This window comes from Desulfobacterales bacterium (genome assembly GCA_030066985.1).
In the GTDB taxonomy this organism is placed as follows: Bacteria; Desulfobacterota; Desulfobacteria; order Desulfobacterales; family JAHEIW01; genus JAHEIW01.
In genome coordinates, this window is record JASJAN010000023.1 from 1 (window position 1) to 57671 (window position 57671).

At 48.1% G+C, this 57671-nt stretch carries 54 protein-coding genes (1 of these 54 running past the window's edge); 16 read left to right on the forward strand and 38 right to left on the reverse strand.

Going from position 1 to position 57671, the window contains the following annotated elements:
* Window positions 1-542: 542 nt before the first annotated feature.
* The gene (locus QNJ26_12820; protein MDJ0986417.1) at window positions 543-1700 is read right to left on the reverse strand and encodes an MFS transporter; all 1158 of its coding nucleotides are present in this window, start codon (window positions 1698-1700) and stop codon (window positions 543-545) included.
* A gap of 79 nt (window positions 1701-1779) precedes the next feature.
* Here QNJ26_12820 and QNJ26_12825 point away from each other — a divergent pair, with 79 nt between their 5' ends.
* The 4 genes from QNJ26_12825 (at window position 1780) to QNJ26_12840 (ending at window position 7602) form a co-directional block, all read left to right on the forward strand.
* A complete protein-coding gene (locus QNJ26_12825) occupies window positions 1780-2583 on the forward strand; it encodes a helix-turn-helix transcriptional regulator (GenBank protein MDJ0986418.1) in 804 nt (267 codons plus the stop codon).
* A gap of 771 nt (window positions 2584-3354) precedes the next feature.
* Window positions 3355-4623, forward strand: coding sequence for a hypothetical protein (locus QNJ26_12830; protein ID MDJ0986419.1), 1269 nt, complete (start codon window positions 3355-3357; stop codon window positions 4621-4623).
* A 645-nt stretch (window positions 4624-5268) separates the two neighbouring features.
* Window positions 5269-5862, forward strand: a complete 594-nt coding sequence (locus tag QNJ26_12835) for a DUF1295 domain-containing protein (protein ID MDJ0986420.1) — start codon at window positions 5269-5271, stop codon at window positions 5860-5862.
* A 96-nt stretch (window positions 5863-5958) separates the two neighbouring features.
* Window positions 5959-7602 carry a SpoIIE family protein phosphatase gene (locus tag QNJ26_12840; protein MDJ0986421.1) on the forward strand — a complete coding sequence of 548 codons (1644 nt, stop codon included), beginning with the start codon at window positions 5959-5961 and terminating at the stop codon, window positions 7600-7602.
* Between the two features lie 284 nt (window positions 7603-7886).
* Here the strand turns inward: QNJ26_12840 and QNJ26_12845 are convergent, their stop codons facing one another.
* The 4 genes from QNJ26_12845 to QNJ26_12860 all read right to left on the reverse strand — a co-directional run bounded on the left by QNJ26_12845 (window position 7887) and on the right by QNJ26_12860 (window position 12143).
* Window positions 7887-8951: an aldo/keto reductase gene (locus tag QNJ26_12845; protein MDJ0986422.1), complete on the reverse strand. Its 1065-nt coding sequence runs from the start codon at window positions 8949-8951 to the stop codon at window positions 7887-7889.
* A gap of 317 nt (window positions 8952-9268) precedes the next feature.
* Window positions 9269-10135, reverse strand: coding sequence for a DUF4437 domain-containing protein (locus QNJ26_12850; GenBank protein MDJ0986423.1), 867 nt, complete (start codon window positions 10133-10135; stop codon window positions 9269-9271).
* Between the two features lie 76 nt (window positions 10136-10211).
* Window positions 10212-11042 (reverse strand): SDR family NAD(P)-dependent oxidoreductase, encoded by an 831-nt coding sequence (locus tag QNJ26_12855; GenBank protein ID MDJ0986424.1) that lies wholly within the window; start codon window positions 11040-11042, stop codon window positions 10212-10214.
* Between the two features lie 99 nt (window positions 11043-11141).
* Window positions 11142-12143, reverse strand: coding sequence for a zinc-binding alcohol dehydrogenase family protein (locus tag QNJ26_12860; GenBank protein ID MDJ0986425.1), 1002 nt, complete (start codon window positions 12141-12143; stop codon window positions 11142-11144).
* Between the two features lie 344 nt (window positions 12144-12487).
* On the opposite strand from QNJ26_12860, the gene QNJ26_12865 reads away from it, so the two are divergent.
* Window positions 12488-13702, forward strand: a complete 1215-nt coding sequence (locus QNJ26_12865; GenBank protein MDJ0986426.1) for a SpoIIE family protein phosphatase — start codon at window positions 12488-12490, stop codon at window positions 13700-13702.
* Between the two features lie 140 nt (window positions 13703-13842).
* Here QNJ26_12865 and QNJ26_12870 read toward each other — a convergent pair whose 3' ends face one another.
* From QNJ26_12870 to QNJ26_12880, 3 genes are all read right to left on the reverse strand, one after another.
* A complete protein-coding gene (locus QNJ26_12870) occupies window positions 13843-14145 on the reverse strand; it encodes a hypothetical protein (GenBank protein ID MDJ0986427.1) in 303 nt (100 codons plus the stop codon).
* Between the two features lie 669 nt (window positions 14146-14814).
* Complete coding sequence (gene katG, locus QNJ26_12875) at window positions 14815-16998, reverse strand: catalase/peroxidase HPI (GenBank protein MDJ0986428.1); 2184 nt, start codon at window positions 16996-16998, stop codon at window positions 14815-14817.
* Window positions 16999-17049: 51 nt separating this feature from the next.
* Window positions 17050-17511: a transcriptional repressor gene (locus QNJ26_12880; GenBank protein MDJ0986429.1), complete on the reverse strand. Its 462-nt coding sequence runs from the start codon at window positions 17509-17511 to the stop codon at window positions 17050-17052.
* 560 nt (window positions 17512-18071) lie between these two features.
* Between QNJ26_12880 and QNJ26_12885 the strand changes: the two genes are divergently transcribed.
* Window positions 18072-20270 carry an MFS transporter gene (locus tag QNJ26_12885; protein ID MDJ0986430.1) on the forward strand — a complete coding sequence of 733 codons (2199 nt, stop codon included), beginning with the start codon at window positions 18072-18074 and terminating at the stop codon, window positions 20268-20270.
* Between the two features lie 120 nt (window positions 20271-20390).
* Window positions 20391-22535 carry a serine/threonine protein kinase gene (locus QNJ26_12890; GenBank protein ID MDJ0986431.1) on the forward strand — a complete coding sequence of 715 codons (2145 nt, stop codon included), beginning with the start codon at window positions 20391-20393 and terminating at the stop codon, window positions 22533-22535.
* A gap of 134 nt (window positions 22536-22669) precedes the next feature.
* Here QNJ26_12890 and QNJ26_12895 read toward each other — a convergent pair whose 3' ends face one another.
* The 4 genes from QNJ26_12895 to QNJ26_12910 form a co-directional block, all read right to left on the reverse strand.
* Window positions 22670-24499, reverse strand: coding sequence for a Na+:solute symporter (locus tag QNJ26_12895; GenBank protein MDJ0986432.1), 1830 nt, complete (start codon window positions 24497-24499; stop codon window positions 22670-22672).
* A 605-nt stretch (window positions 24500-25104) separates the two neighbouring features.
* The gene (locus QNJ26_12900) at window positions 25105-25476 is read right to left on the reverse strand and encodes a hypothetical protein (protein MDJ0986433.1); all 372 of its coding nucleotides are present in this window, start codon (window positions 25474-25476) and stop codon (window positions 25105-25107) included.
* A complete protein-coding gene (locus QNJ26_12905) occupies window positions 25473-25880 on the reverse strand; it encodes an OsmC family protein (GenBank protein MDJ0986434.1) in 408 nt (135 codons plus the stop codon). The genes QNJ26_12900 and QNJ26_12905 overlap by 4 nt, the downstream gene beginning before the upstream one ends.
* A 62-nt stretch (window positions 25881-25942) precedes the next feature.
* Entirely contained in the window at window positions 25943-26692 is a 750-nt protein-coding gene (locus tag QNJ26_12910) for a dienelactone hydrolase family protein (protein MDJ0986435.1), read from the reverse strand.
* A gap of 393 nt (window positions 26693-27085) precedes the next feature.
* Between QNJ26_12910 and QNJ26_12915 the strand changes: the two genes are divergently transcribed.
* Window positions 27086-27457, forward strand: coding sequence for a cupin domain-containing protein (locus QNJ26_12915; protein ID MDJ0986436.1), 372 nt, complete (start codon window positions 27086-27088; stop codon window positions 27455-27457).
* Between the two features lie 70 nt (window positions 27458-27527).
* Here the strand turns inward: QNJ26_12915 and QNJ26_12920 are convergent, their stop codons facing one another.
* Entirely contained in the window at window positions 27528-27878 is a 351-nt protein-coding gene (locus QNJ26_12920; protein MDJ0986437.1) for a DUF5329 domain-containing protein, read from the reverse strand.
* A gap of 232 nt (window positions 27879-28110) precedes the next feature.
* On the opposite strand from QNJ26_12920, the gene QNJ26_12925 reads away from it, so the two are divergent.
* Window positions 28111-28482 (forward strand): DUF2237 domain-containing protein, encoded by a 372-nt coding sequence (locus tag QNJ26_12925; protein MDJ0986438.1) that lies wholly within the window; start codon window positions 28111-28113, stop codon window positions 28480-28482.
* Window positions 28483-28601: 119 nt separating this feature from the next.
* On the opposite strand, the gene QNJ26_12930 is transcribed toward QNJ26_12925, so the two are convergent.
* From QNJ26_12930 to QNJ26_12940, 3 genes are all read right to left on the reverse strand, one after another.
* Window positions 28602-29864, reverse strand: coding sequence for an MFS transporter (locus QNJ26_12930; protein MDJ0986439.1), 1263 nt, complete (start codon window positions 29862-29864; stop codon window positions 28602-28604).
* 193 nt (window positions 29865-30057) lie between these two features.
* Entirely contained in the window at window positions 30058-30972 is a 915-nt protein-coding gene (locus tag QNJ26_12935; protein MDJ0986440.1) for an NAD(P)-dependent alcohol dehydrogenase, read from the reverse strand.
* A gap of 175 nt (window positions 30973-31147) precedes the next feature.
* Window positions 31148-31567 carry a rhodanese-like domain-containing protein gene (locus tag QNJ26_12940; GenBank protein MDJ0986441.1) on the reverse strand — a complete coding sequence of 140 codons (420 nt, stop codon included), beginning with the start codon at window positions 31565-31567 and terminating at the stop codon, window positions 31148-31150.
* 367 nt (window positions 31568-31934) lie between these two features.
* Here QNJ26_12940 and QNJ26_12945 point away from each other — a divergent pair, with 367 nt between their 5' ends.
* The 4 genes from QNJ26_12945 to QNJ26_12960 all read left to right on the forward strand — a co-directional run bounded on the left by QNJ26_12945 (window position 31935) and on the right by QNJ26_12960 (window position 33806).
* The gene (locus QNJ26_12945) at window positions 31935-32072 is read left to right on the forward strand and encodes a hypothetical protein (GenBank protein ID MDJ0986442.1); all 138 of its coding nucleotides are present in this window, start codon (window positions 31935-31937) and stop codon (window positions 32070-32072) included.
* Window positions 32073-32108: 36 nt separating this feature from the next.
* Complete coding sequence (locus QNJ26_12950) at window positions 32109-32369, forward strand: hypothetical protein (protein ID MDJ0986443.1); 261 nt, start codon at window positions 32109-32111, stop codon at window positions 32367-32369.
* Window positions 32370-32426: 57 nt separating this feature from the next.
* On the forward strand, window positions 32427-32873 hold the full coding sequence (locus tag QNJ26_12955) for a hypothetical protein (protein MDJ0986444.1): 447 nt from the start codon (window positions 32427-32429) through the stop codon (window positions 32871-32873).
* 333 nt (window positions 32874-33206) lie between these two features.
* Window positions 33207-33806, forward strand: a complete 600-nt coding sequence (locus QNJ26_12960) for a hypothetical protein (protein MDJ0986445.1) — start codon at window positions 33207-33209, stop codon at window positions 33804-33806.
* A 478-nt stretch (window positions 33807-34284) separates the two neighbouring features.
* Here the strand turns inward: QNJ26_12960 and QNJ26_12965 are convergent, their stop codons facing one another.
* The 16 genes from QNJ26_12965 to QNJ26_13040 all read right to left on the reverse strand — a co-directional run bounded on the left by QNJ26_12965 (window position 34285) and on the right by QNJ26_13040 (window position 50273).
* Window positions 34285-34884, reverse strand: coding sequence for a hypothetical protein (locus QNJ26_12965; protein MDJ0986446.1), 600 nt, complete (start codon window positions 34882-34884; stop codon window positions 34285-34287).
* A 71-nt stretch (window positions 34885-34955) separates the two neighbouring features.
* Window positions 34956-35159 (reverse strand): dodecin family protein, encoded by a 204-nt coding sequence (locus tag QNJ26_12970; protein MDJ0986447.1) that lies wholly within the window; start codon window positions 35157-35159, stop codon window positions 34956-34958.
* 213 nt (window positions 35160-35372) lie between these two features.
* Window positions 35373-35885: a PocR ligand-binding domain-containing protein gene (locus tag QNJ26_12975; GenBank protein ID MDJ0986448.1), complete on the reverse strand. Its 513-nt coding sequence runs from the start codon at window positions 35883-35885 to the stop codon at window positions 35373-35375.
* Window positions 35882-37825 (reverse strand): response regulator, encoded by a 1944-nt coding sequence (locus QNJ26_12980; GenBank protein ID MDJ0986449.1) that lies wholly within the window; start codon window positions 37823-37825, stop codon window positions 35882-35884. Before QNJ26_12980 ends, QNJ26_12975 begins: the two co-directional genes overlap by 4 nt.
* A gap of 38 nt (window positions 37826-37863) precedes the next feature.
* Window positions 37864-38214: a response regulator gene (locus QNJ26_12985; GenBank protein ID MDJ0986450.1), complete on the reverse strand. Its 351-nt coding sequence runs from the start codon at window positions 38212-38214 to the stop codon at window positions 37864-37866.
* A 134-nt stretch (window positions 38215-38348) separates the two neighbouring features.
* Window positions 38349-38729: a cytochrome c3 family protein gene (locus QNJ26_12990; GenBank protein ID MDJ0986451.1), complete on the reverse strand. Its 381-nt coding sequence runs from the start codon at window positions 38727-38729 to the stop codon at window positions 38349-38351.
* A 109-nt stretch (window positions 38730-38838) separates the two neighbouring features.
* Complete coding sequence (locus QNJ26_12995; protein ID MDJ0986452.1) at window positions 38839-40173, reverse strand: (Fe-S)-binding protein; 1335 nt, start codon at window positions 40171-40173, stop codon at window positions 38839-38841.
* Window positions 40174-40316: 143 nt separating this feature from the next.
* Window positions 40317-40976: a nitrate reductase gene (locus tag QNJ26_13000; GenBank protein MDJ0986453.1), complete on the reverse strand. Its 660-nt coding sequence runs from the start codon at window positions 40974-40976 to the stop codon at window positions 40317-40319.
* A gap of 11 nt (window positions 40977-40987) precedes the next feature.
* Entirely contained in the window at window positions 40988-42253 is a 1266-nt protein-coding gene (locus tag QNJ26_13005) for a WD40 repeat domain-containing protein (GenBank protein MDJ0986454.1), read from the reverse strand.
* Between the two features lie 84 nt (window positions 42254-42337).
* Window positions 42338-42739, reverse strand: a complete 402-nt coding sequence (locus QNJ26_13010; protein ID MDJ0986455.1) for a response regulator — start codon at window positions 42737-42739, stop codon at window positions 42338-42340.
* Window positions 42740-42783: 44 nt separating this feature from the next.
* A complete protein-coding gene (locus QNJ26_13015; GenBank protein MDJ0986456.1) occupies window positions 42784-43707 on the reverse strand; it encodes a universal stress protein in 924 nt (307 codons plus the stop codon).
* A 5-nt stretch (window positions 43708-43712) separates the two neighbouring features.
* Window positions 43713-44246: a hypothetical protein gene (locus tag QNJ26_13020; protein ID MDJ0986457.1), complete on the reverse strand. Its 534-nt coding sequence runs from the start codon at window positions 44244-44246 to the stop codon at window positions 43713-43715.
* Window positions 44247-44711: 465 nt separating this feature from the next.
* Window positions 44712-46433: a sigma 54-interacting transcriptional regulator gene (locus QNJ26_13025; GenBank protein ID MDJ0986458.1), complete on the reverse strand. Its 1722-nt coding sequence runs from the start codon at window positions 46431-46433 to the stop codon at window positions 44712-44714.
* Complete coding sequence (locus tag QNJ26_13030) at window positions 46426-47568, reverse strand: hybrid sensor histidine kinase/response regulator (protein MDJ0986459.1); 1143 nt, start codon at window positions 47566-47568, stop codon at window positions 46426-46428. Before QNJ26_13030 ends, QNJ26_13025 begins: the two co-directional genes overlap by 8 nt.
* The gene (locus tag QNJ26_13035) at window positions 47565-49841 is read right to left on the reverse strand and encodes a PAS domain S-box protein (protein ID MDJ0986460.1); all 2277 of its coding nucleotides are present in this window, start codon (window positions 49839-49841) and stop codon (window positions 47565-47567) included. Before QNJ26_13035 ends, QNJ26_13030 begins: the two co-directional genes overlap by 4 nt.
* A gap of 24 nt (window positions 49842-49865) precedes the next feature.
* Window positions 49866-50273, reverse strand: coding sequence for a response regulator (locus QNJ26_13040; GenBank protein MDJ0986461.1), 408 nt, complete (start codon window positions 50271-50273; stop codon window positions 49866-49868).
* A 298-nt stretch (window positions 50274-50571) separates the two neighbouring features.
* On the opposite strand from QNJ26_13040, the gene QNJ26_13045 reads away from it, so the two are divergent.
* A complete protein-coding gene (locus QNJ26_13045) occupies window positions 50572-50955 on the forward strand; it encodes a DUF3568 family protein (GenBank protein ID MDJ0986462.1) in 384 nt (127 codons plus the stop codon).
* A gap of 439 nt (window positions 50956-51394) precedes the next feature.
* On the opposite strand, the gene QNJ26_13050 is transcribed toward QNJ26_13045, so the two are convergent.
* The 3 genes from QNJ26_13050 to QNJ26_13060 all read right to left on the reverse strand — a co-directional run bounded on the left by QNJ26_13050 (window position 51395) and on the right by QNJ26_13060 (window position 53368).
* On the reverse strand, window positions 51395-52420 hold the full coding sequence (locus tag QNJ26_13050; GenBank protein MDJ0986463.1) for an Lrp/AsnC ligand binding domain-containing protein: 1026 nt from the start codon (window positions 52418-52420) through the stop codon (window positions 51395-51397).
* Window positions 52421-52459: 39 nt separating this feature from the next.
* The gene (locus QNJ26_13055; protein ID MDJ0986464.1) at window positions 52460-53068 is read right to left on the reverse strand and encodes a metallophosphoesterase; all 609 of its coding nucleotides are present in this window, start codon (window positions 53066-53068) and stop codon (window positions 52460-52462) included.
* Between the two features lie 129 nt (window positions 53069-53197).
* Entirely contained in the window at window positions 53198-53368 is a 171-nt protein-coding gene (locus QNJ26_13060; GenBank protein MDJ0986465.1) for a hypothetical protein, read from the reverse strand.
* A gap of 297 nt (window positions 53369-53665) precedes the next feature.
* Between QNJ26_13060 and QNJ26_13065 the strand changes: the two genes are divergently transcribed.
* Window positions 53666-53941 carry a hypothetical protein gene (locus QNJ26_13065; protein MDJ0986466.1) on the forward strand — a complete coding sequence of 92 codons (276 nt, stop codon included), beginning with the start codon at window positions 53666-53668 and terminating at the stop codon, window positions 53939-53941.
* Window positions 53942-54034: 93 nt separating this feature from the next.
* On the forward strand, window positions 54035-55723 hold the full coding sequence (locus tag QNJ26_13070) for a PAS domain S-box protein (GenBank protein ID MDJ0986467.1): 1689 nt from the start codon (window positions 54035-54037) through the stop codon (window positions 55721-55723).
* Between the two features lie 125 nt (window positions 55724-55848).
* Here QNJ26_13070 and QNJ26_13075 read toward each other — a convergent pair whose 3' ends face one another.
* From QNJ26_13075 to QNJ26_13085, 3 genes are all read right to left on the reverse strand, one after another.
* Entirely contained in the window at window positions 55849-57063 is a 1215-nt protein-coding gene (locus QNJ26_13075) for a diadenylate cyclase (protein ID MDJ0986468.1), read from the reverse strand.
* 223 nt (window positions 57064-57286) lie between these two features.
* Entirely contained in the window at window positions 57287-57634 is a 348-nt protein-coding gene (locus tag QNJ26_13080; GenBank protein MDJ0986469.1) for a hypothetical protein, read from the reverse strand.
* A 2-nt stretch (window positions 57635-57636) separates the two neighbouring features.
* Window positions 57637-57671: the 3' portion of an HAD-IA family hydrolase gene (locus tag QNJ26_13085; protein MDJ0986470.1), read on the reverse strand. 583 nt of this gene lie beyond the right edge of the window; 35 of the gene's 618 nt are visible here — the last part of the coding sequence; its start codon lies beyond the right edge, outside the window; the stop codon is at window positions 57637-57639.

The following is a 57671-nucleotide window of genomic DNA, read 5'->3' on the forward strand; positions in this document are numbered from 1 at the left end:
CATAAATCCCCGTCAGAAACGCTACTGAGCCCAGGACCGGGCGTCTGCCCGAAAGCAATATAATAAGCGGCAAAATACTCAGTGGAATGATTGAAGTGCTGTCTACAAGGCTAATGGGTGTGAGGATCAGAAAAATTGTCTTCATATACTAAGTTTTAATTATAATGACGTGCCCAAATGAAAATATTAAATGCTATGGTGTTCTTTAAAAAAACCACCCTGTGTAATGCAACATATAAAAGCCTGACCCTGTGTGCAGGTCGGAGTTTATTAGGCAGCATGCCGCACCACCCCGGATGACAACCACAGCATCCCTTTAAATTAAATAAGCTGAAATCTTGCCAGAGTAGAACTTGGGATACAATCACAGAAAACCAAGATTGCTGGACTTGTGATGAGAATATCACGACATCACCCTTATTGCAGATATGCGAATTTGGCAATAAAAAATCCCGGTGTCGTGCCGGAGTCATTTATGTTTATGTTGAGGGGAATCATTCTAAGATTTGTTGATATAATGTTGATCAATCTGACAACTTTTTCTATTGCGCTCTTTGAGGATTAGGTAAACTCAATACGATTGCACAGAAAAGTATTGGCAAAAAAGCGATCGAAGTCAGTGAGAACCAAATTCCATAAAGATCGGCTATTTTTCCTATAATCGGTGCGGCTCCACCCCCAATAGCAACTGCAACCCCAAGGGTAATACCCGATGAAAGTCCAACACGATTCGGGAGATAATTTTGCCCTAAAATAATTGATGGGCTATAGGTCCCGTAGAGCATCAACCCTATCGGGATCAATAATAGCGTTGCCAACTGTACATTCTCCACGAAGATTAATATGGGTAGAAATATTGTTAGGCCCAAATAACCGAGCAGCATGACGTTTTTTTGCCCTAATCGGTCGGCCAAACTTCCTCCTAACAAATTACCAAGTATTCCCGAGCCTGCAAAAATCGACAGTGCCATGGCTCCAGCTGCTTTGGATTGATTCAATCCGTTAATCCAATAGATCGGAATAAAGGTATTTAATCCATAAAAAATTATCGAACGACCGATGATAGCAACGGTTAACCGTGAAAATGCACCCCAGTTATCTTTAAAATCATCTGCGTCCGGAGCACGCCGGTCCCGATTTCGATCTTCCTCCAGAGATTCAAACGTCGAATACTGACAGGTCATAATTAAAGCCATAATGGACACGGGCACGATAAGGACAAGCGTTCCTTTTAATCCCCATTGAATTAGAGCAGCCGTAATTAAAACAGGCCCGATGGCAAAACCGATTGTGCCGCCAACACCAAAAAAACTCATTGCGGTTCCCTTCTTGGATCCGGCTGCAAAATTGACCAGTCGTGCCGCCTCTGGGTGGTATGCTGCAATGCCTATCCCACTAACGATAGCTAAAAACATTATCCAATGATAACTTTTAAATATCCCTGATAGGGCAAGACCCATTCCGGCCGCCAATAGGCCTGCCGATAATAACCAAGGCTTCGAAAATCGATCCGCTGCGTGCCCAAACAGCGGCTGGACAATACTTGATGTCATGTTTGCGGCGAAAACGATCCCGGCTGCAGCTGCATAGGAAAGATCATAGGCGACAATAAAAAAAGGCAACAAGGCAGGTAGAGCTCCCTGATTTATATCGGTCACGAGATGTCCAGCGGATAATATCCCAATTTGTCGGTGTTTCATTTTCGAATCCTCATTTTTTATCATCCAAATTCTATTTATGATTGATCATAGCTTATAAGGATGTTATCTTTCTTGCGCTATGAAGACAAAATATGCCGCAAAAAGGACAAAATCCGCATCTCCAGACCCTGTAGAGGATATTGTCAGTGTTCCCCGGCCCATCGTTGCAATGGCCAAAGAGTTTCCACCTGGGTATTTGATCCCCTACCACCAGCATGCCCGAGCACAATTGTTGTACGCATCATCAGGGGTGATGACTGTGAAAACCGTCAGCGGCATTTGGGTTGTGCCACCTCTTCGCGCTGTGTGGATACCGGCGCACACTCATCATCAAATAAATGTATCAAATCAATTGTCCATGCGTACGCTATACATTGATCCGACCTTTTTTTCGGGTCCATCTGAAAAGTGCTGCGTTATCGCTGTAACTCCTTTGCTAAAAGAACTCATACTCCACGCTATATCCGTGCCGCGTCTTTATCCATTAAAGGGCCCTGAAGAAAGGTTGCTGACGGTGATTTTGGATCAAATCCGAAGTATGAGAATTGCCCCGTTGGAACTTCCAATCCCAGAAGATGTCAGGTTAAAGAAGATATACAAACGCCTTTCCAATAGCCCCGCGGACAATCGAAGGTTGGAAGATTGGGGAAAAATGGTCGGTGCAACCGGGCGGACATTAGCCCGACACTTTCGCTTAGAAACTGGGATGACTTTTGGTCAATGGCGGCAGCAGATTAGGATCCTGGAAGCGCTGAAACGTTTGGGCATGAAAGAATCGGTCACAACGGTAGCAATAGAACTTGGATATGATAGCCCGAGTGCTTTTATTTCTATGTTTAAGAAAGCGCTTGGCAAAACACCAGGACAGTATTTTGCTGAATGAATCAGTTGCTTAAATATACCAAACGACGACTATTACCGATAGTCCTCGCTTATTGAGGATTAAAACCCATACCAGAATGATTCATGTATCAATTAAATGGAAGACATCCCTCTGAAGGGAACGAGGATGACGCTCACCCCAAGCAAGGAGGCCCTGGGGGTTTCATAATGAAAAAGCGGAAGAAATTTAATCCTCCGCTTTGATGGCAGTGTGTTTTTTAGAGAGAATCAATGAGATCGAAGATTTCCACTACTTCTTTGTCATATCCTGACCACAACACTGAAGGGGCACTGTACAGGCATCCTCACCAGTTCCGCAACTACAGGTTTTTTCAACTTTTAATTCTAATCCACACAATTTGCAAAAATACACATCGCCTTCCTTCATTTCGTGACAAATCGGCATGACAAATCTCCTTTTTTAATTGTTTTATATACTTATGAAAAAATGACAAACCCAATTGTTCCCGTATATCTTAATGAATGGATTTATTCAATAAAAATCCAGGATTCTTGAAACTACTGATTGAGATAATCAAAGGTCCGACTAATGTTTTGCCCCACCATAAATGTCAACACCTTTGACGCCCAGGTTGTCGCACGCTTTGCCGATGAATCAATATACCGTATCAAAGCTATGAAAATCATAGTCTGCAAAAAGCATTGATTTGCAGTTGATATACAGGTTAAGTCTCTATTTCGATACGCATTCGTGTAATATCGCGGACAACCATTACAACAACCAAATCCACCCATCCAGACAGGAGGCAACATGTCGACTCAGGCCAACAAGATCCAGACGCACAGATTTAATTACGCCACTCCCGAGAATCCCGCAGATTTCAATCCTGCGGACTTTGTTGAGAAAGCAATTTCATGGGTGAAAAGCCTGGTGAAACCGGGTGAGAAGATCGCTCTCTCCGCGTCCGGGGGTGTCGACAGTACGATCGCCGCTTTTCTCCTCGACCGTATCGTCGGCAAAGACCTACATGCGTTCTTCATCGAAGACGGTTGCCGTCGCCTCATAAACGGCAAGCCCGAGGGGGAAGTCACGCGTGAGATCTTCAGCAAACTGAATTTCAAAGTTCTGGAAGTGAAGGACGAGATTCTCCCGCCATTGGTGGGGCTTTCCGACGGTGAGCAGAAACGCAAGACGTTTATCGGCAACTATAGGAAAGTATCAGACAGGCATATTGGCCAGGTGGGCGCCTCCTGGATCGCGGACGGCACGATCGCACCGGACATTATCGAAACCGAAGGTGGCTTCAAGAGCCAGCATAACGTCGGCTGGGATTACTCTGTCGGGAAGATCGAGCCGCTGGCGTCGCTCGCGAAGCCTCAGGTAAGGAAGGTCGGCGAGTACCTCGACCTCCCTCCGTCATTCACGCACCGGATCCCCTGTCCCGGTCCCGCGCAAATCGTCAGAACTGTCGGCGAATTCACTGAAGAGAAGCTCCGTACGAGCCAGCTCGCCTCCGACATCATCGAGCAGGAAACTGAGAAATACTACTCTGAGAAACACGGTAGGCCCTACCTTTACGACGAAACTACCGGCATCCGGACGCCCTTTCAGTACTTCGGAATGGCGCTCGACCCGAACATGGAACCCGACCCGGACCTGGCAGACCTGGCCCGCAGCACTCTCGGCACCAACGCGGAGTGCTTCAAAATGGATAGCCAGACGACGGTCGTCCCCGATGAGGGAACGCGCCCCGAGATTCCTATCTATAAACCTGTCTCGTGGATAAAGGTCGACGGCGATATCGACTATGACAAACTGAATGCGCTCTGTGTCGAGGCGTGGAGTAAGCTCGAGCTTCCGCGCATTCTTCTCGAACTTTGCGAGAACGATGCGCCGAAAATCAGGTATGTCGTCGGTATGCGGGCGGTCGAGAGCGCGGCCGCGAAGCTGGCGCATCCGGTCCGGATAGACGCGGCGGCGCTCCTTGAGATAGGCAAGAAAATTGCCGCGCACACCGGTGCGTCGAGGGTGGCGTACGATATCAGCATCAAGCCGCCTGCAACGATCGAATTCGAGTAGCTGTCATTCAGGGATGTGGCTGCCCTTCAGGCAGCGCAAGAGAAGTAACAAAAGGATTTGCCAACAGGCTAGATGGAGGTTATCCCAATTCCGCTACGCTCCATTGCGAAGCCACATCTGCACGTTATGCAGACTACATTCATTCTTTTTTGGGTGGTTCAATTCTTTCAAGTTTAACCGTATTTGATATCATATCCGGAGCCAAACCTTTGAGCATGACAATGTTCAAATATGTTTTTATATATGTTTTATATGTTTTGGCATATATAACCCGACTTGCAATTTTTTCACCATTATTAAAGAAAATAAATGGCTTAAAGTTATTGTATGACAAATCTATGGCTGGTAATACTACTTCTGTTACTTCTTAACGGAATATCTGTAAACTCGGTAAACCTTTGATACTCTCAATATTTCTGTATTTGGGAATTGAAGATTCATCAGCGAAGTCTTCAGTTTCGCATTATTTCTTCACACCACAGTATGTACTATGGCATGACTCTATAGAAAACTCATACATTCCGGCCTGAGTAATACCCTTAATGCAATAATATGATATTCCGAAACATACACGATAAATCTTACTTGCCAAAAATGTTTATTGCGGTAGCAATCCTCGGGTCCATATATATCTCTGGCTATCTGATGTTCACCAGTGTCGACAAAATGTTGCCTTTATTAAAGCCTTACAAAATAAACGGAGATCTTGTAAGGAACATCCTCATCCTATCTTGTATGAGCATCTATTTCCTACGCTTGTTATTCACCTTATTTGTCTTCTTTCAGCGCAAAATGTATTGGGGCGAGGCATTTGTCATTGCGAACATCATGCCATGGATATTTCCTTTTATTGCGTATGAAAGCGGAAATTATACTGGCTCAATAGGATGGATAGAAATGGTCGGCATTTTGCTGTTTTTTACAGGGTCATTTTTAAATACAGCTTCTGAATATTTTCGCTTTTCGTGGAAACAAAAGAAAGAAAACGCCGGCCATTTATACACGGGCGGGTTATTCAAATACGCTCGTCACATTAACTATTTCGGAGATATCGTACTTTTCGCTGGGCTAGCAACAGTCGCCCGTCAGATTCAACTTCTAATTGTACCCATTGCAATGGCATTATTCTTTATGGCTATTCTAATCCCCTTGAAGGAAAATTATCTCAAGGATAAATATGGTAATGAATACACATGCTATACCGCCAATACAAAAATGCTTATTCCTTTTATTTTTTAGTCGAATTTTTCTCGCTGTTATTCATACCTATTAAATTGTATAACAGTTCCTTCCCTCCTGCTGGTTTTAAATTCTCCGATTAGAGGAGATCGAATCATGAAAAAAGCAAAACTTTTCCAACTCAAAAACGAAATGCTCGTTGCTAACTGTATTGCCAACTTCATCGGTGTTTTTTTGGCAATCGCTTTGATACGTATAGCTGAGCCGTTTCCCAAAGAGTTATTTGACAATCCTATCATCTATTGGACTGATGCGCTTTTTGATCCATTTGTATTTACTTTCGTTATTGTGATGACATTGCTATATGAAAAACCTATCCGCCATTACCTAAATGCCCTGTCCAGGCGCACATCCATACCTCAAGATCTTAAATTAAAAGCTCGGCAGCGGTTGCTAAACGAGCCATTTGTTTTAATCGCACTGGATTTTGGTATCTGGGTCCTGTGGGCAATTGTTTGGTCTACGATTCATTGGGCTTATGATTCTGGAACACAGCTGGTTCAACGCAGCTTGTATAATGGTCTGGGTATTGGCTTGATCACTGTCACCGTCGCTTTTTTTCTGCTCGAGCACTTGTTGCAAAAGCGGCTGGCGCCGTATTTCTTTCCAGACGGCGGTCTTTCTGCCATTCCGAAAACGCTGCGAATTAGAATCCGAACCCGCCTGGTAGCCCTACTTTTTGCATGTAATCTGATTCCCCTGATCAGCATAATCTTGATTCTGAACAGATTCTTGGGAAGTCAACACGAACCTGCCCTCGCGCTAGCAAATTTACAACCGGCGATCAATATCAATGCATTGATTTTTATCGGGGTCGGCATTTGTTTGACTATCTTGGTAAGTCGCAACCTGAGCATCCCTTTCCGGGACATTATTCACACTCTTCGTAGGATAAAAAACGGTCGCTTTGACAAACGAGTTAAGGTTTTTTCCAATGATGAAATTGGGTATACAGGTGATGCAATCAATGAAATGACCAAAGGCCTCATTGAACGGGAAAGAATGCAGCAATCTCTTAATTTGGCCAGGGAAGTTCAACAGAATCTTCTTCCAAAAAGTAATCTGAAAGTTAATGGATTCGATATAGCAGGCAAAAGCGTCTACTGTGATGAAACCGGTGGTGATTATTATGATTTTATATCTATTGAGGATGCTGATAAGCAGAAAATTGGGGTGGCAATTGGCGATGTTTCGGGACATGGTATTCCCTCGGCTTTACTCATGGCCACTGTTCGTTCTTCTTTGCGGCAGCGGGCATCTTTACCGGGCAGCACTGCCAGGATCATTTCTGATGTGAACCGTCAACTGGTTAAAGATGTTGAAGATTCCGGACAATTTATGACAATGTTTTTTTTGGCTCTTGACACTGCATCAAGGCAACTCGAATGGGTACGAGCAGGACATGATCCCGGCTTTGTTTATGATCCTGGTTCAGATTCATTCAGTGAGCTTGGTGGATCGGGAATAGCACTTGGTGTGGATGCCGATTGGATCTATGAGGATTATAAAAAAACTGATTTTTCAAATGGTCAAATCATTTTTCTTAGTACAGACGGAATTTGGGAGGCACGAAACAAAAAGGGAGAAATGTTAGGTAAAGAGCCAATCCTAAATGCAATTCGACAAAACTCCTCTTCAGACGCAGGGCAAATTGTTGATGCAATTTTTGCCATCTTGTATAAATTTATAGGTGATGCGAAAATAGAAGATGATATAACATCGGTGGTCTTAAAAATATAAAATTGACCAAGCAAGTTACAAAAGCCGGATAAATTAATATGGAATAGTATTCAATAGCTGTAGATGTTAAATAAGGCTAAAAGCCCACAACAATGGTCAGGTCCAGCACACTTCAAGATATCGCCCTTGATGAATTGAAACTGCTATAACCTTTAGCTGTCCCCAAAAAGCCGCCATTTTTAAAAAATATTTAAAATCCCATTCCGCAAAAGCCTTCGCAAACAAAAGACTATAGTGATGAAATAGCCCCCCTTTCGATTACTTATCTTGGTTCGACAAGAATTCTAAATTAAGCTCTTATAGAACTCGAGATCCGGTCCGGCGATGGGGGCCACCGCGTCGATGCGCTTCTGGCGTTCGGCCTGGTTCCAGTTCCATGTTTTGCGCGCAAGGGCAGCATTTTGGGAAACCTGTTGGACGCTTTCCATACCACTGACAAGGGTGGTGACGGGAAGAGACCACACGAAGCCGAAGACATCCTCCACGGAAAGAATCGCCGGTATTATCGGCTTGACCGAGACATTCGTGCGACGCCAACCCTTGTTCCCACCGAAGAAACGACCGTCGGCCAGCGTTTTCATGGCCAGCACGCCAATGCCCGCCTTCACGCACTTGGGCACCACATGAGTGACGAAGCTCTCGTAGTGGGGGTCGGCGGGGTTAACCGGCATCTGCGAGGAGACCATCTTCACACCCCGTTTTTTAAGCTCCTCCAGCATCTTGAGGTGCGCTTTGTAGGACTCATGGCCGGTGAAGCCGATGTTCCTGACCTTGCCTTTTTTCCGGGCCTCAAGAAAGGCGTCGAGCACACCGTTTTGGACGCGCTCTGCCACATCCCTCGGGCTTCCAAGGGCATGCACCTGCCATAGGTCCACGTAGTCGGTCTTCATGCGGGATAGGGAATTGTCGAGGTCATTCAGGGCACTCTTCCTGTTTGTGGCCAAGGTTTTGGTCATGATGAAGGAAACGTCCCTGAATTTGGGAGTGAGGAATTTTCCATAGCGTTCCTCTGCTTTTCCACCGCTGTAGAAAGGGGCGTTGTCGAAGAAGCGCACCCCCTCTTCCAAGGCTTTTTCGATGATGGCTTGTGCGTCCTTTTCCGAGGCACTCCCCACATGAGCTCCGCCCACGCCCAGGTTGGTCACGACCGGACCGGAAGACCCCAGCTTGCGCAGGGGCAGGAGTTTGCCCAGCCGGTCAGAGGAGGCGGTGGCCGCCGCAATCGTTCCAGCGCTGTGGAAAATGCCGGGCACCATCAGCCCGGCGGTGCAGCCCGCCAGCATAGCCATGAACTCTCGGCGTTTGAGTCCCGTGTTCAGGTTGACGGTGTTTTCATTCTCATGTTTCATAATATCCTCCGTTACAGGACATAAGTTCTTTTACATACAGTACAAAGAGGACTCCTAAAGTTGATGCAATGTGTATTAGGGGGAATTTGTAGATCCGATAAAAAATGCTGAATAACACTGCCATAACTTTATAACTATATGAAAAATAGAGAAATGGAACCGCATAGGGTTTTTAATATCAAATGGATGTCAGCGACAGTTGTTGATTACATATTAATCAGTTAATAATCAACCATTTGATATTATATTGTTTTTAGACACCGGCCCAGAATTTTAAAGCATAATTCATTGTTTAAGATTTGACCCCGGCATCGCGGTTACATCTTGGGCTGGGCCGCAATGACGTTGAACTTGCCCTGCGTGCGTACATAAATGATGCTCTCCTCTCCCGCTTCTGATGAGACCTGATGCACCGCCTCGCCCTTCGAGCTGAAATAACTGCCCGGCTCCAGAGTCATGGCGTCGGTCTCGCCCGGCACCTGGACCTGCGGTCGACCCTGGATCACTACAGCACGGAAGCTTGAGCTGTGGCTGCGTATCTTCCCAGTAAATCCGGCCGGTAGCTTGACAAGGGTCCCGTTCAACTGACCGTCCTGCGGTTTGCCCCAAAGAAAGGCGACCTTTGGTCCTTTGGCAGAGGCTGGCGCTCCGGGCGGATCGACCCAAACGATGTTCGATGCGTCGACGTTGATTGGTCTTTCTCTACGATCAAATGCCTCCTTGGGCGGAAGGACGAGATACGGACCTTTATCAATCTCTATGTACGCCACATTGGTAGGACCCTTGGCAGCGGTAATGTGTACTTCCCCGGCCGGCTGCGTCCAAAAAGAACCAGTGGGCATCCACATCTTAGCGGCATTTGGATCATCGTTGTGAACGAGGCCGCTAATAACCACGCCGCGGTAGGTAATGTTGTGAATATGAGGTGGTGACGAGAAGCCGTCCGCAAACTGAACGAGAAAGCCTGTCGCCACAGGGAACTTGCGATCGGGATCGCCCCAAAGCGTACCGGCCTTCGGGCTCTTGTCACCGCGGAGGGGGTTTAGCGGGGTCCACTTGACATCGGACGTCAGGACAACCTCAAAAGTTGGCTTGGCTGCTGGTTTCGGAGCGGTGCTGTCGGATGCGGCCTGCATGCTGGTGAAGGCGGTTACGATGCTTGCAAATGCGATTGATAGAAACATTCTCATATTTCTTATTGTCCTCATTTATTGCTCATTCTAATCATTTGCGTGAGACAACGCAATCATTGTGCGCTGGTCATCCGATTCGGTTTCCATCCGCTTGTGTTATTTGGGCCAGAACCGCCTCGATACTACGAACAATTGCTTCACATTTTTGTGTGTTCAGTGCATCGGGATGGGGCGAGGCAAACTGACCGATGTCATTGTCAAAATACTGGCCGGAAGCCACTGCGAAATCATCTGACAGAGCCGCGCGGCAGAGAATATCCGCGCCGATGCGGAGATCGCCGCCGGCCACGCCATAAGCCTGTTTGACCATTTTGCTGCCAAGCATTGACCTGGGATTCACGGCAATGATCGCCGGGCCGTCATCCCCCAACGAAAGCGCCATGCTGCGTGACCACATGTTAAGTGCCAGTTTGCTTTGCGCATAAGCTGCACCGTCGGACAGCCTGCCCCGTCCGGCCAGCGCTTCCGGATCTACCGCAGACTGAGCCGCCGAGGAGACATTGATGACCCGTCCGGAAGCTCCAAGCAGTGGCAAAAGCCGTTGCGTCAACAAATAGGGTGCAATGGTATTGACCGCAAACCGCACATCAAGCCCGTCCTGCGTGACGAGCTCGGCTGAGCGATAGACACCGGCGTTGTTGATGAGCACGTCGAATTTGGCGTGCTTTTCAGTGACAGCCTTCGCAAAGGCCTCTACATCGGCCATCCGCGATAAATCAGACACGTAGCTTTCAACTCGTCCACCTTCCGGCAGCGCTGAGAGCGTTTTTTCCACTTCCTTCAGTTTTGCCGAGCTACGCCCGTGCAACAAAACGTTGTGGCCCAGCGAAATCAACATCATGGCGGTTTCCAACCCGATGCCGTCGGTCGAACCAGTAACAAGAATTGTTTTTTGCACGGTTTTGTCTCCCTCACTCTGTGCCTTCAGCTATTATGCTCTGCATTCTGTCCCGAAATCATCCACCCTTTGCCTAAAACCAGGGCTTCCTATGCATGACTATAGTACCAGAACCTGTTTGCCCATCATGGTTCCACTCTCCTGCTTTATGTGCATTGCCTGGATATTCTCAGGTGTCAAACCCGTGAAGGTTTTCTGGCGTGTTGTCACAAGGGTACCTTCATCCAACAACCCGGCTACAGTCGCAAGCAATTTCCCCTGCTCGGAGATATCATCCGTTTGGAACATTGATCGGGTGTACATAAATTCCCAGGAAATAGCGACGCTTTTGAATTTAAACACGGTGATGTCCACCGCATTGACCGGGTCATCGATAAGCACGATATGACCCTGAGGGCGGATGCATTCGGCCATCGCCTTCCAATGCCGTTCCATTTGCGTCGTACAAAAGATGGCGTCAACCGAATCGGTTCCGGTTGCCTTTAGCTCTTCATAGAGATTATTTCTGTGGTTCAGGATAATGTCAGCACCTAAATTTTTACACCAATCAATTGTTTCCGCCCTTGATGCGGTCGCAAACACTTTCAATCCAGCCCAGCGCGCTAACTGTATGGCTATGGAACCAACGCCTCCCGCACCACCGATTATCAGAATGCTTTTACCGGCGTTAGCCCCTGCTTGCGGGACAAAACCCAGGCGATCAAATAACCCTTCCCAGGCCGTTATCGACGTCAACGGCATTGCCGCTGTGTCTTCGGGTGAGAGTTTCTCAGGCGCCAGCGCGGCTATGCGCTGATCCACCAGATGGTATTCGCTATTGCACCCTGGTCGGGTAATATCGCCCGCATAAAAGACCTTATCTCCCGCTTTAAATCCGGTCACACCATCGCCGGTTTTTTCGACAATGCCAAAAACATCCCAGCCAAGCACGCCATCTTTTTCTGATCGTTGGCGAACTTTCGTATCGACTGGATTCATCCCGATGGCAATGACGCGAACCAGAAGATCCTGTGCCCCCGGCTCTGGTACTGGCTGCTCTTCCAATTTATAAGCACCGGCGTCTTGGGCGTCGCTGCCACTTTTTGCAACTATGGCTTTCATGTGTTTCTCCTTTGTATGTTTTTTGTTTAAACGTTAAACTGAGCGTTCAGGTTTGTTCTCTTACAACGTCAATGTCAGAGATAAACCATCCAGTAATAGCATGGAGGTCTCATTTGTTCAACGCTGTCAAAAACCACACCGTATCCGAATAGAGTCTATGGATTGTCTGCAGGTGCCGCCTCTATCTTGACACTGGAATCCCTATTTATTTATACTGCAATATTGCCGTGGTGGTTACCATGAGCTATACAAATTAAAATGGTTTGCTCGGGATCTACAGATCCTCAAATCAGCGCTTCCGGACGCACCGCGTTTCGGCGGCTGCAATTTTTTGCAGAGAAAATATGAAAAATAAAAAACCTGATAACCGTTCAAAAAATGAGGCGCTTAAATTCTCAGAGGCCTTAGCAAAAACGATTTTAAATTCCCTTTCTGCTAATATCGCCATTTTGGATAAAAACGGCGTCATCATTGAAACCAATGCGGCATGGCAAAATTATGCGACGGTTAATCAAATGAAAGGATCCAATGATTCCATTGGTGTGAACTATCTGGAGCTGTGCGATGCGACCACCGGCAAAGAGGCCAAGGATGCGCATAATGTCGCCACTGGAATTCGGTCCGTCATCAAAGGAGAAACAAAAGAATTTTTATACGATTATCCCTGTCATGGACCGGATGGGCGCCATTTTTATTATTTAAGGTGCATTCGAGTGGCTGAAAAGCAACCCATTCGGGTCGTCGTAAGCCATGAAGATATCACTGCCTTGATACTGGCTGAAGAAGCATTGCGGAAAAGAGAGCGAGAGCGGGATCGACTGCGCCAATCGCTGGAATTAGCCCGAGAGATTCAGCAAATACTTTTGCCAAAAGATAATCCTAAAATCGAAGGATTGGATGTCGCCGGCAAAAGTATATATTGTGATGAGACGGGGGGCGATTATTTTGATTTCGTTAAGTTTAAAGAAAAACACGGTCAAAAATTAGGCGTAGTAGTGGGAGATGTTGCCGGACACGGCATCTCATCAGCCTTGCTGATGGCAAGTGTCCGATCTGCGCTCCGCCAACGACTTGCTTTGCACGGGTCTATTTCGCAGATTATTACCGATGTAAACTACCAATTGGCTGGAGATCTTGCAGATTATGGCCAATTTGTCACCCTGTTTTATATGCTCGTAGATCCGGCAAAACAGACACTTGAATGGGTGCGTGCCGGACACGAGCCGGCTATCTTTTATGACCCGGTAACTGACGATTTTATTGAGCTTCAAGGCTCCGGTATGGCTTTAGGTGTGAACAAGAGCTTTAAATATGAGAAAAATCAGAAGGAAAACTTTTCAAGAGGAAGTATCGTCGTCATCGCTACTGATGGCGTTTGGGAGGCCAGGAATGAAAAAGGCCAGATGTTTGGTCGAGCAGCTGTTTACGATGTCATTCGAAATAGTTCCGACAAGAACGCTCATGAGATCATGGAGACGATGATCAGCACGATTAATGGATTTTTAAATGCATCCAATCCTGAAGACGATTTGACCCTTGTCGTTTTGAAGGCGCTTTAGATACAGCCTTTGAGCCACCGGAAAGGTGAATCTCTTCAAAGGTCTTTTAATTGTCATCACATTGTGTTTAGGTTCCTGAATTAAAACCATCACATTCGGGGGGCGGGGGAAAAGCAAGACACTTTTCCCCCGATCCAATTCTACCAAAGCGTTTCTCGGGAAGACATTTCCTGAAATTTACGATCGAGTTTGCTGCCGATCGTGCCGAAAAGCTCGTCGAGTTCGTTTTTTATTGGTGACCAGTCGGAAGGGCACTCTTTCTCAAGCTGCTCCACCCGCAACTGAGCGTTTACGACCTCTTGCTCGAGCTGCCCGATAAGCGGGAGAACTTTTTCCTTTTGTTCAGACCCGAATTCGTCTGCGGTCTTTTTCATTGACTCCAGCTTCTCTTTCCATGCCGTTACTTCTGCCTGCATCGCTTTGCAGTAATGCTCTACTTTCATTTGTCGCTCCTTTTATTAATTTAAGATTAGGGCAGCGCTCCGGTCTACCCGGGGCAATTTGCCATATATCGTTACCGGCTCTACGGAAAGCCCCAAAAAGCCGGGAAGCTTGAATTTAAGCAGATACCGATAATTCCGCGACGGTATTTTGCCTACATTTGCCGGACTCCACAGATAACGTATCCGGCGTTATTAGAGTTTGGCGCTCATCATAGAAAATTTGACCGACTACCAGAGAAATGTGGATACGATTCGGGTTCGTAACGCCACACTGTGCCCTACACCGATAATATTTTATATTTTCCGTGGAGGGCATCCAGGACTGCTATTCGCTATGATAAAACACTCAAGTTGGCAACTATAAGTGAGTCCGGTTTTTTTATCAATATAAAAATAATATAAATCGCTTTTTAAAATCTGCAACTCACAAATTGGCAGGACCGCCGTGATGGTTTGTCAGCCAACCCCGGGCCACAGCGAGCTGCAGCGTTGAGGTGCCCGGCAAAAAGTGGGCGAGCCACAGAAAACAGGCGGCGCTTCTATCTATTTTGAAACGCCGCCCTCATTAGATTTATAGGGCTTCCGTCGGGTATCAGGTCCGCCAATTTGTTTGGATTTATCGGCGGTTCAGCGTACCTGCACAAGCCCATGAAACGGTCTATGCTGCAATCAGGCAAGTTCAAAGCGGTCAAGGTTCATCACCTTGTCCCACGCCGCCACAAAGTCGTGCAGAAATTTCTCCTGGGAGTCCTCACATCCGTACACTTCCGCCAGGGCCCGGAGCTGGGAATTCGAGCCGAAGATCAGATCAACACGGGTGCCGGTCCACTTGGTTTCAGCTGTTGCGCGATCACGGCCCTCGAAAAGGTCTTCGTCTTCCGATGTTGCCTTCCACTCCGTGCTCATGCTGAGTAAGTTCACGAAAAAGTCATTGGTGAGGGTCTCGGGTCGCTTGGTGAAGACACCGTGCTGGGCCTGTTCGAAGTTGGTATTTAAGACGCGCATACCGCCAACGAGAACCGTCATCTCAGGAGCGGTCAGCGTCAGCAGTTGCGCCCGATCGATCAGCATATTCTCAGCCGGTACGGTGTATTTGGTTTTGAGGTAGTTGCGAAAACCATCTGCTTCCGGCTCCAAAACGGAAAAGGACTCAACATCGGTTTGCTCCTGCGACGCATCCATACGTCCCGGCGTGAAGGGAACGGTCACATCCTGACCGGCATTCTTCGCTGCCTGCTCAACACCGGCGCATCCGCCGAGAACGACAAGGTCGGCAAGCGACACCTTCTTTCCGCCCGACTGCGCGCTGTTGAAGTCCTTCTGGATTCCCTCAAGAGTTTCGAGTACTTCCGCCAATTGGGCCGGCTGGTTGACTTCCCAATCCTTTTGCGGCGCAAGACGAATGCGCGCGCCGTTGGCCCCGCCGCGCTTGTCGGAGCCGCGGAAGGTTGACGCCGACGCCCAGGCCGTCGATACCAGCTGGGAAACGGTCAGGCCTGCCGCCAGGATCTGGGCCTTTAGGGCGGTGATGTCCTGGGCGTCGATCAGCTCATGATCGACGGCGGGGATTGGATCCTGCCAAATAAGCTCTTCCACCGGGACCTCCGGACCAAGGTAGCGCACGCGGGGTCCCATGTCCCGGTGGGTCAGCTTGAACCATGCCCGGGCAAACGCGTCAGCGAACGCTTCCGGGTTTTTGTGGAAGCGCCGAGAAATCGGCTCGTAAATCGGGTCCATCCGCATCGCCATGTCGGCGGTGGTCATCATGGTCAAAACCCGCTTGGAGGAATCTTCCGCATCCGGCACGAGGTCTTTGTCGGCCACATCCTTTGGCTTCCACTGCTGGGCACCGGCGGGGCTCTTTGTCAATTCCCATTCGTAACCGAACAGCATGTCAAAATAGCCCATGTCCCACTTTATAGGGTTCGGCGTCCAGGCCCCTTCCAGGCCGCTGGTGATCGCATCACTACCTTTGCCGCTGCCGAAGCTGCTCTTCCAGCCGAGGCCCTGCTCTTCGATGCCGGCGCCCTCGGGCTCGGGACCGACAAGCGCGGCATCGCCGGCGCCGTGGCATTTACCGAAGGTATGCCCGCCGGCGGTGAGCGCAACGGTCTCCTCGTCGCCCATGGCCATGCGCCCGAAAGTTTCGCGGATGTCACGACCGGAGGCCACCGGATCCGGATTGCCGTTCGGGCCTTCCGGGTTCACGTAGATCAGGCCCATCTGCACGGCGGCCAACGGATTTTCCAGTTCGCGGTCACCGGAATAACGCTTGTCGCCAAGCCACTCGGCTTCCGAACCCCAGTAAATGTCTTCTTCCGGCTCCCACACGTCCTCGCGCCCGCCGCCGAAGCCGAAGGTCTTGAATCCCATCGACTCAAGGGCACAGTTACCGGCCAGGATCATCAGATCGGCCCAGGAGATCCTGTTGCCGTATTTTTGCTTTATCGGCCAGAGCAGCCGGCGCGCCTTGTCGAGGTTAGCGTTGTCCGGCCAGCTGTTCAGCGGCGCGAAGCGCTGGGTGCCGGACCCCGCTCCCCCGCGGCCGTCGGCGGTGCGGTAGGTACCAGCGCTGTGCCAAGCCATCCGGATAAACAGTCCTCCGTAGTGGCCGTAGTCGGCCGGCCACCATTCCTGCGAGTCAGTCATCAGCGCATAGAGGTCCTTTTTCAAGGCCTTAAGGTCAAGTTTCTTGAATTCCTCGGCGTAGTTGAAAGCCTTGCCCATCGGGTTGCTCAAGTCAGAATTCTGATGAAGAATCTTGAGGTTCAACTGGTTTGGCCACCAGTCCCTGTTTGACATACCACCACCGGCAGTGGATCCCGTTACCCGGCGCTTGTTATCTTCGTTCATAATGATACCTCCTTTTGGTTAGGAACGATTGTCAGCCAATGATTAAATGATTTATGCATCGCGCGATTGACAGTCTCGGCAGGTGCCGAAAAAATCAACCCTGTGATTTAGAATTTGAAAACCTGTTTCTTTGATGACTTCTTTGGTCAGGTCTTTGAGACTACCCAAATTCGGATCAATAACCTTATGACACTTTGTACAAATGACGTGGGGGTGAGGATAGGGCTTATGGCCGTCATAGCGATTGCTCCCATCTGGGAATCCAAGTTCCAACACCTCGTTGAGCTGTTTAAGAAGATTGACCGTCTTGTAGATGGTGGCGATGCTGGTTGTTGGAAATTCTGCCCTGACCGTTTCATAAATCCGTTCAACAGTCGGATGACCATCGCTAACTGCCAACACCTTCAAGACGGCCAGCCGCTGGGGTGTAAGACGGAATTCGTGTTCCTTCAGCTTCACAAGCATCTGATGGTAGCGTTGATCTGTGATAGCTGTATCAGCCCTCTTTTTCATTGTTCCATACCCGGAAGGTTTTTAATTATGGATAGCTATTATCCGTTAATAATGGTTCTCTTTTTATAAGTCAAGAGATAAGTGGCGGAATTCAGCCGCAACATGTCTCAAATAAGGTCACGTCGCTGTTTGCTTATATTAAAACCCAATAGACATCACGCGTATACTTGCTTCTTTTGTAATTAATCAAAAACCAATTCGCAGCGACTGTAAGCACCCCATATCCAAATTCAAAATCATCAAAACAGACCACCGATCCGGCCATTAAAAGCAAGCACTCTGCTCTATTGATCCGCACCCCATGCCGTTTTGCGGTCTGCGCTTTCAGGGCGCCGGTCGACATGGCAGTATCGTCTCTAGAATTGACGACTATTTGGTCTCTAATTGTTGACAGGTTATCATTGGCTGCCTTATTTTGTATCGTCTGATTGCATGTAATATGAAATAGATATGCATGTTGTGAGATATAGTTGCCTTTTATGTCGAACAAATTTGATGGGTCTATTCAATTCAAACAATAAACGCCAGATACTGGTCCGTTTAGAATTAAATCTAGCAGGATGGCAATAACACAATCGAGAGAGCGGTACAGCATCATTTTTGCCAGCGTGGCAGCATTAATGATGATCGGGCACCTTCAAGGCGGCAAGACGGTTCGGGACGCTTTGTTCCTCTCTTACTTTGACGTCGTCGACCTACCCAAGATGATGATTGCGACTGCGATTTTGTCTGCAGTTGCCGTTGTCAGTTTTTCCCGGGTGCTCGCCAGATACGGACCGGCCCGGCTGATGCCTCCCTTTTATATCCTCAGCGGTATGATATCTTTTGGAGAGTGGGTGGCCATGTCATTCTGGCCGCAATTTGTTACGGTTGCCCTGTATTTTCACATCACAGTGTTTGACGCCCTGCTGATCAGCGGTTTCTGGTCCATCATCAACGAACGCTACGACCCGTACAGTGCCAAAAATGTTATCAGCCGCATGGTCATTTTCACCGCCTTAGGCGGTCTTTTCGGTGCCGGCGCCGCCGCTGTCGTCGCTAAGACAGTTGACATCCGTGCCGTAATCGCGATGCTGGCGATCTTGCATGTTGTCACAGGGCTGGCCCTTTTTGAGGTTACCCGCGGCCAGACCCCCAGCAATGAGCAGCGGACCTCCCCTCAGGGTCTGATATCCGTTTTGAAAAAGAATTCTCTGATCCAACGCATGGCGCTGCTCATGTTGATGCTGGCCGTCACCATAACGATGCTGGACTATCTGTTCAAGGCCACGCTCCAGGCCTCCATGCCCAAGGAACAACTGGTCACCTTCTTCGCCTACTTCTATATCGCCATCGATATCGGCTCTTTTTTGCTTCAAACCTTCGTCAGCCGCAGAGCACTGCAATGGCTCGGATTCGGTGGCACCATCGTGGTGCTGCCGCTGAGCATTATTTTGGGCGGGTTGATCACGTGCGTCTTTCGATCGCTAACATCGGTTACGCTACTGCGTGGCGCTGCCAATCTGATAACCAATTCCTTTTTCGGACCCGGATACGAGCTTTTTTTCACACCCATTTCAACCGCTGACAAACGCACCAGCAAGATTCTGCTCGATGTCGGCGCCAACCGCTCAGGCAACATGTTGGGGGGTCTGTTGATCATGGGCCTTTTGATGATTCCCGGATCCACCGGCACCTATATTTTGTTAACCGTCATGGTTTTTGCAGGTATGATGTCGCTGTTAATTTATCTGCTCAACCGAGGATACATCTCCCAGCTTGCGCACAACCTGCTGAACAGAAAACTGAAAGTCGATGAGGCCAACCATAAAGAAAAGGCTCCGGAAACTGATTTGGTATACAGCCGGGTGCGACTCGAGCCGGCTGGTTCGATGCAGCAAATATCACCCTACCGTAGCAGGGACAATTTGTCAGAGGACCAACCTGCTCAGCAGCAAAAAACCATTTCAGCACACAAATCCACGCCGTCGGGTACCCGTACCCATGATGCTGCTCAACTGGAAACCATACAGGATTTGCTCAGCCAGGATGAAAACCGCATCCGGCGTGCGCTGGTCAATAAGAAAATGACACCCGCCCTGTTGCCGCATATTCTGCCGCTGTTGCGTAGTCAAGGCGTGTTGAAGGAAGCCCTGAATGCCATTAAACCGCTGGCATCTCTGGCCTCCGGACAATTGGTTGACGCCCTGCTGGATCACCATCAACACCCCCTAATCCGGCGCCGCATCCCTCTTCTGCTGGGACAGGCCGACAACGAACGCGCGGTGCAAGGGTTAACATTAGGTCTTCAGGACAAGGAACCGGATGTCCGCTTCCGCTGTGCGGAAGCACTGGCCCACATCAAAAGCAGTCACTCTGAGCTGGCCGTTGATACCGACACTGTTTGGAACTGCGTCTACCGCGAAATTGCCTTTTTCAGCGGCTCGGATTTCAAGCCAATCCGGGGGGTGGAACCGCTGCGTCACTTGTTTAACCTCTTTGGTGTTATTTTCGGCACTGATATAATGGATATTTGCTATGAATCACTGCAGGTGCAAGATGCAACCATCCGCGGTACAGCTTTGGAATATCTGGAAAACCAGCTGCCGCAAAACGTGCGGACACCGCTATGGCCACTGATTGAATCCGGTCATATTGAAACGAAATCGGTACGCTCCTCGCAAGAAATCATGCAAGATCTGCTGCGAGCGCTGGACTCGGCCAAAAACAGGGACGATATTCTCGAACTCAGCGTCAAAGATCTTGAGAGGCAGGATTGATTGTCTATTGAGGCTTGAATTCAAGCGTTAACGCAAACCGAATTTTTAAGCAGCAGGTGGTTTTGAAATGTGCATTGTATCATTTGAAACAACAAAAACGCTACAAAAGCAGGCAAATCAATGAAAACGCTCCGTGGAAATACTTCGCTGGACAAAAAGCTCACCGGGCAATATCGTCGACTATTCCGCAACCTGGGGCTTTTGATGCTGACGATCGTAGCGCTGGCCACCGCGGCAGTCGCCTATTTCGACAAAAGACAGGTCGAAGATCTTTCGCGTGAGTTAATCGCCAGCACTGCAGCGACTGTTGTGGCGCAATTGACAGCCTTTTTTCAAACCGAAGACAACAACCTGCGGACCGCCGTGGAGCAGCTAAAAATGGCCCAACTCCAAGGAGATCTGGTGATCAAAGATCTTTTTTTCCTTTTATCTCCCTTTATAAATCCGCATCAAAATGCCAGCGGCATTCTCCTGACAGAACTCAACGCCGATAACGATTATTATGGCATACTCAATACAAATCCAGGTCAATCTGAATTTCAGGTCCGCACCCATTTCGCCCAGGAGTGGGGCCGAGGCAAAGCGCGGCTCGAACGCTGGAAAGCTGGTCAAATGCTGGAGAGCTGGTTTCGAAAAGATGATTTTGATATCAGTTCCCGCCCCTGGTATGCAAAAGCCCTGGAAGCGGCAGAAAATGAGATCGTCGCAACCGACCCCTATTCATTTTATACCACAGACAAACAAGGCATCACCCTATCAACACGCTGGCGCAAACAGGCAGCGGACCGCCAATTCATTTTGGCAATTGATATCCTGCTTTCCGATATCACCCGAATCACCCAGGCGATGCGACCCACCGACAACGGCGTGGTCTTTGTGCTGACCCATGATCTTCGATTAGTGGGGCTTCCGGCAGATGCGCGGCTTGAAGATCAAAGCCCCGTTGAAACGAACCTGCTAAAACCGTATCAGCAAGTGGACATGCCTGTGCTTCAGGCTGGTGTATCCGAGTGGGAACGTCACGGGCGCATCCGCAAGGCATTTTCGTTTGAGTTTGATGGGCGCTATTGGTGGGCCGGTTTTGAATGGATCGAAGATCACCCCCAACATGCCGGTTTTTGGGCCGGCATTCTGGTTCCCGAGTCCGATTTTCTGGGCGCCCTGTCTGTGCAGCGCAACATTTCACTGGCAGCGATTGCCGGGATTGGCCTTGTGCTCGGTTTGATTTTAATCGTCAGTGCCGTGCACAAAATTCGCCACGAGGTCCGGGAAGCGGTCGCTCACATCGGACAGAAATTGGGGCCTTTTGAATTGCTTTACAAAATCGGCGATGGCGGTAACGGCACCGTCTATCGTGCCAATCATGCCCTGCTCAAACGACCCACGGCAGTCAAGGTGATGCTGCCGCAATTTGCCAGCAGTGAATCCGCCAAACAACGTTTTATCAGAGAAGTGCAGTTGACCAGCCGTCTGACCCATCCCAACACGATTGCCATTTATGATTTCGGCCAAACGCCCGAGGGAACACTTTACTACGCCATGGAGCACCTCAACGGCGTCACCTTAGAGGATCTGGTGCGCATTTCAGGCCCTCAACCCCCGGCGCGAGTGTTGCATATCCTTCATCAAGTCTGCGCTTCTCTGAGCGAAGCCCACGACCAGGGACTGATCCATCGCGACGTTAAACCGGCCAATATGATGCTGTGTGAACGCGGTGGACTGTACGATGTGGTTAAAGTTCTCGATTTTGGCTTGGTCAGAGAAATCCAAGAAGATCAACTGCAGCAACCGGACGAGGACAACGCGGTTGTGGGCACGCCGTTTTACCTGGCGCCTGAGCTGATCAACGATGCTTCGGTTTTCAGCCCGCTAAGTGACCTGTATGCGCTGGGCGGCGTTGCCTACTATTTGCTCACCGGGCACAATGTGTTTGAAGGGGCCAGTGCCATGGAGATATGCGAAATGCATTTGCACAATGAGCCGCTGCCGCCCTCCCGGCGCGTCACCCGTTCGATTCCCGCCGATCTCGAGGCCAGCGTGATGCAGTGTCTGGCCAAAGAACCGGCCGACCGGCCGCAGAGCGCCGGCGCTATGTCCGCAATGCTTGCTCGATGTGAAGACTTTAGCGCCTGGACAGACCAACAGGCCCAGAAATGGTGGGCGGCCAATCGCAGTACGTTGCCGGTGGAAGAGCACGAGGACACCCATTCGCCTTTGTCAGACACTCAAATGTTGATCCAATCCGATACCCGAACCGGATCTTAACCTTTCACCGCTGTGCCTTTACAGCTCCTTTCGCTAAACCCTTATCCTTTGGGGTTATGTGTTTGCCGGCAATGAACACATGACAAGGCCAGATTGTCTCTTGGTCACCATATCCGACTGAGCCGATATGCCGTTTAGGGCAGGATCCAGCGCTTTTTTAGCTGATCGAGCCCGAACACAGCAAGGTAGATCAGCAATCCGCCGCAACAGATCCGTAATAAAGCGAATAGAATTTCACCCCTAAATATGAATTGATGTAATCCGGCCAGAGCTAGTATTAGCCCAATACACAGACACAACCATTTAATGAGATTGAAGGAGATTTCTTTTAAACTCTGTTTAATTGACCTGTCCGGCCAAAATCCAATGGGTTGCACTTTTGCGATAAATTGGTTGATGGTTGCTGCCGGTGTCGCTCTACCCCAGAGCACACCCATCAACACACCTAATAGACTGGACAATGAAGTTAAAATTAAGCGAAACTCATAGCTGATATCCGTAAAAAAGGCAAAAAAACCGCCGGCCAAAATGCCTGCCGCAATCGCCAACAATTCGGCATCAGCATTAATACGCCACCAAAACCAGCGCAATAACGTTGGCGTGCCGAATGCCGCACCGACGGTGGCGACTGCTCTCCAACCGCTCTCAATGCTTCCTATATAGGTGCTGATGACCAATGCGATCAGCAGAAACAGCACGACCGCTATTCTGGCAATTAAAATTTGAACTTTGTCGGAAGCCCCGGGGAATATTTTCAACAGCCAATCATTGATAATGTAGGATGCGCCCCAATTGATGTGCGTGTCGACCGTACTCATAAAGGCAGCCAACAGGCTTGCCAAAACCAGCCCCAAAACGCCCGGGGGCAGCAGAAGTGTCATCAGCACCGGATACGCCCCCTCCCGGTCATTTAAAACAACTGTTGTATTATCAATCGTATACACATCCTGCCCCAGGGGTAAAACAATCAGTGCCGCGAGGCCCACCACAAACCAGGGCCAGATTCTTATCAGATATTGAAATATTAAAAACAGCAGTGAGGCTTTTTTGGCGTCGGCCGCATTGCGGGTCGTTGCCAGCCTTTGCATCATGTAACCGCCACCGTCGGCATCGATTCCGGAAAATGATTGCGCGAACAGGTAAACCGCAAACAGCACCGATCCGATTTCCAGAGCACTCATCCAGCCGGCCTGTGTCGGAAACAGCTCGAGAAATTGATGTTGGCTGCCATATAGGTTTTTCAAGCCATCAGATAAACCGCGCTGGCCGCCGATATAAATCCAGGCATTGACGGCCAGCCACACACCTCCGGCGAGACTCAAAATGAATTGGATAAAGTCAGTGATAATAACGGCACGAATGCCACCCATAGATGAATATATGGCGATTATTAAAAGCATTAAAACCAGCGTAATGGCTTCGTTGGGTGACCCTAAGCTGCCACTGGCGGGAATCAGCTTACTGGCAAAGTCATACAATTCAGGAAACCATTTATTCCAGCTAAAAAACACGTTTGATATTTTTAACACCGCAGTGAAAATCCAGGCGAGGATGATACAATTCAGCAAGATGCCGCTGACACCGGCTCTGAGCAGCCGAAGCGCTTCGGTTCTTCTGCCCGAGTACCGTATGGCGATAAACTGGGCGTCCGTTAACACGCCGGTCTTGCGCCATGCTGCGGCAAAAAAGATGATCACCGCCGAGTGAATACCCATCCACGGAAGCCAGAGCCAGTTGCCGGATAAACCTTTGCTGGCGATAATGCCGCTTATGGCAAGGGGGGTGTCGGCCGCAAAATTAGTGGCAACAATTGAGATGCCTGCCAGCCACCAGGGCATATTTCTGCCGCCTAAAAAATACTCTTCTTTGTTTTTGCCTGATACTTTTCGAAGCAAAAATCCGATAAGCAGGACCAAAATGAAATAGGTAATGATTACCCCAAAGTCGATTGGCTTCATTCCCATGGTTAAATTAGGCTCACTCTCGTTCGGATGGATATATTGTTAAAATCTGTCAATAGCTATACAATCAATTGCTGCCATCAGCTCGTGCTGTTGATCAGTCCGCACTCTTAATAACATGACGCCCATATAAAATTAGCCCATAAATTTGGCACTATTTCAGAATTATCAAATAATTAATGCGATAATCCATTTGGACATGTGAAGCAGATTTTTCCTGCGCACTCGATAAGAACGCCGATGAGCAGGATAGTCGACTTTGCCTGTCTGTGACAAAAGCGGCAAAACCTCAACAGGCTGGCGCTGCTCGCATCCTGCCTTAAGGAGGCCAGCGGCATGTAATTGAGTATCCGGGATCAGTATGTACAGACTTAAAAGAAGCTATGGTTAAGTGGAGAAATGGAAACATTACAAGAGTCGATCAAGATTGAGTGACCGATAAATCACACTTATCAACATGGCCAATCACCTCATGCATCCAAATATAAACCTTGGTTTTTTCAGGTTCAGAAGGTCCCGAAGCAAAAGTGGACGGATTTGGTTGTCAAGTGAGCGCTATGTTGGGATTGCTCGGTTGTTTAGTGATCCAGTAAGTCTGAGGATTTCCATCAAACCACCACATATAGGAGGAAACTGCCGAAACAAATTGCCAGCAGACCACCGATGCGGCCAAAGGAAGGTGCAAGGCCAAGCGCCCAGGACATTAAACGCTTAAAATTAGCACGGCCCATCATTCCCAAAACAGCTGCGGCGATAATCGAAATATATCCCAGGACTAAAATCGCGGTTGGAAACCTTGTTTGTGAAGCATACAGAATTAATGCGACACCGATGATGACTCTGACAACGACCGCCAGGATATGCAGACCTATTGATTCCAATTTTCTGCGCAGCAGCCCAAATATCTTCTCAGGATTGATCACAATGATGAAGCCGGCAACAATCGTTGCGATGCCAAATAGTATGATGAGATATTTCATGCCAGTTCTATCTTGAGATCAACCGCATTTTTTAGGGTGTTGGCCACGATACAGCCGCGTTCAGCTATGGTCACCAGTTTTTGCATGGCTTCTTTATCGCTATATTGGGCTGCTATTGTCATTTCAACGGCTGAAAAACTTGGCGGTGCGGCGTCCAGGGTACCCGTGATCGTTAATTTGACATCGCTCATGTCAGATTCCCGGCTTTTGGCCGCGGCCAGAAGATTGCTCATAAAACATCCGCCTAGCGCCATCAAAAGATTCTCGCCGCCCATGGCTCCCCGATTTTCACCGCCTTTGGCTTCAGGCCGATCCATCACAACCGTATGTTCTCTGGCCCTGCCTTCAGATGCAGTGGGGCCGACCTGGTCGACGCTGACATTTACCTTTACAACTTCACCCATTTTATCTCCCCCTTTTGTTCGGAGTTGGTTTGCCTAAATAGTTTAAGGCGTGTGCGCGGAAATTAATTTCCATTTTTCAGCGTGGCTGCAAGGAACTTCGTAAAGCGCTCCCAGGATTTTTTATCCGCTGCCTCTTGATATCGGTCACTCCCAAAAACCGTAAACGCATGTCGCGCACCGCCATAGGTGATCATTTCGTGGGCAACACCGGCCGATTCCAGCTCTTTAGCCAGATTGGCAAATTGGTCCATGGTGATGAGCTTATCTGCAGTACCATGCATAATCAATATCTTTCCCCGGGCCTGGGTGTAATTTTGCCCTGGCGGTGTTTGTAAACCGCCATGAAAAGCGGCAAAGCCCTTTAGATTTGCGCCGGATCGCGCCAGTTCCAATACCGCCGCGCCACCGAAACAATAGCCAAAAGCAGCGCCATTGTCGATGTTCGCCCCTTTTTTCTTTGCTGTATCCAGAGCACCCTGCATCAGAGCCCGCATTTTTGCTCTGTCTTGATACAGCTCACCCGTATGCTGCCGCTTGTCTTTGACTTCGGTGGGTCGCACGCCGGCACCAAACAAATCCAGAGCAAAAACAGCATAGCCCAGATCTGCCAGCATATGGGCTCTTTTGATTTCATAGTCCGTCAAGCCATCCCAGTCGTGAATGAGCAGAACAAACGGGGCCTGTTTCGAGGGGCTGATGTAATAGCCCTCGTAGGGTTGACCATTGATCTGATACGTCACCGGAGCGCCGGAGGCACCCAGCGCAGCAGTAGAGAAAAGTAAAAGAAGGATTGATAAGATAAGGTAGCGCATTTTGAATTCTCCTTAATAGACCAACTGTTCATTCAATTACCAGTCAGCGATATTTAAAAATTTTTGGTTTTCGTTAAACATATCCTATTGTTTCCAAATTAATGCACTCAGAGCATCAAGTCCAGCGATCCCAAACGGTTTTTTACGATCATAACCGCAAAGACTTTATGGGTAAATGTGGCTTCTAAAATCTGCTCAAAATTACTGGTTTCAATCAGCCCAATGAATTAAATGAGATCGCATAAGCTGAAAATCAACTTAGTTTGCAGGGGCGGTCGTCCTGTCGGGGACCGCCTTTTTTTGTGGTTTTATTTGCACATCAAGAAAGCGGTCTTAACATACAACGTTCTTGGTCACCGATGAAATAAACTTGTAAATTAGGAGGAAACTTAAATGTTTGGATTTGTTATTAATATCGAAAAAGCGACGTTGGAGAATAAAAACTTTCGCAAGGTACTGCACACCGCTCAGAACAGCCAACTGGTGGTGATGAATCTGCTGCCCGGCGAAGACATTGGAGCGGAGGTTCATGATCTCGATCAATTCATTCGCTTTGAATCCGGTCGGGGCAAAGTTATTCTGGATGGAAAAGAATACGAGGTTGAGGATGACTGGGCAGTTGTAATTCCTGCCGGTGTGGAGCATAATGTGATCAACACCTCTGACAACGAGGCGATGAAGCTGTATTCCATTTACTCACCACCGGAGCATCCGGAGGGAACCGTTCATCCTACCAAAGCAGATGATACAGGCCATGATCATTAAGGTTTTAAATCGGGGCGCCTAATTAGACTCTAGCCTATATCAATGGCGTCCCGATCTCTATCTGCCATGCTTATTTATTTCTGAAGCGCTTTAACTCCTCTGAGAACCAATCTTTGCTTTCGACCACATCTTTATCCGAGCAGCTTATTTGGTAGGACATACCACTCAACATACTCTTTGAGGCACAGTAATCGATGAAATCTTCGGTGGTTTTAATTTTGGCCTTGAAATGATCATATTTTTTTAAGATATGCTCGATTGCTTCTTCAGCACTATGTGCCTTGCCATTTCTGATAAAGGCACAGTTAGAATTCTGAATCCTATTTATCAGATACTCAATTTCTGCTTGCATGTTTGTAGCGCTGGCCATAATCGGCCATGCAAGCAATATGAGCACCAAAGTAGTGAACATTTTTTTCATTTACGTCTACCTAGAAAGGAAATGAGGTTTAGCGTTTCCAGTTAGACCACCAATCGCAATAAATATCAAATGCAATATTTCCACGGATGCATTCCGAATTTCAGGCGTCAAATTATCCGATTGGTTGGCTTTAATTGCGTTACTGCAACAGCTGCATCCTGATTAACTCTTTCGCTCTTTTATTTGTCGACGGCTGTATTATATTACACCTAAATTTTAATTGGAGGCGAATATGAGTGACGATAAAAACGTGCTGGGCCAAAAGCTTCAGTTGTGCTCTGTTGACCCGATAACGGGCTACTTGCGCACGGGCACTTGCGAGACAGGGCCCCAGGATTCAGGATCGCATGTCGTCTGCGCGCAGGTGACAGATCGTTTTTTGGAGTATACAAAATCAAGAGGCAATGATCTGAGCAGCCCCATCCCTGGATCCAGCTTTCCTGGTCTGAAACCGGGGGACCGCTGGTGTTTGTGTGCGCTGCGCTGGAAAGAAGCCTTGGAAGCTGGCGTTGCGCCACCGGTGATCATGGAGGCAACCCATGAAGCAGTGCTGCGCCATGTATCGCTCGAAGATTTAAAACACCATGCTTTGATTGAAAATTAAGCTTACCGCAAACAAGCCGTCTGGGGAAACGGGCACTGAGCATTACGCATTGATATAAGCAAAGCATGTATATGGTCTTATTTTGCCTTTACACCGTCAGGGGCGAGAATAGTGTATTTTCACCTTTTAAGAGACCATAACAATCCTGCCTGAATCAACAGGCCGATGACGGTCAGACCGCCAGCGGCAGCAAATGAAAAGCGATAGGCCCAGGGCTCAGCATAGCCGGCGGAAATCAACCCGTCCACGATGGGGCCGGCAATCAATGTGCCCGCCACACCAAAGCTGAGAAAAAACGTGCCGTTGAACCAGGCGAACAGACGTCCGCGCATCTGAGGCGGTATCAAAACAGATGCAAAAGTATAAGCAGCCGCCATAATTATCGCATCCCCGACCCCGCGTAAAAAGCATGCCACATAAATCATGGGCAGGGAGGTTGAAAATGTGAGCATACAAAGCCCGGCAACGGCAGCCAAGGTGCCGATCAGCAGTGCGCTGCCATTGCTGGTCCGACGACAGAGCCAGCCGACGGTCCATCCCAGGGCAACAATGGCCAGTGATTGGGTGTTCACAATATAAGACAGGGTACGGCTGTCGAGATCCAGGCCCGTATCCAGCGTAAGGTACTGCGTGAAAATGATGGCAATCGAGTTGCGGCCGAAATTGATAAATACCATCCCGGCCAGAAAAACCAGGTAAACAGCAGAAGTCGATGTCAATTTAGCGCTGTGATCTTTTGCAGTGCTTGCTGCAGGATCGATCTTAACGCCTCCCTCCGGCAGAAAAAAGAGCGGTAAAGTGGAGATCAGCATGGCGCCGGCGGCCACAAAAAAAAGCGGGCCTTCATAAAATCCCCAGCCTTCGACTTTTAGTCCCAAACCGTCATAGAGCAACCCGCCGATCCAGACACCGATCACACGTCCGACACCCCCCAGGCTGGCAAGCCACCCCTGAATGCGGCTACGCTGCTGTTCATCATAAATGTCTGAAACCAGAGCGCTCCAACTGATGTTGGACATCGACCAGAAAATTTCAATAATGGTCAATCCCAAGATAATCGCATAACCGGCAACACTGGGGGCGGAAAATTGCCGATGCACATACCAGACGGCAACCGTCCCGCAAGCCGCTAGTACTTCACCAACGATAATCAGGGTGCGGCGCATCTGGAGACGGTCGGAGAGGCGGCCCCAAACCAGGGTCTGGGCCAGCACATTGACCACCATCGGCAGCGTGGCAAACAGGGTGGTTTCAGTAACGCTGAGCCCAAGGTGATGGCGCAGGTAGATGGAAAGATACGCATAAAAAAGGCCGCGGCGAAACATGGCCAGTATTTCAAAGGACGATAAACCCGTAAAATAGCGTAAAGGCGTTGCGGGCAAGAAAACCTCTTTCGATTGGCTTATGAACGGCAATGGCAGTCCAGAATCAGGTGATTGCGCCGAGCTTCAATGGCAGTAAATCCTATTAGCACCCACCAGTCTCACCAGGATCTGTGCAATGTTTATCCAATTTAAACAGCTAAATACACTTCTGCTGCGCGCAACCATATGTCCCAAAACGGGTAGACGTCAATTAAAAATCGTTCTCGAGCACAATCCGGTAGCGCGGTTTACCTGTCCGCAACCTTTCTAATGCGTCGTTGACTTTGGACATCTCAAAGGTTTCTATCATCGGTTCGATGCTATGGCGGGCGGCAAACGCCAACATTTCGTTGATGGTGGCCGGGCTTCCCAGAGGCGATCCGCCAAAGGATTTTTGCCCGATAATCAAAGGCACGGTCGTTATCTCAACCGACGGGACCGCGCCGACAAGATGCAGTTTGCCTTTGGGACTCAAGGCGTTGAGGTAAGCATCCCAGGGCAGCGCAATATTGACGGTTACCAAGATCATGTCGAAATGTCCGGCGAGGTTTTCCAGCGCACCTGTGTCGCGGGTGCTCACATAATGATGGGCGCCCAGCTGCCGTGCCGCTTTCTCCTTTTCAGCGCTGGTGGAGAAAGCGGTTACTTCGCATCCCCAGGCTCGCAGAAATTGCAGGGCCATGTGCCCCAGGCCGCCGATACCCACCACGCCGACCCGATCTGTGGGACGGATGTTGTTTTGAACGAGGGGATTGAATACTGTAATACCGCCACAGAAAAGCGGACCGGCGCTGGCGGCTTTTACGCCGTCGGGCAGCGGAATCACCCAGCCCATGTGTGCGCGCACACGGTCCGCAAAACCGCCGTGTCGGCTCACTATCGTTGCCTGGGCGTTGGCGCACAGATTATGGTTTCCGGACATGCACTGGGAGCACAGCATGCAGGACTGTGCAAACCAGCCCAACCCCACCGTCTGACCTTTGGCCAGGTGCGATACGCCTGGGCCGATGGCTGAAATTTCACCAACAATCTCATACCCGGGCACCAGCGGATATTCGGCAATTTCCCATTCGTTGTTGATCATGCTCAGGTCACTGTGACAGATACCGCAGTGGCTTACCTTGATGTCGACCTATTCAGCTCCGATTTCACCGAGCTTATATTCAAACGGCTGCAGCGGTGCAGAAGCTTCTTTGGCGGCATAAGCTTTAACATCCATATGCTGTCTCCCTTCATATACTGGCAATCAATGCTGGGTTAGTCCAATCGTCATTTGAAGGTGCGCTTGCGAATTTCACATTTCACCAAATAGTCTTATACGAATCAGGCGCCAAATCCCACTTGCGACCGTAAACGTGGATACGGTCGGTCCTCTCATTTTGATCATATAACCACCCGCCGGCATGAACCCAAGCAAGAATACCCCCGCGCAGATTTATAATGGTAAATCCTTTTGGCGCGAGCTGCTGGGCAAATATGCCGCTGCGGTAAGCAATGGTGCAATAGGCAATTTTGAGGTGATCCCTGTATTTTTCAGGATTTTTCAGAAAAACTTCGGACGTTATCGCGCCGGGAAGCATTGATATCCGCTGCTCTTCCGGTTTGCGTGTGTCGATAAAGATAACTCTTCTTTCTCTGGCAAACCGAGCGGCAGTATTGGGTTCGACATCCGTCACTTCAGGAAAACTAATCTGATAATCGAGATATAGTTTTTCAATCACCCTTCGCTTTTCAAGGTCTGATAACGGCTCGACGGCAAACACAAGCGACGCAATCGATGAAATAAGGAGGACCGTCAGAAACTTGCGTAAGGTCGTTATTGTAATCCAATTTGTCATCGAGTTAATAATTTTGTTAAGCTCTCTGTAGAACACCGCACTCACTCCAATTCAGCATAAGGTTTGTTAGAATAGATATATTAATACCGGAAATCAAAATGTCATTACACCACAAAGGCCCTGGTCGGATTTGCCTAAAAAAGGCTTTATTTATTATAGATCTTATGTGAAACCATCACATGTCCCGGTTCAATCCGAAGACGCTCAACGATATGAAATGGTTTGTGGGCGTCTTTTTCAGGATCACCGCATGAAGATTGTCGATGGGGAAACCATTATGAAAAGGTTTTTACTTGCTTTCTTTATGATTTTACCATTGGTGGGTAGCATTTTTGCAAAAACCACATATGAAATTGCCCCTGAATACATCGCCGCGCCGGCCCGGTGATATTTTAATGCCGCCAGCAAAAGCGATCTGAAAGCCATGCGCCCTTGTTTTCAGGATGGGGCAGTCATCATAGATGTCAGCCGCAAGATTGAGGACATTGAGGCCATTAGCCGCTGGGCCCAAAATGAGGTCTCTAGTGGGCACTACACCATATTGCAAATTGTGACGAAGGAAAAAAATGCTCTGAAACTGCTGATCAGGTTTGCACCGCAAGGGCATAGCCATGGATTCAAGGCTCATTACACATTTGAATTCAAGGACGGTAAGATCAGTAAAGTGAACTTGCGGTATGCATAAGCTAAAATGGTAGCCGGCAGCGACCCGACCAAAACAGATAAAAAGGAAGTAAAAAAAATGAAGTTTAACTATATTGCCACGTTGAACATTTTACTATTGATTACTGCTTTGACTGCCAACGGTGACAATTTTAATGATTTCAGCAAGGACAGTCAGCTGCAAGAATTATCGCCACCGGTGCGCTGTTTTTTTGATGCCGCCGCTCAAAATGATCGCACCGCGTTGATGACCTGTTTTGCCGATGACGTGGCGGTCAGCGGCAAAGCCAAAGCTTCAATTGTACCCGATACGGAAACAGCCGAGCCTCCGGAACTGGGGTATCATGAGACGTCCATCACCCGCGTGCACGGTATCGTTGAGGTCAGCTTTAGGGCCTTTGGCATTCACTATGACATCATGGTGGAGTGCTGGGATCATCAATACGATCCCCGCTGTGTGGAAGATACTTATATACTGGAGCTTGTCGAGGGTCTCAAAATGGCATCCGATAAAGCAACGTCCTGAGATGGTGATATTTAGAAAATAGCTTCCCTTCCTTTTTAAGCAGGGGGCAGTGCATGTCTGAGCCACAAATGCAAACCATGCACCGCGCCCTGCCGTTTTTTATCTCAACTGCATCAATAGCGCTAAAATGAAATCAAAAGTTGACAAAATGCAGGATGATGACCAGCATAATCTGAAGAACAAAAATTGAAACAAGATGATTCATCCTCGGAAAACTAAAATTCCAGGGATGGATGAATCAATATGCTGAACAATTTCTTATAGAATTGCAGAAAACGCTCTGTGACGGGCCACATTTGTATTTACCCGGTCATTGCGAGAAAGCGTGCTCGAATGAATAAAATCTTGATTAAATTTTACTGTTTGGCGTTGATGTTAATGCTGGGCATGACGGCTTTTCAATTCTTCAGCTCATCCGATAGACCTGATAATCCCAATGCACTTTCCAGACTGCAGGCAGCACAAATATCAGACGACCGTGTTGCGACATGGGAGACCACACCCGGAATCCATCTTATCGCAGGGATCTGCGCGCTATTGCTCGTGACTTATCTGTACTGGAGCTGCTACCGCAAATTCCAAAAAGACAACCTGGCCGAGTCTAAAGTCAGGGAAAATACCCTTTACAACATCTCGCTGAAAACCGGCCGCACCGAATATGATCTTTTCCATAAGTCTGCAGAAGGCTGGTCGGTATCCAACGATAAAATTGAGCAGGATTTTAAACGCTATATGTCCGACCAGGTCATGCCGCATTATGCGCAGGATTTTGTCCGCAAAAATCGGGAGCACATCGACGAATCGTTGATCACCCGAAAGGATGTAAAACCGACGACCTGGAAGGATTGGGCGATCGCAGCGCTTGTATTTCCAGGCAGTGTCCTGTTTCTTTATTTTTTGATGTCCTTGTTCGATAAATACCCGAAAGTCTAATGCGCCACCCTCCGCCGCACCCGAATCCCAGTCTCTATTGCTGGTCGGCACAGCCGTTGTTCTGCTGCTGATTTTGGCTTACGCTGGTGACTGTTATTACATCTTCCGGGGAAAAGTAACATATAAACATGAAAGCGCCTACTGAGAAAAAAAGACAATGGTTGTGGTTTGCGGCACTTTGGTGCGGGGGTTTATTGGCGGCCTTCATGCTAAGTTTTCTGGTGCGCTGGCTGATAACAAACACCTAGGGTCACTAACAGACTCAAAAAGCTGAACTCACCTTTGTAACTTAAATCCTAAAGGTCACCCAAGATACGGACTAGTGAAATTTAAAATCATTCGTTTCGCCCACTAAAACACAGGATGCTTTTCAATTTAAGCAGTCAGCCCTTTAAGAATCCTCTAAAAAAGCGTTGACCTACTATATATTGTATATTATAATAGTTGGACTACAATATAGCTCTGTTCTAAATTATAGTCATCTTCTCGAATAGGCAGCCACATCTGCCCAACAATCAATCTTTGGAAGGAGATTGCCATGCCAGTCGCAAAGAAAAAAGCAAAAAAGAAAAAAACTGTTGCCCGAAAAAAAACGGCCGCAAAGAGAAAAACAACGGCCAGGAAAAAAACTGCTGCAAAAAGAAAACCGGCTGCCAGAAAAAGAACTGCCGCTAAGAGAAAGACGGCTGCAAAGAAAAAGACCGCCAGAAAAAAGACAGCCGCTAAAAGAAAACCGACAAAGAAAAAAGCAAAAGCCAGAAAGAAAACCACGGCTAAAAGAAAGACAGCTAGAAAGAAAACGGCTGCTAAAAGAAAACCGGCTGCAAAAAGAAAGACAGCCAGAAAGAAAAAGGCTGCCAAGAGAAAACCAGCTGCTAAAAGAAAGACAGCCAGAAAGAAAAAGGCTGCCAAGAGAAAACCGGCTGCCAAGAAAAAAGCAAAGGCCAGAAAGAAAACCACCGCAAAGAGAAAGACAACCAAAAGAAAAAGACGGTAGGTTCCATCTAAGCCTTAAAAAAACGGGGAGACGATCATCATTTTCTTCACGAATATGATCGAACTCCCCGTTTTTGTCCAACAGAGATGCATCCAGTACCGGGTTTCATTCGGTTGTTTAGTTCTTAAGAAACCCAGCCGCATTGATCCAAGCTAATTGGTAAGTACAAACGTAACTTTCAATAGCACCTTATATTGAGTTATCTTGCCATTTTTAATATCCGCCTGTTGATCCTTTATCCATACGCTCTTAACATTTTTTAGGGTCTTGTTGGCACGTTTGACACCGGCTTTTAGGGCATCATCAAAGCTTTTGGAAGAAGTGGCAGAAATTTCGGTTACTTTGGCAACGGACATGGTTCCCTCCTTTCACAAGTTCAGGTAAAATGACTTGATTGGATTGATGAGATACAAGTTGATTTGAACTTCTACGAATTAATGGAAATCTATGAAATGCAACATTGAGAATATGTGCATGGTGAAGTAAAAGTCAAGATGCAAAACCCCCTCGCCGGATCTTGCAAAAGACGGTTTTCATACTCTCCTAAAGCGTTAATCAATCACCAGGTCTTATCCCACTTTTTCGTGGATCTTTATGATTTGATCCACTTCATCCTGGATAAACCGAGTGTGCGCCACGGCTTGTTCCATCGTCATCATCGGAACTTCGGCAGACAGATCTTTTAGCTTCTCACGGTCGATACCGACGGTTTTGTTCACCATAAACGAATCAACCTCACCGTCTCCCAATATATAGCCGCAACCACCGGCAACTCCCAAAAATTTATCTCCAAAAAAAATGGGAACCACCAGTTTCATCAGACCGGCATCGCATTCTGAGATGACCGGTTGTCGGGTTCGCTCTGCTTGAGCAGCGATATTTTGATGTGCAACCGCACAGATATAGTTTTGCCCCTTCTCATCGGCCTTGATCAGCGGGCAGAGCTTGTTGGCCCAGCGCTTAAATTCGGTAATGCGTATGCCTTCCACGTCAAAAACCGAAGCATTCAAGCCGGATTGTGCATTAATTTTTTGTTCCAGTTCAAGCCATTTTTCTAAAGGTGCAATGTCGATAAGTTTCATTCATTTCTCTCCTTGGGTTTCGCAGAGGTCTCTGCCATCCTCGGAATCGAAACCTTAAATGCCGAGCCATGCCCGGGTTTCGATTCTACGTTTATCTTTCCGCCGTGTTGATCGATAACCTTATCTGCAATAAATAGTCCCAACCCTGTTCCTTGGTTCCCTTTGGAGGAAAAGAACAGGGTAAACAAATTTTCATAGGTCTCCTGATTCATTCCAATGCCATTGTCCTGAATTTCAAAAATGACCTGCCGAGCATTCTGCTGAACTCGGAAAACAATTCGATGCTTTTTGTCGGCTTGATCTTCAAGGCAGGCGTCCAGCGCATTTTCCAGTATATTGATTAACGCCAGTCGCACAACGCCGGCATCGATATTGAGTGTGCCGACCGTTTCGTCGAAGTCGCGGATAAAATCGAAGCCTTTTGCCCTAATTTTTGCTTCTACTGTTGCAGCCACATCTTCGGCAAAGTTGAGGCCATCGATAGGTGACCGTTTGAGCTCTCTTTCTTTGGCAAAGAAGAGGATGTTATGAACCAGTTTGCGAATACGATCTACAACCGTTTTAACATCCGCCCAACCTGCCTGCACGCGTTCCGGTTTGTCCTTGGCAAATCCGGAATCCACCAGATAGATACCGCCGTCCAAACCTGTCAGCAAGCCTTTGATTCCGTGCGATATGGAGCTGATCTTCAATCCCAAAGAAGACAGATGATCCTGCAGTTTGCGAATCTGGGTGATGTTAGTGGACATTTCCATGACGTGGGTGACCTCGCCGTTGGCGTTGCACAAAGGGGCTGTCCAGATCAAAACATTGTAGCGCTCACCGGATTTGGCCGTGACCACCATCTCCGATTGATGAGACCGGCCATCTTCAAAAGTTTTAACCACCGGGCAGTTCGGACAGGGTTCGGCCCGATGTTTGTAGACCTCATGGCAAAAAGCACCTTGTTCAACATCAAAATCTTCTTTGAAACGTCGATTGGCTGCCGTCAGCCGAAATTGGCGATCCTGCACCGAGATGTAACAGGGCACTTCATCAAAAAGTTGCTGATAGCGCTGACGGCTGCGATCCAATTCTTCCTGCAGGCGTTTAACTTCCGTTATATCGGCCGATATCTCCACAACCAGCTCGACGTCACCGTCCTGATTGCGAATCGGTGCGGTGTTGACCATCACCGGCGCTTTTTCACCGCCCACGGTTTTGACAACGGCCCGGGTCCGCAGCCCTTTGCCGCTGGTATACGTCTGGCCGGCCGGGCAATTTTCGCGGGTGCCCGTTTTTCCTGAATAGATCTCCCAGCTTTTACAGCCGACCTTATCTCCCAGGCGGTCTCGATATAAAGGATTGACCGCGACCACCTTCAGCGCCGGGCTGTGAATGGAGACAAAGCAGGGCATTTCGTTAAAATAGGTCAGACCGCCTTCCAGATCCACGGCCATATCGCGCATGGCAGAAGACAGCCCTTCGACGGCCTGCCCGACGGCAACCTGCCGTTCGATTTCAACCAGTTTAGCGGATTTTTCGCGTACCAGCGATTCAAGATTTTCAGTATATTCCCGCAACTGCTGCCGCATGCGGATTTTTTCAAGTGCCCGGTTTAAGGCAATTTCGAGCACATCATCGTTAATCGGTTTGGTGACAAAATCGATGGCTTGATACTTGAGGCTTTTAATGGCCAGATCCATGTCTCCGTGGCCGGTGATCATAATCACTTCAGTGTCGGGACTTTCCTGCTTGAGGGTGCGCAACAGCTCGATGCCATCCATGCCAGGCATTTTAATGTCGGTGAGCACAATCGGCGGTGCTTCGCGGCGGAAGATATCAAGGGCTTCTTCTCCGTCCTGGGCGGTAAAAACCGTATAACCGCTGTCGGTTAGAGCGATACTGAGGACCTTGCGGATGCCTTCTTCGTCATCGACGATTAATAGTTTCTTATTCATTTCGCTCACGTTACCAGGTTGGCCATTTGAAACGGGACTTAGCCGATCGTATTTTTAACGATTCCGACCAATTTTTCCGGGTCAAAGGGCTTCTTCACAAATGCAACGGCGTCCTTAACCGCATGATCGCCATCGATTCCGCTGACCACAATCACCGGCGTGTTCTTCAGTTCCTTGTTTTTGCGAAGCTTGCGGTAAAAGCGGGGGCCCCATTCGCCGGGCATTTGCAAATCCAGACAGATCAGGTCCGGCTTTTCGGTTTTGACCACCTCCAGCCCTTCCATGCTGCTGGAAGCACTGCAGGTGGCATAACCGTTATCGCTAAACACCGCCTTTAAATATCTGACGACAGCCGGGTCATCGTCAATGATTAAAATTTTCTTCGGCATAGCCTTCTCCTTCGACAGATTTGAGCAAATACTGCTCAAATCTGAGTTAATTGTTACTGGTTATTTGTTATCAGAATTGGATCGTGCCTTTCGATTTTCTTTCAGATAATTCACCAATAACGAATAACCTATAACTAATTGCGAATATGGCATGAACCGCACATCACTGGTCCCTTTTTTTGTTCAAGGTGACAGCCTTTGCAATTTGTATGAAATGCCTTGCGCAAACCGGGCATATCGCCTGAGCCCTTCTCATCATGGCATTCGGAACAGCTTTGATCTTCCGAGGACTCATCTTCCAATTTTTGGCCGTCTTCATAAACATGATGGCATTCGCTGCAATCCTCCAGAGCCGCTTTTTCGTTGTGGTCATCATGCCGAAAAACTGCCGGAGGTCGTTGTCTTTTTGAGAAACCCTCATCTTCGACCACTTCCATATCTTCCTGTGAAAATGCCGGCATCAGAAATACGCCAACAAAGAGGAGTGCCATTACTAAAAGTACGCCTTTTTTCATTATACTAACTCCTTCCAACTTGCAGGTTCACAGGTTCTGCGTTCAGGGTTCTGGGTTAACAATCCTGAGCCTCAGAACCTTTGAACCCTGAACCTCTGAACCCTGAACCTTATGACGGTTTCTCCATCACATCATATAAAATATCACTGATAAACTTTATCTCATAGCCGAGCCCATAATGATGATTGATATCCTCGAGGCCGCTGTGGCAGTTGTGACAGGGCGCTATCAATATTTTGGCGCCTCTGGACTTGGCTGCAAATAGCTGCTCGGCTTTGATGCGATTGCCGTCCATGCGTGTCATCTTGTATGGCGGCCCGCAATTGATGACCCCACCACCGGCACAGCAGCAGTAATTGTGTTCCCGGTTGGGATGCATTTCGATCAGCTCTTCGCAAATGGCATTGACGACATAACGGGCCTTATCTGCCAGACCGCCGCCTCGAATCACGTTACACGGATCATGCAGGGTTACAGGCTCTTGAAATTTTTTAGCAATGGTTATTTTTTGGTCTTTGATCAATTCATAGTAAAAATCGATGGCATGAACGATGGGTATGGGCGGCATGCGCCAACCCAGCCAGCGATTGCCCATATCGTAGACCGAACGAAAGGCATGGCCGCATTCGCCCATCACAATCCGGTTAACGCGCAAACGGGCGGCAGTTTCAAAATGGGCCCGCTTCACCCGCCCCATGATCTCATTGTCACCGGTATACATAGCCATATCGCTGTTATCCCAGCCCGGTGTAGCCGGCATGGTCCAGTCTACCCCGGCCACATCCATGATGACCGCCGCCTGGTAAAGCAGCTGCGCCTGAAATTTGGGCTCAGGCCCGATGACCGAATACATAATATCAGCCCCCTCTTTTTCCAATGGAATCCGTAAGGTAGGAATTTCGGCCTGGGCTTCTTCCTCCTGCCACTGCAGTGTATCAATCCATTCATCATCTTTTACCCACATCTGATTCATCGTAGCGGCATGGCTGTGGGCGGTGTCTTGAATATAGAGCGGTGTCACGCCGAGCAGGTGGCAGATGCGTCTGACGGTCAACATCATGTAGGCGATGTCGATGCCAAACGGGCAATACATGGCGCAGCGTTTACAGGCATTGCATTGGGTTGAGGCAATCTCAGATGCGCGTTTGATAAATTCAGCGCTGACCTGCCCTCTGGTCTTAAGCATTTCCCACAGGGTTTGCTTTACTTTTCCGACTGGCGAAAATTGTGGATCTTTGTCATGTGAAAGGTAATAGTGGCAGGCTTCAGAGCACAGGCCACAGTGGACACAGGTTTCCACATAGGCCTTGAGGCGTGCGCCGGATTCCCCTTTTAAAACGCGGTTGATGACTTTTTCTATCCGCTCCTCAGTCAGATTCTGGACACCAACCTCCAGTCCTTCATCGACGATCTTCTTTTCTTCTGTTATCGCTGCTTCAGCCATGAGCATTGTCCTCTCAATCTGGTTCTATAGTATTTGTTTTTACCACAGAGATCGCAGAGCAAAGGTTTAAATCGTTTGTGAGCCTTAATTTTTTTCTCTGTATGCTCCGTAAGCCCTGTGGGCAAGCTTTTACATTATGCAACCTACCAATCTCTAGCGTGCCTTATGGCGCCAAATTCCGACCCCATATACGCCCGGGTCAACGGTGCAAACAGCATATGGCTCAAACGCGTAAACGGAATGGCCACCAGCATGATTTCGCCTGAAAGAATGTGCAGAATCAGAAGTGTTTCATACCCGAACCACTGATAATAGACCAAAATACCGGTAACAAACGGTGCGGCCACAATTGCCAGAAGGATGTAATCGGACGCCGATGTCACATACTTAACTTCCGGATTCACCAAACGCCGCACCAAAAAGAACACACAGGAAACAATCACAATCAGCGTCATTATCTCAGCCCACCCCTCGGGCAGCGTCCACCAGCTGAGGTTCCAGGATTCTTCGACCAGGGTGACATGGGCCAGTAAAAAAAGCGGCGTCAGTATTAGGCAGATGTGAAACGCAAAGGCCACGATTGTCAGCGCCGGATGCCTTCTCATATTTTCAGTGGCAAAGGGCGTGCTCCAACGAAAAATGGAGCGCAGGCTGTATTTCAAACTCATGTAGGAATAGATGAATTTTTCTTTGCGGTGAACCAATATCATTAAGCTGATGAGGCGATAAAGACAGCCACCGATGAAAAGGATAAATGCCAGCCAGGCCAATGGGCCACTCACAAAATTGTATAGATCGTGCATGCTACCCCCTTTTAGCGCAAAATCTCTTCGACAGGTACAATGCGGCGCACATAGATATTGTTATGGAGTGTGCGCAGTAGAATCTTATCGCCGTCGGGACTGAACACGGGATCCCAGATGGCATCAAATGCCTGATCCCAGATGCGATCATTGACAACAATGCTGTATTTGCCGTCTTTTTCAATTTTAGCAGCAAGCGTTTTTCCACCAGGGCTAAATACCGGCGGCCAGGCCCTGTCAAAGCCGTTTTGCCACACGGCGCCGTCAGCAACAATAAACCAGCGCCCGTCGCTTTTAGCCGCCGCCGCAACTCGCTTACCATCCGGGCTGAAGACCGCATCGCTAATTTGATCTTTAAACGTCACCGGCCAGGGGCGCCCGTTGACGGCAACGGTCCAACGGCCGTACTTGGGTGCCACGATCGCTGCCAGCGTACTGCCGTCGGAACTGATCATCGGATGCCAGAGCTGCACAAATTTTCGATCCCAGACGATCTGTCCATCTTGAGCCAGCACCCATTTACCGCCGGTTCGGACCGGAGCGATGACGGCGTTGTTTTCCGGATGAAATATGGGCTCCCAGACGCAATCAAAGGTTTGTGGCCAGGGTGTACCATTGACGGCTATGGTGTAATCGTAGAGATTCAGCCGCACCTCGGCGGCCAGTTTTTCGCCGTCCGCACTGATGGCTGTTTTCCAGACATTGACAAATGTCGTATCCCAGGGTTGACCATCTGCGGCCACGGTAAAAGCACCCTCTTGAAATTTAAGTATTTCACCTTCACCAAAATCAGCCACCTGAACGGCGGCGGCGGTGTGGGAGCCGTCGGGGCTGAGCATGGGATTGGTCATATTGGAATATGTTTTTTCCCAGACAACATCATTTAAGGCCATACCGTATGTCATATCCTGCTGAACAGCGACGGAAATGTTCTGACCGTCCGGGCTAAACTGCATATCCCACACATAGCCGAAGTTGTTCTTCCAGGACGTGCCGTCCACGGCTATGGTCCACTCTCCCATTTCAGACACAAAAGCGACCGGGCGACCGTCGGGTGTAAATCGCAGGTGCCAGATTTTATCAAATACGGTCTCCCACGCTTTTCCATTCACACAGACATTAAACTCACCTTCTGCCAAGTTGACGATGGCAGCGACCTGCTCGCCGTTGGGGCTGACGCAGAGCTCCTCCACCCAGTTATAGGTTGCATGCCACTGGCTGATATCGGCTATTTCCCTGCTGCCAGGTTCCCAGTCCCACTCAATTCGTGTCAACATTGGTTCGACTCCTGTTGGCTTGCTTCAGTTTTCCCTTGGCCGTCCTGTTTCTCAACCGCGTGCTCGCACCGATGGCAAATACCGTTAATGCGAACCGATTAGCGCGTTTGTCATGTTGAGCAGATGCTCGGCTTCAGGCGGTTTTTCAATATAGGCATCCGGGTCCGGAATGGGCTCCTGGAGACGCGCGTTGACCATATTCAAATAATGCGCAAAGGTTTTTTGGGTAACGGCTGACAGCATAATGACCGGTATCTCACACAATGTTTCATCCGTTTTGAGCTGCCGGTACATTTGAACGCCGCCTTCGCCAGGCATCATGACATCCAGTATGATTAGATCCGGACACACATCTCTGGCTTTGAGCATGCCTTCATTTCCATCCCGGGTCATCACCGGCTGATATCCGCTGGTTTCCAGAAGCGTGGAGATGAAGATTCGCATATCCAATTCATCTTCGACGATCAGAACCGTTTTCTTTTTCATACGAAAACCCTATCCTCACAAGCTGCCATTACGGGCATCGACGTTTAAAGATGAGCGACTTTATCCGGATGATTGACACTGGCCACCGGGCAGGCGGATCGCAGAACAACCTGCTCGACCGTGCTGCCGAGTTCCGCCTCTTCAGGATCAATTTCCCGCGTGTGGTGAGCCATGACAATCAGATCGCCGGTCTTTTCACGCGCAAACTTCAATATTTCAACGTATGGAATCCCTTCGCGGACTTCGATGTCGTAATTGTCATACCCGTTCATTTTGGCGACATAACGCTTTTCAATTTTTTGCCGCGCGGCTTCAATTTGTTTCTCAATCGCTGACTGCTCCATAGTGGCGCCGGCAGAGCTGGTGTTGATTTCGCAGGCATGAAAAAGATGCAGTTTAGCGCCCACCTCGCGGGCTAAGCCGAAAGCCCACTTGTAGGCATAGTCGGCAGCCTTGGAAAAATCGGTTCCGAAAACAATATTGGAAAACAATTTCCAGCAGGTGGTACAGGGGCGACTGATGATCACCACCGGACAGCGCGCGGATTTGGCCACTTTTTGCATCGTGCTGCCGACAATACTGCGGTAGCGGGTCGCACCGACATCCTCCTGCCGGGTATGTGATCCCATAATGATCAGGTCAATGTCTTCCTTGCGAGCCTTTCTTAAGATTTCCCTGTATGGGACGCCAACCGCAGCTTCGATAACCGCATTTTCACTGTCGGCCAACAAAGCGCCATAGGTATTTTTCATTTCTTCTCTGACCCAATCGATATAGTCCGGATCCGGCTCCATAAGCTCACCGGTTCTCACATCGGTAACAAAAGGGCTATAGCCGCGACTGGGAATGCCCAGTACGTGAAAAATAAACAGCTTGGCATCCCACTTCAGCTCCAGATCGAAGGCCACTTTGGCAGCGTTATCGCAAGTGGGGGAAGCCGTTGTGGCAAAAAGGATTTTTTTAAACATCTCACTTACCTCCTTAGCTCGCAGTGTTCAGGGGTGGCGTGAAAACTCAGTTGCCACGCAATCCCATCGATAAATTCGAACAGCGTGTAGACCGTATCAAATTCAAAAATATCGACACGGTCCCCGAAAACGACATGCTTCAGCCTTCCAAGCTTGAGCGGCACATCCAGCAAACCGGCCAGCTGCATGGACTTAATCTCAGAGGTCTGGCTGGCATGGACGCCAAAAAGGGAATTGTATATCTCCAGACGCTTATCCGGAACGCCGATCATCTCCACTGTTTTACCGAATTCCAGATGATCGAGCAGACCGGCATCGCATCCCTGTTGCGGACAGCCTTGGACCTGTTCCGAATAGGTGGGGAAAAACGCATTTAACTGATTAAAAAGCGCATATTTTTCGAGCATCCTGAAAAAGCTTCTCAGGGTGTATGCTTCCTCAAGTGCAATCTGACAGCTGAGTAAATCGAGCCGTTCAGCATCGACGGCTTTTCCCTCGTAGTGAATGGTGCCGTCTGTATTTAAGGTGACAGCATTCATGGCAGTCTTTTACTTCCCATCAAAATTTATGGATTCGTTGCGACAGTTGTTTACCCGTTCGTGCAACCTTACTATGAGCATCAAACGTGCCAGCCACTTTAAGATGAACTTTAAATCATTTATTTTTAAATTATTTTAGTTACTTAAAAATTCATCAAGCGAAATGCCGCCGGAATATCGACCAAAGTGAATGTTGCATAATTGAAACAAATTTTTGATGATATTGAGGCGAATGATCCTAAATTGGTGAGTAATTTTTTTAAATTTTATTAATTACTATATAATTACAATTATTTATAAAAATACCGCAGATCCACCTGAATACACCTATAGAACTGCAACATATTGCAACAATTACTGCATCAAAATGCAATCATCTTTGCTATGATTCCTAAGTTTGATGGTCGGTGTTCAGAATATGTGACGGGTTAGCGTCGGATCGGATATGGGGGGGTGGAGAATAAATTAGCTGAAAATATTGTATTTTTTCATCTTGCGCCACAAGGTGGATCGGTTCATATCGAGCGCAGAAGCGGTCTTGCCTTTATTCCAGTTGTGTTTTTGCAGGGCATTTAAAATCAGGGTTTTCTCGCTGTATTCAATATTTTTCTCAAAGGACGACTTATCGTCGGGCAAGCGGGATGACAGATCATCCTGAAGGGATAGCGGTAAATGATGATGCTCAATCATTTTATCCTGACAGACGATCAAGGCATGTTCGATGATGTTTTCCAATTCTCTGACGTTTCCGGGATAATCATGGTTTAACAGCACTTCCAGCGCGTCGTTTGAAATTTTTTCAACGGTCGTGTCCCGGGTCGCACACAGGCGCTTTAGAATATGGGAAATGAGTAGCGGGATGTCACCCCGCCGATTTTTCAATGCAGGCAAATCCAGACGCATCACATTCAACCGGTAGAACAAATCTTCGCGGAATCGCTTTTCTCTGACCAACTGCTCAAGATTCTGGTTGGTCGCGGATATAATGCGAACATCCACCCGGGTGGTCTTGCGGCTGCCCAGCGGATAAAATTCCTTGTCTTCCAGAACCCTCAGCAGTTTGGCCTGCAGCGATAAAGGCAAATCACCGATTTCGTCCAAAAAAATGGTGCCGCGATCCGCTTCCTGAAATCGCCCCGGTTTGTCTTTGTCTGCTCCGGTAAAAGCGCCTTTGACATAGCCAAACATTTCGGATTCCAGCAAATTATCCGGCAATGCTGCGCAGTTGACTTTGACCAGCGGTTTTTTCGAGCGCTTACTGGCATTGTGAATGACCCTGGCCAATACATCTTTGCCGGTGCCGGTGGGGCCTTCAATCAGAACGGTGGCGTCACTGGCCGCGACAACCGGTACAATCTCAAAAATCTGTTGCATGGCCGGATCCTTTCCGACCATATCGTAAAACGTATAGCGGCCTCTTATTTCACTGTTGAATTGATATTTCAATGATAGATCCGAAATCGTCGCCAGTCCGCCGACAATGCGGCCATCCTCATTTTTAAGCGCCATGAAATTGGCTCTGATGGGTATGGCCTGTCCATCGCGGGTCTTGATTTCCCCTTCAGCGGTTGAACGTGCTTGTCCGTCGGCAATGGTTTCCTCAAACAGCACCATTTCATGGGAGGCGGTTTTGCCAAATATGGTACTGCAGGATTTTCCCAGCACATTGCCGCGGTTGAAGCCGCTGATAGTTTCGGCCCGGTTATTGAAAAACGTGATATGCCCGCCGCGATCAACTGTCAGAACGCCAATATCGAGGTTGTCCAGAATAATTTTCAGCCGTCGATCATCGTGTCGCACGCGTTCAAGCAGATCTTTAAAGACGGTATGATCCTGAAAAACTTCAATACACCCCAATGGGGTCTGGTCCGGTCCAAAAATGGGTGTGATAATCCGCGTAATATTGTGCTTGCCGGTCTGGCTGTCGCTGACCTCAAAATCGACACTGCCGGTTTGACGACCGCTTTCAACAGCATCCAGGTAATAGCATTCGCCGCCGCACAGCGGGTCAAGCAACACCTGGCTGCAGTATTGGCCGCGCAAATCCGATTCATTGTACCCGGTAATAATTTCGGCAGAGTGATTCAAAGAAATGATCTTGCGATCCGGCCCCACGACCATAACCCCCATTGAAAAGGTGTCTAAAAGATCGCCGAGCTGGCGGTAATGAAGGAAAATGTCATCCATTTGGCTTTTTAGGAAGTTTGATGAAAAATGTAGAGCCGACATCTTCTTGCGATTCGACTTTAATTATGCCTTGATGGGCATCAACAATTTTCTTGCTGATCATCAACCCGATGCCCGTTCCCTCGGAACCTTTGGTGGAAAAGAAGCGTTGGAATAGTTTCCGTTTTGTTTTTGCCGTCATACCGCAACCGTTATCCAGCACCTGATATTCAACCCCCCACCCGCGCCTTTTTTGCGCCCGGACGGTCACGGTTTTGCCCAGCTCATCCGGGTCGTTATTGCGGCAGGCATCAATTGCATTTGACACCAAATTCAGCAGACAGCGGCAAATGAGATCCGTATCAAAGTCACATTCCGGCAAATCTGCTGCAAATTCACTGACCAGCTCGATTCCCAATTCCTGGGCACGAGGGCGCATCAGATCTATGACCTCTTGAGCCGGCTCGCGAGGATCACCGGCTTCGATATTTAAATCGGTAGCTTTAGCGTAGTTGAGCAAATCCAGCGACAGGTTGGTGATCTTATCAACATTGCCCTTGATCATCTCCCAGCCCTGCATCAGATACTTTTGATCATTGAGCTCGATCCCTTTCTCCAGCACAAACGCACCGCCCTTGAGCCCGCCGGTAATATTCTTAATGGCATGGGAGAGTCCCGCCACCGTCTGACCGACCGCAGCCAGTCGTTCAGCTTCAACCAGCTGCTGTGTCTTTTCTTTCACCAGTTGCTCAAGGTTCTGGGTGTATTCATTGAGCTTTCGTCGCATCTCTATGCGCTCGGCTGCTCGATTTAATGCAATCTCCAAAACTTCATCATTAATGGGCTTGGTGACAAAATCGGTGGCTTCATACTTAACGCTTTTGATAGCCAAACCCATATCACCGTGACCGGTGATCATGATAATTTCCGTATCCGGGCTGATTTTTTTTAAACGGCGCAACAGTTCAATGCCGTCCATTTCAGGCATTTTGATATCGGTCAGCACAATCGGCGGTTGTTTGGCTTTAAAAACCCGCAACGCTTCGACCCCATTGGCGGCGGAATGTACCTGATAACCCAAATCTGATAGAGCAATGCTGAGGACTTTGCGGATTCCCTCTTCGTCATCAACCAGTAATATTGATTTTTCCGTCATTCTTCTTCTGCGATGGGAAATTTTATGATGAAACCCGTCCCCTCACCTTCGCGGGAGACGGCGCGAATGCTACCGTTGCAATCCTGAATGATGCCATAGCTAATGGAAAGGCCCAGACCGGTACCCTGTCCCACCTTTTTGGTGGTAAAAAAAGGCTCGAAAATTCGTTCTAAAATGCTCTCCGGAATTCCGGTTCCGGTATCATGAAACTCAACAGTGACCACACCGTCATTGGATCGCGTTTTTAACCGGATGGCTTTGGCGTCTTTGGGATGCGGTTGGGATTGCCAGCGCTCGTCAATGGCATCCCGCGCATTGATCAACAAATTGATAAACACCTGTTCCAAGCGATCCGGATCGGCCATGATCAGGGGCAGATTCGGCTCCAAATCACGCGCCAGTTCGATACCGCGAACTTTGAGTTGCTGTCCTAAGATTTCAAGCGCTTTTTCCAAGATGGTGTTAACCTGGACTTTTTCCAGCGTAATGTCTGATTTGCGACCAAATTGGCGCATGTGATTGATAATTTTGGTGGCCCGATCCACATAGGTGTCGATTTCCTCAGACATGGTCAGAAGGATATCGTCTTTAATTTTTTCATTTTTACGGATTTTTTTCATAAAAAAGCGGCTGGCCGTCTTGATGACCGACAGGGGTTGATTGAGCTCATGGGCGACACCGGTGGCCATCTCGCCCAGTGTTGCCATTTTGCTGGCCTGAATCAATTGCTGTTCGGTTTCCAGCCGCTGGGTAATATCGCTGGTGGTCACCAAATACACTTTTTCGCCGGGATATTCATGCGGTGATATGCGGATGTTGACAAAAAGTGTGCGATCGCTCTTATCCAAGTGTCTGGCCTGATTGATAACCGGGGTGGTCTTGATCAAATTCCGGTAATGGTCCTGTTCCTCCGGTCTAAAAAGCTTCATAAAGGACCTGGCCATTATCTCATCTTTTTTGTAGCCGTAAACCGTTTCGACACTGGTGTTGCAATCCAGGATTTCGAGCGTATCCATATCCAAAACAAAAACGGGATTGGGGATGTTATCAAAAATTGCGTAGTATTTTTTCTCAGATTTTTCGAGCTCCTGTTCGAGCAATTTGATTTCGGTGACATCCAGGCTCATCTCCATGGCAGCCACAATTTCGCCGTTTTCATTTGTTATCGGAGATGTTTGCACAATCCAATGGGTCGGACTTCCGTCTTTGCCTACGCCTCTTTCCTCGCTGAAATGCGACATGCCGTCTTCAAAAGTTTTCTCCACCGGACAAATCACGCATTTTTCATTGCGTCCTTTGTAGGCAGCATAGCAGTAATCACCGGGCATGGGATTAAATTTCTTGTCAAATTCCCGATTATAGCGAATCAATTTATAATTACGGTCCTGAACGGTGATGATGCAAGGAACCTGCTCAAACAAATTCTGGTATTCATTACGCTGCTTGTTCAGTTCGGTTTGTTTTTCTCCGATTCTTTTGCCCATTTTGTCTATGGCAACCGACAGCCGGCCCAGCTCATCAACCTGGTCGACATCAATCTGATTTAAATAATCGCCGTTGGCAATCTGCTGTGTGCCGTCAATCATTTTCTTTATAGGCCGTTTCACAAAGCGCAGAATAAAAAATATGATCGCCGCTGAGGTGATCAAAAACAATATGGCGGCAAAGGCCACCAGCCAGCCCTTAAATACACCGAGCTCTTTGTCTATCTGGTCTAGCGATATCACCAGATCCAAGGCGCCCAGCACCTTTTTATCTTCCGGATGCGCATGGCAGACGGAAGATGCGCAACCGGGCTCACTGTAAATGGGGCTAATAATGCCTAGCAATCGGTACCCCTGGGAATCGGTAAAAATGCGCGTTCTTTCCGACAGGCTCAATTCGGAGAGCGGCGGCTCCGAGCGGTGACAGATGTAACAGGCCTCATCTTTGATGTTGGTGATGGTGTCCACCTCGGCGTCTTTATTTGAAAATTTTATTTCACCGCCCTTGTTGTAAATACGGATGTTTTCAAGTTTTTTCTCTTGAGCAATATTTTTAATGATCAGCGTAATATCTTTTCTTAAATTGTTCATCATGGCATAGTGCATACCAAGCTTGATGGAATGAGACAGTCCATCGGCACCTTCAACAATACCCTGCATGATTTTTTTATGCTGGTAGTTGATGTTAAAATAGGCCCATATCGAAATGCTCAGTAACAGGATCAGCCCAACGAGGATCGTCAGCTTGGATATGATGCTGCTGCTAATGTGATGAAAGAGTTTGAACATACCAACGCCGGTGATGTTAAATAATTATGATTGACTTCCCAAAAGTTCGTGAATCAGGCGGCTGAGTTCGCCCGCATCCGGTGGTTTTTCCATGTACGCTTCGGGTTCCGGCAACTCCAAACCCTGGCCGGGGCTTAACAATCTGATCGAATGCAAAAATGTTTTTCGGGCAATGGCAGATAAAATGATAATCGGTATGCACGATAATGCGGGGTCGGTACGAAAGTGTCGATAGGTCTGAAGACCGTCATCAATTTCAGGCATCATGACATCTAAAATGACAAGCGCCGGTTGGTTTGTGCTGGCCTTTTGAACAGCTTCGGTTCCATCGCGGGCCGCAGTGGCTTCAAATCCGGAAGTTTCCACCACTGTGGTGATAAAAATACGCATATCGCGTTCATCATCAACCACCAGGATTTTGCGATTTCCCATAGTCAAATTCCAGTGCCCAAAATGCTAAGAGTTGGGAAACGATGGTCGCGACACCATCGGTGATTGCAGCTTTTACTGAACGGCCGCTTAATTTTGTACCAAATTGATTAAATCTGCAAGTACAAAAGGAAAAAGCGCGGCTTGAAGCCGGTATTTCGTTTTTAATCGATCCGGCCAACAGTTTATTCCGGCCAGAAGAGATACCGGCACAAAATGGACTTTTATGGGATTGGCGGTATTTTGACTATCGCAGGCAAATCAGATATTATGAAATGATAAGGAGCCTATTTGAAAACATATGAAACGCCTCTATTTTAAATCAGCCATCTGGATGATGGGTCTTTTGCTGACGCTAAGCGCCGGTTGTGCCCAACTGCGCGGCCGCACAATTGAAACCTATCATTCCGATTATCGTGCCACCGTGCAGGCCAGCTCGGAGGCATTGGAAAATCTAGATATACCAATTCTAAAGGAAGTGTCGGACGAGCTAAAAACCGAATTTTTAGCAAGACGACCAAATGGCACACCGGTGACGGTGCAAGTGACGCGGATCGATCAAAATTTTACCCAAGTTTCGGTCGCCACCGGCGCCGGCGTCGACCGCATCCTGCACAGGGAAGTTTCAAACCAGATTCATGGATTTATTCGCCAGAAGATAGGGACGATCACTGTCGAAGATTAAAAGCTATTTCAAAAATGTGTCTAACGCTCAAAGGCTTTGTTAAAAACCGATTCAAAATGCTCGAATACTAATCCGCCGGAGGCGGACTCCACTTTTGAATCGGTTTTCGCCTTGCCTTTGGACGTGATCCACTATTTTTGAAATAGCTTTTACTTGTCTAAGGGGTTGTGGCATTATTCATTCAACCGCTCCCGATGAGCGAAATGAATGATCACTCGCGAATACCGCGCACTGTTTGAGTGCATTAGGGATCGTTGTAAAAAAACAGGGATCGGCGAGGAGCTACGGATTCCTGAATCACGCATATTCTTATATAATTTATTGTTATATTTCTTCTAGCTGTTTTTTTCTACGAGCCTTTATACACGAGTTTGCACGGATTTCGCGAGTGATTATTCATGAAGCCGCTCTATCGGAATTCTCCTCAACCGGCAATTATTTAGTCGTTTTTTTGTTTAGAGTACCCCGGAATTAGCGTCTGGGAGCTGATCACACCCGAAAGCTGCCGTATCTTGTTGTGCACAAAGTCCCCGATGGTTTCGGCATCCGAGGAGACCAGATCGCGTTTCAACACAATCTTGGCGATGACATCAACACTACCGTGGACCGAATGCACCTCTTTGACTTCCTCCAGTTTGAAAAGCCTATCCACAAGCCGGACCTCTTTTTTAGCAGACACATTAATCAGCACAAAAGCGGTAATCTCGCGCAACATATCCGGATATTCCGTTTCCTTTAAATTGGCCATTTTATCTCTAAATGCCTCCATGGTCTTGGGCACCAGCTGACTGATACCGATTCCGTATCTGAGATCGTGGTCATTTTTTTCCCACTGGTGAACCGATATATAGGTATACAGATCCGCCAGAGTTCGACCTGGAAAATGATCGATTAAATTTCCCTTTTTTATGATGGCATGCAGGGGCCGGTAAATAGTTTTATACCAATCTCTGGCAGCATCCGGCAGCGTCACCGGCCCCTTGCTCTGACCGTCAAGATAATCCCGATGGCGTGAAATCTGTTCGATCAGAAGCTCATACTGGCCAAAATCCGTCAGCTCAATGGTATGTGGCAACTGGGTTTGGTCATCAAAATGGGCTCTTTCACGATACAGCAAATTCTCCAGAGATCCCTTAGAAGGAATAAATTCGGTTACCTTGGCCCGAATTTCGTCATGGCCCAGTTCCTTGGCCGCTGAGATGCGATGATTGCCATCCAGCGCATAGTATTCATTTTTAATCTGAAAAAGCTTAACAGGGGGCAGTACTTTGCCCGAGCGCATCCTGCTCTTGATTTTTTCAAGCCGTTCAACAGGCACATGTGAACGGATTCCAAAGCGATCGTCAAAATCGAGATAACGGCCAACACTGCCGACGATTTGTGTCATGGGAACCGAGCGGATGCCGCGATCGCGGGTTTCATAGGCCGCTTCATTTTTCTGGACCTCTTTGAAGGATTTAAGCATCAGAATTGCCCTATAGGTTTCGAACCCGGGTGCAACCCGTTAAGGTTTGCCGTTGTCATCCATATCAAACACATAATACCCGAAGGTGTTGATCACCCGGGTATGATTGTATACGGTTATGCGCTGGGATGCATCGTCAAAATGGGCATGGATATGCCCGTGAATGAAATAAGTCGGTGTATATTTCTCGATCAGCCACCGAAAACTCTTAAAGCCTTTGTGGCATCGATCTTCCGCATCATGAATGTGTCGCGGCGGCGCATGGGTGATAACGATATCTACACCTTTTCGCCACCAGATTCGCGGACGCAACCGCTGAATCTTCCAGTGCATTTCCCGCTCGGTATACTGGTGGGGGCCGCCGTTGTACCAACGCGAGCCCTCCAATCCCAGAATGGTTTTACCCTTAAATTCAACCAAATCATGGGCCAAATGTGTACAATCGCCAGGCGGTTTTTGACCATGGCGCAGATCATGGTTGCCGCGCACAAAATAAAGCGGTGCGTTCAGTCGATCCGATAAAAATGAAAGATATTCCGGCGGCAGATCACCACAGGCCAGAATAAGTTCAATACGCTCAAACTGGTGGGGATCAAACTGATCATATAAGACGGGTTCGACCCGGTCGGAAACTGTTAACACCCTCATTTATATACTCATCATACCAAAAGTGTTGGCATTCAATAGGCCGAATACAAACGCGTCATAAAAACGAAAAGGAATCAGATTGAAGCTGATTCCTTTTTTGATGATCGCATTTGGCAAATGTGCTTTAAGTCACTCCCTGTTTTGCTCTTCTTTTTCAGGCTTGCGTCGGTCTTCATTTGACCGCCTTTCGGGAATGTACTCAGTATAAGAAAATTGTCGCCGATCGACTTTTGAGCGACGATCGTGCTTGTTGGAATCTTTTTTATCTGATGTTTTCTTTGCAGCCATTAAAAAACCCATTTGGGCCTCCAAGCATTTAATCGGTTGGTGTTTTTTATGTCAAATTGGGTTAAAAATCAACTTTTATTTCCATTTTTGCCCCGAGGGAGACCTCTGCGATGGCTTGCCGGATTGCTGTCGATGATAACAATTTGTAAAAAGTTCTTGAAAAGTTTGGGGTCCATCATCTATTTTATCAATACGGCTGATGAAAGCGGCTGATGAAATATTGGATAACGGCCCCGCAAAACGACCATCGCCTTTACACCTACAGTCTTGTTCTGCAAATACATTTCATGATCCAAAGCAGGAGGAACAATGATTGCCTACTATGTTTATGATGAAAAAAAAGAAAATGATACCATTGTCATACCGGAAATGGGCTGCAGTATTTCGGTAACCGCAGATATCTTCGAAAAATTTATTTCCGTGGAACCGGATTTTACCGCATGGTCGGGAGATGCATGCGGCGAGCTGTCTCCAGAAGATTTTGGCACCATTATCGCTTCCCGGGAGGACCTTGGCGATGTTTGTGTCACCAACAATGACATGTGGCGCAAGCGCATGTTTTTTTATATGAACAAACCAAAATAATTCAAATGTGTAACAAATTGGCAAGCACAAAAAAAAGATCGGCACGCAAGTGCCCACTGAGACGCAATGCGCCATTTAAAGAGAGAATCCAAAATGAAAACTGAATTTACCTTGGAGAATGAAGGTTTAGCGGACAATATGGTTTTGACCGTTATTCTGATCGCAACCATTTACTGGGTTCTGGACTCTATTTTAAACCTGTTTTTTTCCAACCGGTTTAATTTGATCGCTGAACTTTTCGGCCCTGATCTGTATGATGTCTATATCCGGGTTATCGTATTGTGTCTGTTTATAATTTTCGGATCCCACGCCCAATCCATCATCAATAAGTTAAAACTGGCCAAGAAAAAGTTGGATGAATCGGAGGAGCTGTGGCGGTCATTGGTGGAAACCGCACCGGACATCATCACGACTGTTGATCGCGAGGGCACGATTCACTTTATCAACCAATCTACCGGCCTACTTTCACCGGATCAAATGATGGGAAGATGCTTTTATGATTTTCTACCGCAGCCGTATCAGGAAATGGCCATGGAAAGTGTTGACAGTGTGTTTCGAACCGGAGAAACCGACAGTTTTGAAGTTCTGATAGGTGAAAACACCGATGCCACCTGGTACACTTACCGTGTCGGTCCGCTGCGTATTAGCGGCAAAGTGGTCGCGGCCACCATCATTGCGTCCAATACAACAGAATTCAAACAGGCCGAAGAGTTGATGCGCTACAAAGAGTTGTTTGATAATGTTGCTGAAGGTGTCTTTATTCTCAATCGCAACGGGCAGTTTATTGAAAGCAACGAGCGCGTTCTTGAAACCACCGGGTATACCAAAGAAGAATTGTTGAATTTAAATATCAGCGACCTGGTTGAAGCCGATCAAATCTCTTTTATCAAAAACACGATGGAAAAAGTCAGCCGTGACAAAGAAGCACGGTTTGAGCTGAACCTGATGTCCAAAACCAACGGCCGCATACCCAATGAAATCAATTGCCGTTATATTACCTATTTGGGAGAATTCTGCTATTTGTGTGTCGCCCGTGATATTACACAGACGAAAATGCTTCAGAACCAGCTGATCCGCTCTGAAAGACTGGCCGCCACCGGCCAGTTGGCCGCTTCCATTGCACATGAAATCAATTCACCGCTTCAAGGCATAACGGCCCTGATTAATGTTATCCAGAACCAGCATAAAAAAGATAAAAAATTATTAGAGCAGTTGGATCTGGTTAAAAGTGCATTTGAAAGCATTCGAGATACGGTCCGCAACCTGATCGATCTTAATCGGCCGGGTAAAGAGAAAAAGCAGCCGGTCGATATCAATCAGGTTATTGAAAACACTGCAACGCTGGTGCGCAGTTTCCTGACGAAAAGCCGGGTAAAGATTAATCTGAATATGGAAGCCTCAAAAACAAAGTTAACTGCCTCACCGCAACAGTTGGGGCAGGTCTTCATGAATCTGATCAACAATGCTGTCGAATCCATAACCGGTGATGCCGATTTTCAAAAGAAGCTGAAAGAAAACCCAGCTCATAGCGGTGACATTTTTATCGACACGTTCAATCGAAATAAAGAACTGGTTATCCAAGTCAAAGACAGCGGACCGGGTATCGCCAAAGCAGATCTGGAACAAATTTTTGATCCGTTCTTCACACGCAAAAAAACCATGGGAATGGGCGTGGGCTTGTCCATTTGCCATGGCATCATTGAGGATCACAAAGGTTACATTGTTGCCAACAACGAAAAAGGCGGCGGTGCCGTTTTTACGATTACGCTACCGCTGAAGTAGATAAAAATGAGCTAATGCTTTAAGCCTCTCGCAAAGGCGCAAAGTCGCCAAGAATTTTTTAGGTTAAAAAATATAATGCTTTGCGGCTTAGCGGCTTTGCGTGATCAATATCATGGGATCGGCTGTTAAAAAGCGTGCTTTTCAGCGGGGGGATTCTCGTTTGATTTTTGACTTTCGGATTGGGTTTGCAGACTGACCAGTATTTTTTGCGGGGCGACCTGATCAATTTTGACACCGAAAGGCAAGAAAATGTTTTTGGCAGAGAGCCTGACCTGGTGCTTGCCAGCATCGAAATTACTCAAGTCTACACTGACCTGCACATCTTGATCTCTCAAGGTCCGGATCTTGTTGCGTCGACCCGATAGGGTTAAATCCACCGTGGGAGTTGACCCCTGTCCGATAACAAGCTGACTGGGCATATTGGTATGTTGCACGGGAACCGCTACAGTCAGCTCTGATTCTTGCTGGCTCGCCAAAGCCACCCAGGCGATGGTAACCAGCGCCAGAGCGCTGAGTTTAACACGCCAGTTTTCAATCAATAGTCCTTTTAGGAAGTCTTTTAAAGCAGGCACATTGATCTGGGGACCGCCGATGACTTCATTGAGATGGGCCGTTAACGCATCAGGGTCTTGCCAAGTTACAATCTTGCCGTCTGAAACGGTGGCCACCTCCGAGCGTTCCTCAGAAACCACCAGACAAACAGCATCCGTGACTTCAGATAGACCCAATGCCGCGCGGTGCCGGGTGCCATATTGAGTCGGTAAATTTTCATTCTCGGACAGCGGCAGGATACAACCCATTTGGGTAATACGATCCTGGTTTATAATGATGGCGCCGTCATGTGCGGGAGCATAGCGATTAAATATACTTTTGATCAAAGCCGGATCGGGCAGCGCCATAATCGTCTGCCCGGCATGAATGAATTCAGAAGGATTGTCATTTCGGGCTAGCACCAGCAAAGCACCTGTTCGATCGTCAGCCATCTCAAACAGCAGCTGTGATAATTCGCGGCCAAAAGTCTTTTTAAACGCTCGCCGCCGAGATCGCAAATATCGCATTGGGCTGACGCGCTCTAGTACCTGGCGGATTTCACTCTGAAACAGTATCAGCAATAAAATAAGAAGTACTTGCCATAATATCTGAAAGACCCACGTGGTTAGATAGAGGTCCCATAGTTTGGCCAACGAATAAACGCCCCCCAGAGCCACCAGGCCAATGATGACACGCAGCGCGCGACTTTCACGGAACCATACATACAACTGATAGGCGACAACGGTCAGAAATAGAATATCGACGATATCTCGCCACATGGGCGTCGGAATGAGATCAATCAGATACACAGGCGACTCCACATTCGATTTACATCCAGCAGGGTGCAGCCGAAGCTCCGGCATGCGCCCGCACCATTTTATGAGGGATATAAAATAATATTAACAGGATATCCGGCATTCGTCAATTTTGGCGCTGCCGGATTTGAAACACGGTGGTGACAATTTTGGAGAGGGTCTATAATAGAAATCGCGCTGGCATAGAGAAGGTTTTCAATCGCTGGGCCATCCAAAACTAGCCGCTATAGGATTTCCCACACTCCTTACAGCGCCCATCGGGTCCAATCACGCCGATACAGCTTTCATCACTGCATAGCGTGCGGTTTTCCCACTCATCATCAGTGTCGGACGCAGCAGGCGCTTTGTCATCTGTAACATCGGCCGGCTGGTCATCTGGCATTTCAGCAGAGCGCTCTTCATCTTCAGAAGGATCTTTTTCATAAGCGCGACCACATTCTTTGCAACGCCCGTCCGGCCCAATGACACCAATGCAACTTTCATCACTGCACAAAGTCCGGTTTTCCCATTCATCCCCCGATTCACTTTCCCCTTGATTGTTGAATTCAACAGGCTCATCCGACATGTCTACACCTCCAGTAAGCTTTCAAGTTCTTTTAAAT

Bases quoted from the DNA above. Each gene is read 5' to 3' on its own strand.
- QNJ26_12820 (MDJ0986417.1), bottom strand. From the start codon at position 1,700: ATGAAACACCGACAAATTGGGATATTATCCGCTGGACATCTCGTGACC.
- QNJ26_12825 (MDJ0986418.1), top strand. From the start codon at position 1,780: ATGAAGACAAAATATGCCGCAAAAAGGACAAAATCCGCATCTCCAGAC.
- QNJ26_12830 (MDJ0986419.1), top strand. From the start codon at position 3,355: ATGTCGACTCAGGCCAACAAGATCCAGACGCACAGATTTAATTACGCC.
- QNJ26_12835 (MDJ0986420.1), top strand. From the start codon at position 5,269: ATGTTCACCAGTGTCGACAAAATGTTGCCTTTATTAAAGCCTTACAAA.
- QNJ26_12840 (MDJ0986421.1), top strand. From the start codon at position 5,959: ATGAAAAAAGCAAAACTTTTCCAACTCAAAAACGAAATGCTCGTTGCT.
- QNJ26_12845 (MDJ0986422.1), bottom strand. From the start codon at position 8,951: ATGAAACATGAGAATGAAAACACCGTCAACCTGAACACGGGACTCAAA.
- QNJ26_12850 (MDJ0986423.1), bottom strand. From the start codon at position 10,135: ATGTTTCTATCAATCGCATTTGCAAGCATCGTAACCGCCTTCACCAGC.
- QNJ26_12860 (MDJ0986425.1), bottom strand. From the start codon at position 12,143: ATGAAAGCCATAGTTGCAAAAAGTGGCAGCGACGCCCAAGACGCCGGT.
- QNJ26_12865 (MDJ0986426.1), top strand. From the start codon at position 12,488: ATGAAAAATAAAAAACCTGATAACCGTTCAAAAAATGAGGCGCTTAAA.
- QNJ26_12870 (MDJ0986427.1), bottom strand. From the start codon at position 14,145: ATGAAAGTAGAGCATTACTGCAAAGCGATGCAGGCAGAAGTAACGGCA.
- katG (MDJ0986428.1), bottom strand. From the start codon at position 16,998: ATGAACGAAGATAACAAGCGCCGGGTAACGGGATCCACTGCCGGTGGT.
- QNJ26_12880 (MDJ0986429.1), bottom strand. From the start codon at position 17,511: ATGAAAAAGAGGGCTGATACAGCTATCACAGATCAACGCTACCATCAG.
- QNJ26_12885 (MDJ0986430.1), top strand. From the start codon at position 18,072: ATGGCAATAACACAATCGAGAGAGCGGTACAGCATCATTTTTGCCAGC.
- QNJ26_12890 (MDJ0986431.1), top strand. From the start codon at position 20,391: ATGAAAACGCTCCGTGGAAATACTTCGCTGGACAAAAAGCTCACCGGG.
- QNJ26_12895 (MDJ0986432.1), bottom strand. From the start codon at position 24,499: ATGGGAATGAAGCCAATCGACTTTGGGGTAATCATTACCTATTTCATT.
- QNJ26_12900 (MDJ0986433.1), bottom strand. From the start codon at position 25,476: ATGAAATATCTCATCATACTATTTGGCATCGCAACGATTGTTGCCGGC.
- QNJ26_12905 (MDJ0986434.1), bottom strand. From the start codon at position 25,880: ATGGGTGAAGTTGTAAAGGTAAATGTCAGCGTCGACCAGGTCGGCCCC.
- QNJ26_12910 (MDJ0986435.1), bottom strand. From the start codon at position 26,692: ATGCGCTACCTTATCTTATCAATCCTTCTTTTACTTTTCTCTACTGCT.
- QNJ26_12915 (MDJ0986436.1), top strand. From the start codon at position 27,086: ATGTTTGGATTTGTTATTAATATCGAAAAAGCGACGTTGGAGAATAAA.
- QNJ26_12920 (MDJ0986437.1), bottom strand. From the start codon at position 27,878: ATGAAAAAAATGTTCACTACTTTGGTGCTCATATTGCTTGCATGGCCG.
- QNJ26_12925 (MDJ0986438.1), top strand. From the start codon at position 28,111: ATGAGTGACGATAAAAACGTGCTGGGCCAAAAGCTTCAGTTGTGCTCT.
- QNJ26_12945 (MDJ0986442.1), top strand. From the start codon at position 31,935: ATGAAGATTGTCGATGGGGAAACCATTATGAAAAGGTTTTTACTTGCT.
- QNJ26_12950 (MDJ0986443.1), top strand. From the start codon at position 32,109: ATGCGCCCTTGTTTTCAGGATGGGGCAGTCATCATAGATGTCAGCCGC.
- QNJ26_12955 (MDJ0986444.1), top strand. From the start codon at position 32,427: ATGAAGTTTAACTATATTGCCACGTTGAACATTTTACTATTGATTACT.
- QNJ26_12960 (MDJ0986445.1), top strand. From the start codon at position 33,207: ATGAATAAAATCTTGATTAAATTTTACTGTTTGGCGTTGATGTTAATG.
- QNJ26_12970 (MDJ0986447.1), bottom strand. From the start codon at position 35,159: ATGTCCGTTGCCAAAGTAACCGAAATTTCTGCCACTTCTTCCAAAAGC.
- QNJ26_12975 (MDJ0986448.1), bottom strand. From the start codon at position 35,885: ATGAAACTTATCGACATTGCACCTTTAGAAAAATGGCTTGAACTGGAA.
- QNJ26_12980 (MDJ0986449.1), bottom strand. From the start codon at position 37,825: ATGAATAAGAAACTATTAATCGTCGATGACGAAGAAGGCATCCGCAAG.
- QNJ26_12985 (MDJ0986450.1), bottom strand. From the start codon at position 38,214: ATGCCGAAGAAAATTTTAATCATTGACGATGACCCGGCTGTCGTCAGA.
- QNJ26_12990 (MDJ0986451.1), bottom strand. From the start codon at position 38,729: ATGAAAAAAGGCGTACTTTTAGTAATGGCACTCCTCTTTGTTGGCGTA.
- QNJ26_12995 (MDJ0986452.1), bottom strand. From the start codon at position 40,173: ATGGCTGAAGCAGCGATAACAGAAGAAAAGAAGATCGTCGATGAAGGA.
- QNJ26_13000 (MDJ0986453.1), bottom strand. From the start codon at position 40,976: ATGCACGATCTATACAATTTTGTGAGTGGCCCATTGGCCTGGCTGGCA.
- QNJ26_13005 (MDJ0986454.1), bottom strand. From the start codon at position 42,253: ATGTTGACACGAATTGAGTGGGACTGGGAACCTGGCAGCAGGGAAATA.
- QNJ26_13010 (MDJ0986455.1), bottom strand. From the start codon at position 42,739: ATGAAAAAGAAAACGGTTCTGATCGTCGAAGATGAATTGGATATGCGA.
- QNJ26_13015 (MDJ0986456.1), bottom strand. From the start codon at position 43,707: ATGTTTAAAAAAATCCTTTTTGCCACAACGGCTTCCCCCACTTGCGAT.
- QNJ26_13020 (MDJ0986457.1), bottom strand. From the start codon at position 44,246: ATGAATGCTGTCACCTTAAATACAGACGGCACCATTCACTACGAGGGA.
- QNJ26_13025 (MDJ0986458.1), bottom strand. From the start codon at position 46,433: ATGGATGACATTTTCCTTCATTACCGCCAGCTCGGCGATCTTTTAGAC.
- QNJ26_13030 (MDJ0986459.1), bottom strand. From the start codon at position 47,568: ATGACGGAAAAATCAATATTACTGGTTGATGACGAAGAGGGAATCCGC.
- QNJ26_13035 (MDJ0986460.1), bottom strand. From the start codon at position 49,841: ATGTTCAAACTCTTTCATCACATTAGCAGCAGCATCATATCCAAGCTG.
- QNJ26_13040 (MDJ0986461.1), bottom strand. From the start codon at position 50,273: ATGGGAAATCGCAAAATCCTGGTGGTTGATGATGAACGCGATATGCGT.
- QNJ26_13045 (MDJ0986462.1), top strand. From the start codon at position 50,572: ATGAAACGCCTCTATTTTAAATCAGCCATCTGGATGATGGGTCTTTTG.
- QNJ26_13050 (MDJ0986463.1), bottom strand. From the start codon at position 52,420: ATGCTTAAATCCTTCAAAGAGGTCCAGAAAAATGAAGCGGCCTATGAA.
- QNJ26_13055 (MDJ0986464.1), bottom strand. From the start codon at position 53,068: ATGAGGGTGTTAACAGTTTCCGACCGGGTCGAACCCGTCTTATATGAT.
- QNJ26_13060 (MDJ0986465.1), bottom strand. From the start codon at position 53,368: ATGGGTTTTTTAATGGCTGCAAAGAAAACATCAGATAAAAAAGATTCC.
- QNJ26_13065 (MDJ0986466.1), top strand. From the start codon at position 53,666: ATGATTGCCTACTATGTTTATGATGAAAAAAAAGAAAATGATACCATT.
- QNJ26_13070 (MDJ0986467.1), top strand. From the start codon at position 54,035: ATGAAAACTGAATTTACCTTGGAGAATGAAGGTTTAGCGGACAATATG.
- QNJ26_13080 (MDJ0986469.1), bottom strand. From the start codon at position 57,634: ATGTCGGATGAGCCTGTTGAATTCAACAATCAAGGGGAAAGTGAATCG.